The following is a 45,708-nucleotide window of genomic DNA, read 5'->3' as shown; positions in this document are numbered from 1 at the left end:
CTTGCTTATTTTAACAAACTCGGAAGAGCTTGTCAAGGATTAATTTGAACTTTTTTCAAGTCTCAAACTATATCCTCAAGCGCCAGGGCTTTGGCCCTAACAGCTTGTTTAGTATATCACATTATGTCGTTTTGTCAAGAACTAAATTTTAAATCCTGTAAAACTTAAAACTTCATTTCCGAGCATTTCCGAACTCATGCGACATAAAGTATTTTATCATTGAAAAAAAAAGCTGTCAAGCAAATTTGACAGCTTTTTTACATTTTTTCGATGTGAACCTACTTGGCTTTGACCAGTTCGTCGCTGAGGCTTTCCAGGTCCTTCTGCTTGCTTTCGACACCCAGGCTCAGGACGATGACGGCAACGGCCGCAAAGACCAGGGCAAACATATAGAAGACGCTGGCGAAACCGAAGCTCCGGGCCAGCAGGGCCCCGACCATCATAGGCGCCGCCATGCCGCCAAAACGGCCAAAACCGGCAGCCCAGCCGCTTCCCAAGGCACGGATGGCCGTCGGATACTGTTCCGGCGTATATGTATAGAGGACGCCCCAGGCACCGAGGTTGAAGAAAGACATGACGGAACCCCACATCATGAGGGTCGCAGCCGTCGAGGCATGGCCGAAGAAATAGCTGGCGACGCCGCTGAACAAGAGGAACGCCGACAAGGTATACTTGCGGCCGATCTTATCGACGAGCCAGGCCGCGCAATAGTAGCCCGGCAGCTGGGCCAGGGTCATGATGAGGACGTATTCAAAGGTCTTGACGACGGTAAAGCCCTGCTGGAAGACCAGCGACGGCAGCCACATAAAGATGCCATAATAGCTGAAATTGATGCCGAACCAGACCAGCCAGAGCATGATGGTCCGGGACATGAAAGGCTTTTTCCACAATTCCCGGAACGAAGCCTTGGCGACGACCGGCACCGGTTCTGTTTCGCCCGTAAAGAGAGCCGACGGCACGTGCAGCTGTTTTTCCAGGGAAAGGACAATCTGCCGGGCTTCATCGACACGGCCGCGGGTCAGCAGGTAGCGGACCGATTCAGGCATGTGCAGGCGTATCAGGCAGACGTAGAGCGCCGGCAGCGCACCGATGAGGAAAGCCATGCGCCAGCCATAGACGGGAATGAAGAAATAGGCGATGCAGGCAGCGGCAATCCAGCCGAGTCCCCAGAAGCTTTCCAAGAGGACGATGAAACGGCCCCGTACGCGGGACGGTGCATATTCGGAAACGAGCGTCGCCGCTACAGGCAGTTCCCCACCCAGACCGAAGCCGACGAGAAAGCGGAAGACGAGCAAGGACTGATAGTTCCAGGACAGGGCGCAGAAAGCCGAAGCGATGCTATACAATAAGACCGTAATGGTGAAGACCTTCTTGCGGCCGATGCGGTCCGCCACCGTGCCGGAAATGACGGCGCCCAGGGCCATGCCGATGAGGCCGATACTGCCGATGAGGCCCATCTGCCCCGGTGCCAGCCCCCATTCTTTCGCCAGGACAGGCAAAATGAAGGCGATGAGCCCGGTGTCCATCGAATCAAAGAGCCATCCCAGTCCCGTGACCAGCAGCAGCTTGTAGTGGAAACGGCCTACGGGCAGCGCTTCCAATCGTTCCAATACCATAAAGACGATTCCTCCTATCTGTACATATGTCATGACAGTTATATTTACATGGCACTATTGTACAAAGATAAGAAGAAAATGTCAATTTTTATATAAGACGCCGAGGTCGCGCAGGGCCTGGCCGATGGCCTCGAGTTCTTCTTCCGTCGCCGCTTCGACGAGATGCGTGTGGATGCCGCCGCTGATGGCGCTGAGCATTTCCGCATGGGAATCGTGCATGCGCTTGACGTACTGCTGGACATCCCGACGGGAATGAAGGTTCAAGGTCCCTTCGAGGTTCCCGTAGACTTCGTGCTCAATGACGACGTTGCGGACAATGCCGCCATTGTCGACGATGGCATTGAGTTCCCCTTCCATCTGGTCCAGTCCATGGCAGCAGACGAAGACCCGCGTACAGCCCGGTACCACCGGTGTCACCAGCTGATAGCCGCGGGGCGTCGAGATGATGTCCGTTCCCTGGGCACGCATCAGGGCCACGTCGCCGACGATGATCTGCCGGCTGACGTCGCAGGCTTTCGCCAAAGCCGTCCCGGTGATAGGCGATGGCGATCCCTGAAGAAGCTGGAGAATCTTTTCTCTCCGTGCACTATTATCCATATAAACCAATCCTTCCTAAATATCTTTATAAACCTGCTGCCCCCGCGTCGGGATATCCAGGAGCATGGACAGTCCCCGCCCCCATAACAGGCCGCTGAAAAGGCCCGGTACGAACCCCAGGACTTCGTTGAACAGCCAGGAATACATCAAAAACGGAAAATGATAGACTCCGGCCTGGATGGCCGCAAAGGCCAGACAGATCAGGATATTGAACGGCAAGGCTCCCGGCATGGGCGGACACCGCAGCAGGTGCCGTGCCCGGCAATAGGTCAGTTCAGGCAGGCCTGCCTTGAACCACAGGCCCAGCCCCAGGCCCAGAAAAAAAGCCATGAGGAAACATAAAATCGTCAGGAACAGGTAGGCCGTATAGTAATAGATGACGGCGGCTGACCAAAAGGTGACCAGCACGGCCGGGCCGCCAAAGCACCAGATCCGGCAGGTGCGGCCCTTGAAAAAGAAAATGCCATATCCTATCATGACGATCATCATGCACAGCTGAATCCCTGTCAGTATATCATAGGCGCTCATCACGGCCCATTCCCCCTTTCCTTTGTGAATGACAATGTGATTATTTTCAGTATATATGATAAACATTAAAAGGAGATTAAAATTCGAAAAAATTTTATTGTAAAAAAGGGCGTCCCATGAAATTTTTTAATATCATGAGACGCCCTCAGGCAAGTTCAATTATAAGTTGGAGAAATCGAGAGTCGCAAAGAGGTCGTCCAGGGTCTCAGCCCGGCGGATCTGGGTTACGCTGCCGTCGGCGTGGAGCAGGAGTTCAGCCGAACGGAGTTTGCCGTTGTAGTTGAAGCCCATGGAATGGCCGTGGGCACCGGTGTCGTGGATGACCAGGATATCGCCGTCGTCGATCTGCGGCAAGCTGCGGTCGATGGCGAATTTATCGCAGTTTTCGCAGAGCGAACCGGCAACGTCGTAGACGTGGTCTTTCGGCGCATTTTCTTTGCCCATGACCGTCAGGTGATGGTACGAGCCATACATGCCCGGACGCATGAGGTTGGCCATGCAGGCGTCGACGCCGATGTATTCTTTCCAGATGTGTTTGTGATGGATGGCCGTCGTGACCAGGTAGCCGTAAGGGCCGGTGATGGCACGGCCACATTCGAAGGAGATACGGCATTTGCCGAGGCCAGCCGGTTCCATGATGGCTTCGAAGTTCTTTTTGATGCCGGCACTGAGTTCGTCGTAGTCGATGAAGGATTCTTCCGGACGATACGGGAGGCCGATGCCGCCGCCGAAGTCGAGAAATTCGATGTTGATGCCCAGCATGTTCTGCACTTCTACAGCCAATTCGAACATCATCTTGGCCGTGTTAATAAGGCCGTTGACGTGGAGTTCGTTGGAGACGACCATGGTATGCAGGCCGAAGTGTTTGACACCTTTGTCTTTAAGGATGCGAAAAGCATCGATAATCTGTTCACGAGTCATGCCGTATTTGGCTTCTTCCGGCGTGCCGATGATGTCGTTGCCGCCTTTGAGGAGGGGACCCGGATTATAACGGGCGCAGATCCATTCCGGCAAGGGGCCGCGTTTTTCCATGAAGTCAATCATGGAAATATCATCGAGGTTGACCAGGGCGCCCAGTTCCATAGCCCGTTTAAATTCAGCATAAGGCGTATCGTTGGACGAAAAGACGATGTCGTGGCCTTTGATGCCGACTTTGTCGCACAGTTCCAGTTCCGCCATGGAACTGCAGTCAGCGCCGACGCCTTCTTTCTGCAAGAGGCGCATGATGTACGGATTCGGCGTAGCTTTGACGGCAAAATATTCTTTGAAATCATAGGCCCAGTCGAAGGCTTTAATCAATTTACGGACATTATCGACGATGGCTTTTTCGTCATAAATATGGAAAGGTGTCGGGTATTTAGCAATAATGGAACGAATTTGTTCTTCGTTAAAAGGGACAGTCTTTTTGTTCATCCTAGTTCAGCTCCAGTTTCTTATACTTAACAGAATTATTGTTTCTCTACAAAGGTTATTATATAATACAAGAAGATAATTTGTGAAATAGATTATTTTAATTTATTTCATTCGATAATCAAATTAACTGAAGGAGGTCCGCCTATGGACACAACGACACTCCGGACGTTCATCGCCCTGGCACAAATCAAGAACTTCACCAAAACGGCCCAGCAGCTCTTCGTCGCCCAGTCGACCGTGACCAACCGCATCCGCGATCTGGAAATGGAGCTCGGCGTCCCCTTGTTCATACGCAGCCATAAACAGGTCGACCTGACCCCGTCAGGCCAGAAATTCCTGAGCTATGCCCAGCGCTTCGTCTCGCTGGAACTGGCAGCGTTGCAGGACATCCAATCGTCACCGACGTATACCCAGAAGGTCAGCATCGGCACGACCAACACCATCTATGAATGTCACCTGCAGCGCCGTATCCGCAGTTTCCTGAAAGAAAAGAAAGGCGTGTCCCTGCACGTCACCATCGGCCATACGGAAACGATGATGCGCCAGCTCCAGGACGGGACGCTGGACGCAATCTTTTCCTTCAGCGCCATGTTCCGCGACGGCTATATCTGCCAGCCGTACCGGACGGATTCCCTGGTCCTGGTCTGCCAGGCCGGCAATACAGAATACGCCGGCGGCATCTGCAAGGACGACCTGCAGAAAATCGACTACTTGTTCTGTAATTTCGCCCTCCAGGGCGTAGGCCTCTACATCCAGGACCTGTTCCCGCGCCATCACCGCTTCCCCCTGGAAATCGACAACAGCACCAAGCTGCCCCAGTACGTAGCCGACGGCATCGGCTACACCTTCCTGCCCAAGAGCCTCATCGAAGAGGACCTGGCCGAAAAGCGCCTGCGGGCCATTCCCCTCCTCGATTTTGAGCCGCCCAAGGTCGACAGCTACTACATCACGCGCAGCCCGTCGACCGTGCCGGCGGACCTGGAAGAAGAGTTACTGGCCGACCGGTCATATGGACTGCAAGGCGATGATCATGGCCGACATGACGACGATGGACAAGAGAATATAAAATGAGCTGATGCAGGCTGCGACTTCGATCTTGAGCTTCATCTTGGCTGTATAGTAGCAGGCCATGCCGGCGACGGGAGCAAAGACCAGGACCATGATGACCTTCTTGATGGCCATGGGATAATCGAGGGCGAAATAGACGAAAGCCGCAATGACGACCGACGTCAGCAACCGCAGGCCCACGTCGGTATAGATGAGGTGCAGGTATTCCTTTTTCAAGGACAGGCCCAGGGCGACGCCGATCATGAGCATGGACAAGAAGGTATTGGCCGACGCCGGGATCTTGGCCCAGTCGATGACGACCTGGGGCAGGGAAAAGCCGGCCAGGGACAAGGTGATCATGATGATATACGATAAGACCGGAATAGAGGAGAAAATCGTCTTGGCCAGGATCATGGCGATGCTCTCCCCTTTCTCGCCGCGGACGCAGCGGGCCAGGCCATAAGCCCCGCCGAGGCACATGAGGGAATTACCGGCATCGAAGATGCAGACGATGAGGACGGCCGCACTGTCAAAGAAATAAGACACGAAGGGCAAGGCGAAATTGCCGATATTGTAGCCATTCATATTGAGCATGTAAAAGGCCTTTTCGTCCTTCGTCCGGCCGGCGGCATAGCCCATGCCGACCATGATCAGGTTGAAGATGATGGCCAGGAGGCTGATGAGGAGATAGCGCGTGTCGAAGTGGATGCCGTTGAGGTTGACCAGGATGACCGACGGCAAGGTGATGTTGAAGACAATCGTCGATATGGTATTAAAAGTGCTGCGCCCGAAAAGGCGCAGCTGTTTTAAGGTATAGCCGCAAAAGATGAAGGATACGAGGATAGCGGCTTTGATGATAGTTTCTTCCATGGTTTACGGTTTGACGATGCGGTTGGCCGTGCGCATCATTTCGACGATACGGAACATGTTGGTAATGGATCCGACAGCGACCTTTTCGGTCAGGCCATAGTAATTAAGGCAGGCACCGCAGGCGTAGATTTCGACGCCTTTGGCTTCGAGGTTCTTCAAATCTTCCAACGATTCCGAACCTTCCGTTACCAAGGGGACGCCGCCGTTGTAGAAGATAACCTGTTTCGGCAGGACATCCTGTTCTGTCAGGGTATAGATGAAGGTCTTGAGCAGGTTCTTGCCCAGCTGGTCGTCGCCGACACCCATGACGGGCGCATTGATGACGACGGTATAATCGGAGCCCGTCGTAACTGGCGCTTCGTCTGCACCGACATCAGCCCCTTCTTTGACCAGGCGGACCGTGTAGTGCGTATCCGATTCCTGGCTCATCGTATAGGAGCAGTTCATTTCCTGAGATAAATTCTTGAGGTTTTCCGTAGCGATTTCGTTATCGACCGTGATTTCTACGGCATCATGGTCCTTCAAAGCCTTGTGGGCTTCGATGACCGGGAGCGGGCAGGCTTTGCCCAGTGCATTGATCTTAAACATCGTAATTCCTCCTTGTTTTAAGAGTTAGGGGTTCGTGGCTCGTGGCTCGTGGCTCGTGGCTCGTGGCTCGTGGCTCGTGGCTCGTGGTTCATGGCGGGCCGCCCTTGGGGACGGCCCCTACAATATTAAAACCATCCACTAACTGCTAACCACTTAAAAAGGGCTGTCGTACATGCGACAGCTCCTTTTTATGCTATTCTTCTGTTTCTGCCGGTTCGGTTTCTATGGCTTTCGGGCCGCGTTTATGAGAGGTATGGTTCTTCCATACGACCCACAGGGACGTATCGACGCAGATGGACGAATAGGCCCCGCTGATGAAGCCGATGAGCATGACCAGGGAAAAGTTCTTCGTCGAATCGCCGCCGAAGAAGTGTAAGGCTCCGCAGGCGAAGAGTACCGTCGTCAGCGTATAGATACTGCGATGGATACTCTGGGAGATGCTGTCGTGAGCCAGTTTTTCATAGGAGTCGGTCCGGCGGTGAGTCCGCGTGTTTTCACGGACGCGGTCGAAGATGACGACGGCTTCGTTCATGGAATAGCCGACGACGGTCAGGATGGCCGCCAGGAAAGACGCATCGATTTCCAGGTGGAAAAACGAGAAGAAACCCAGGACCATGATCAAATCGTGCAGGATCGACACTAAGGCCGAAATAGCGATTTTGTATTCAAAGCGGAAGGAAATATACGCAGCCAGGGCGATGAAGGCCACGGCCAGGCTGGTGATGGCGTTTTTCGTGACTTCCGAGCCGATGACGGCGCCGACCGATTCGGTCCGCTTGATTTCAGCGCCGCCCAGGGAATCGCTCAGCTTATCCGAAACGGCTTTGCTTTCGTCACTAGTCAGGTTGCGCATGCGCAGCATGACATCTGTCGACGAGTCCTGGTCAGTGACGCCCGTCAGCTGGATGACCGTATTGCCCAGATCCATATCGGAGTTATCGATGACCTGGCGGACTTCGGAAACGGTGACGGCTTTATGGAACTGCATATCCAAAATCGTACCGCCTGTGTAGTCGATGCCGAAGTTGAAGCCATTGATAAAGATGGAAATCAGGCTGGCAATGACGAGGACAGACGATAAGGTGAACCACCATACGCGATGTTTGACAATATCAAAACTCATTTCTGTCCCCCCTTTTTCAGCATATGTTCAGGCGGCTTGCGGTTCAGGCCATAGAACCAGGGATTGGTGATGAGGCCCGTATTGATGAACCACGTGAGCAGGGACCGGCTGACGACGATGGCCGTGAACATGCTGACGACGATCCCTAAAGCCAGGTTGACGGCAAAGCCCTTGACCGTACCGCTGCCCATGACGATGAGGACGATGGCGGCGATCATGACCGATACGTTGGCATCGAGGATGGTATTGAAGGCCCGGCGGAACCCGGCTTCCATGGACGTTCTCAGACTCTTGCCGATGAGGACTTCCTCCTTGAATCGTTCAAAGATGAGGATGTTGGCATCGACGGCGAAGCCCATGGACAAGATGATACCGGCAATACCCGGCAGGGTCAGTGTCGCATCGAGGTACTTCAGGATGCCCAGCAAAATGAGGACGTAGACCAACAGGGCGATGTTGGCTACGACACCGGACATGCGGTAAATGATGATCAGGAAGATCATGATCAAGATGATGCCGATGGCAAAGGCCTTTTCACTCTTGATCTTGGAGTCGAGGCCCAAGCTCGGGCCGATGGTGCGGACTTCCATGACTTTCAATTTGACAGGCAGGGCACCGGAACGCAGGAGGATGGCCAGGTTCTTGGCATCTTCCAACGTCTGGCTGCCCGTGATGACGGCTTTGCCGCCGGTAATCGGTTCATTGACGACCGGGTTGGTCAGCAATTCACCGTCAAGGTAGATACCGATCTTATGGCCTACGTTGGAAGCCGTCAAATCGGCGAATTTCTTGGCCCCTTCGTCGGTAAATTCAATGGCGACGACGTTCTTATGGCCCTGGTCGATCTGTTCTTTCGCCGTTTTCAGGTCGTTCCCGGTCATACGGGTCGTCCCGCTTTCATCTTTGAACTCCATGACGGCCGTTTTCCCGATTGTCTCGATGGCTTTTTCCGGATTCTTTTCACCGGGCAGCTCGACGATGATACGACGGGCGCCTTCCTTCTGGACAAGCGGTTCGGTCAGGCCCATTTCATTGATACGGCGTTCGACGATGGTGACGGCACGGCTCAAAGAGTCTTCCGTGACCGGTGCGTCCGGCGTATCTTCAGCTTCCAGGACGATATGCGTACCGCCCTGTAAGTCCAGGCCCTGTTTGATGGAGTTGGCAAGCGGATAAATCAAGGTAACAAAGGCGGCCAGGATGATGATGACTGCCCCGAAAAATTTTATCATGTTACGGGTCCGCAACAATACTCCCCCCTCTGGGTAATCTTCAATAGTTTTTTATGGATGGATAACGAGATGCTGTTTATCCGTGACGATATCGGTCATGACGATATCATGGGCTTCGACGGGCACGTCCGGGACGAGCTGGACATCCCAGGCCGCGGCAATGGCGGCCGCCCTGCCCTTTCCAGCCAGGAAGCGGTCATAATAAGCCGCTCCATGGCCCAGGCGATGGCCCTTGGCATCGAAGGCCAGGCCGGGCACGAAGATGACATCGAGCTCATCGGCTTCGATGCGCGGGTTGTCCGGCGGTGCCGTCCGGATGCCATAGGCACCGCAGACCGCCTGTTCCAGCGTGTACAGGCGCCGGCCTTCAATGCGCTGCTTATCGACGCAGACCGGGACATAGACTTCCTTGCCGTCAGCCAGGGCCTGCTGGATCAGGCCGTCCAGGCTGACTTCGTCGGACATATGGAGAAAAGCCATGATACTGCGGGCCTGCTGATACTGCGGCAGGGCCGCCAGGTGGGCGCAGACAGCGGCACTGGCCGCTGCCTTTTCCCCTTCTGTCAGCTGGTGGAGCCGGTCATTCATGGCTTTACGCAATTCTTTTTTACTGAGCATCTTTGCCTTCTGCTTCCTTGGCATCCGATGCCGCTTCGGCTTTGGTTTCAGCCGGAACGTCGGCCTTTGCTTCAGGCGCCTTTTCTTCTGCCTTTTCAGCAGCTTTTTCGGCTTTCTTGGCCGCTTTCTTGCCTTCGCCCTTGCCCAGGACCTGTGCTACGGCAGCGCGGGTGATCTTGATTTCGACTTTGTCAGCAATGCGGACGATGAGGTAATCATCGTGCAGGGAGACGATGTTCCCCATGACACCGCCGACGGTGACGATCTTGGCGCCGGGCTTCAAGCTTTCCAGCATTTCCTGGCGTTTCTTCTGTTGTTTCTTCTGCGGACGCCATAAGAGAAAGTAGAAAATGACGACCATGAGGATAATGGGCCAAAAGGCATTGAGCTGTTCCATAATATCCATGTCTTTACACCTCCGTGAAATAAAAAATAGTCTATATGCAAGCGCTTACGCGTCTTGATAACGTTTCCAGAAATCCTTGCGGAATTCGCGGAACGTGCCGTCAAAGATGGACTGGCGCATATCCCGCATGAACTGCAGCAGGAAGTACAGGTTGTGGATGCTGACCAGGCGGTATGCCAGGAGTTCTTCGGCCTTGAAGAGATGGCGGATATAAGCCCGCGAATAATTGCGGCACGTATAGCACTGGCAGCCTTCTTCGATGGGATGGAAATCGTGGGCATACTTGGCGTTGCGCACGGTCAGGCGGCCCGTATGGGTCATGGCCATGCCGTTGCGGGCAACGCGCGTCGGGAAGACGCAGTCGAACATATCGACGCCGCGGGCGACGCCTTCGAGCAGGCAGTCCGGCGTGCCGACGCCCATGAGGTAGCGGGCTTTATCCTTCGGCAGGTACGGTGTCGTATGCTCTAATATATCATACATTATATCCTTAGATTCGCCAACACTCAAGCCGCCAATGCCATAGCCGTCGAAATCCATGTCGACCAGGTCCTGGCAGCTCTGCTTGCGCAGGTCCTTGTACATGCCGCCCTGGACAATGCCGAACAGGCCCTGCGTATCGCTGTGGTGATGGTCCAGGCAGCGGGCGGCCCAACGGCTCGTCCGTTCCGTCGACATCTGCGTATATTCATAGTCCGACGGGTAGGGGATACATTCGTCGAAGGCCATGGCGATGTCCGAATCGAGAGCCATCTGGATATCCATGGACACTTCTGGCGACAGGAATTTCTTCGACCCATCCAGATGGGACCGGAAGGTAACGCCTTCTTCGGTGATCTTACGCATCTGGCCCAGGCTGAAGACCTGGAAACCGCCGCTGTCGGTCAGGATAGCCTGTTTCCAGTTCATGAATTTATGAAGTCCCCCGGCTTCCTGGACCAAGTCGTGGCCAGGCCGCAGGAACAGGTGATATGTATTGCTGAGAATGACCTGAGCGCCCATATCGTAAAGTTCTTCCGGCGTCAGCGTCTTGACCGTCGCCTGCGTGCCGACAGGCATGAACATGGGCGTCTTGAAGGTGCCGTGCGGCGTGCGCAGAATCCCGGCGCGGGCGCCGTCACATTCGGCCTGCTGTTCGTAGGTAATGACCATAGATTTTCCTCCCTTAGTGAATGAACATGGCATCGCCGAAACTGAAGAAACGGTATTTTTCCTGGACGGCGATTTCATAAGCTTTCAAGATTTTTTCCCGCGTCGACAAGGCGCTGATGAGCATGAGCAGCGTCGATTCGGGAAGATGGAAATTCGTGACCAGCGCGTCGACGATGTGGAAGGTGAAGCCCGGATAGATGAAGATATTCGTCCAGCCCGATCCGGCCTGCAAAGTCCCCGTCGTGCCGGCGCTTTCCAAGGTGCGGATGCTGGTCGTGCCGACGGCGATGACCCGGCGGCCTTCGGCTTTGGCCTTGTTGATGGTGGCAGCGGCTTCCGGCGTGATGCTGTAGAATTCACTGTGCATCTGATGGTCTTCGATATTTTCTTCTTCTACCGGCCGGAAGGTCCCCAAGCCGACGTGGAGGGTGATGAAGACTTCTTCCACGCCTTTATCGCGAATCTTCTGGAGCAGTTCTTCCGTAAAATGCAGGCCTGCCGTCGGCGCCGCAGCGGAGCCGCGTTCGTTGGCATAGACCGTCTGGTATTCATCAGGGTCTTCCATCTTTTCGTGGATATACGGCGGAAGCGGCATTTCACCGATTTTGTCGATGATGGCGTCGAAATCGCCTTCATAGGCGAACTTGATGATGCGGCCGCCGAAATCGGTCCGGTCTTCGACAGTGCCTGTCAGGCCTTCCGGAAATTCGATGACCGTCCCGGGCAGGGCTTTCTTGCCCGGCTTGACCAGGACTTCCCAGCGGTCGTCGCCGACGGGCGTCAACAGCAGGACTTCGACCTTCCCGCCCGTCGGCGTCCGCTTGCCATGGAGGCGGGCCGGGATGACGCGAGAATCGTTGAAGACCAGGACGTCGCCTTCGTGCAGTTCGTCGACGAGGTCATAGAAATACTTGTGTTCGACGGCGCCGGTCTGGCGGTCATAGAGCATGAGGCGGGCGTGGTCCCGCGGTTCTGCCGGATGCTGGGCAATGAGTTCTTTCGGTAAATCGTAGTAAAAATCTGTTAGTTTCAAAATAATCTTCCTCTTTTTGGCTTAATATAATTTTTCAATCTTCGTCCCCGTATAATAATGGGTCAGGATATGGCGGTAATAATTCTTTTCGTTGGCATGTTCCTTAGCCATCTGATAGGCCCCGTACTGGCTCATGCCCAAACCGTGGCCCCAGCCGAAGCCGTAGATAGTCACGGGCTGGCCGGCTTTGATGATGAAATCGCTTTTGCGCACAGCGGCGCCGGCATCGGGATCCGGTGCCGTGCCGCGGCCGCTGTAGAAATCAAAGAGCGTGCTGCGCAGGCCAAAGATGGACTGGAAGGCCGAGCCCTTGACAGTGACATTACCATTCGTGCCCTTGACGATCATTTCCTGGACACGGCCGGACACGCCGCGGTCCGTCATGGACATGGGCCGCTTCATGAGCGGCGACAGTTCGATGGACTTGATGCGCCCGACGTCCTTGCCGGCGGCGCTCAGTTTAGCCGCCATCTGTTCCGGCGTCGTCGTCACCGACCAGCGATACCCCGGCATGGCATCGCTGGCATCGCGGACACCGCGCAGATAAGGCACGTAGGAACCCCAGACATTTTCACTGTCTTCGGTCCAGCCGCCGGCAGTGGAACAGAAGAAGGCGTCGATGGGCTTGCCCTGATAGGTCAGGATTTCCCCTTTCGTATCGTTGACAGCCTTGATGATCGACGGCGATTCGCCGTTGATGCCGGCATAGACCTGGCTCGATGTATCATCCGTCAAGTCGAAACCGCGCTGGCTGAAGCGGTTCTTATGGGCAATGGCATAAGTCCGGGCCGCGACGGCCTGGGCCTTGAGGGCCTCTTCGCTCCAAGACGGCGACATTTCCTTGCCGACGACGCCGTAGAGATACTGTTCTACCGGTACGACGTTGACGACGGTCAGGCCCCAGCGGCCAGGAGATTTCATCATTTCCAGGGCGCCGCGGTAGGCATAGCCGTCGGTAATCTCAACGGACCCGCCCTGGACCAGGGACCGGACCTGGACGGGCACGGTGCTGATATCGCCATTGACAGTCAGGTTCGTCCCGGACAGGGCAATGGTGACAGGTACGTTAGCAGCGGCTTTCTTCCAGAGCATGTCGCCGCGGTAGACGCCCAGCCCCTGCGGCCCGGTGACGGCCACCCGGCCCCGTCCTTCGCGGATGCCGATGCGCAGAGTCGCGCTGTCCTGGACGGCCTGCTTATGCGTATATGCGGCTTGTTTCGGCGTATACACGGGCTTTTTATGGGTAGATGCTGCCGGCTTAGCCGTATGAGCCGTTGCCTTCTGGGCATATCGTACGGGTGGATGTCGATGTACTGTTTTTTTCGCTTTCGGTGACGAAGCCAGCGCACTCGTCGTCAGCAAGGCGCACAGAGACGTAATGGTCACGATGCGGAGCCAGCTTTTTTTATTCATAAAAATCCTCCTCACAGGCGAAAGAAGAGATTGAGGACAATTGTAAGGACTGCACTGATGAGGATGCAGGTCACGATGGGGAAATGAAAAGATGTATTCCCTCTGGTAAAGGAAATATCACCGGGCAGATGGCCTAGGAAGTTCCCCAGTCCCAGCGAATCGCCGACCATCCAGAGCAAACCGGCGACAATGAAGAAGGCGCCCATGAGGATGAGTAATTTCGCCATCATATCCCCTCCTATCCTTCTGATGGCACGGGCAGACCCAGATGACGGTAGGCGGCATCGGTGACGACGCGGCCCCGGGGCGTGCGGTTCAGGAAGCCCTGCTGCATCAAAAAGGGTTCATATACGTCTTCGACGGCATCGACAGATTCGCTGATAGCGGCGGCAATCGTATCGAGGCCGACGGGGCCGCCGCCGAATTTATCGATGATGACCTGCAGGACCCGGCGGTCCGTCCGGTCGAGGCCGCACGAATCGACTTCCAGCCGGTTCAGGGCATCGTTGGCCAGGGACGCCGTAATCGACCCGGCTTCGGCAACCTGGGCGAAGTCGCGGACGCGCTTCAAGAGGCGGTTGGCAATACGCGGCGTCCCCCGCGAGCGGCGGGCGATTTCCAGGGCGCCGTCGTCGTCGATGGCCATGTCGAGGATATCGGCCGTCCGCTTGATGATGAGGACCAGGTCCTCAGGCTTATAGAATTCCAGACGACAGATGACGCCGAAGCGGTCGCGCAGAGGCGGTGCCAGGCGGCCGACCTGGGTCGTCGCTCCGACCAGGGTGAACGGCGGCAGATCGATGCGCACCGACCGGGCGCTGGGGCCCTTGCCGATGACGATATCCAAAGCATAGTCCTCCATGGCCGCATAGAGGACTTCTTCGACACTGTGCGACAGGCGGTGGATTTCGTCGATGAACAACAGGTCCCGTTCCTGGAGATTGGTCAGGAGGGCAGCCAGGTCGCCAGGCCGCTCGATGGCCGGGCCCGACGTGATGCGCAGGTTGACCCCCAGTTCGTTGGCGATGATGCCGGCCATAGTCGTCTTGCCCAGGCCCGGCGGCCCGTACAAGAGGACGTGGTCCAGTGCTTCTTTGCGCAGTTTCGCCGCCTTGATGAAGACTTCCAGATTATCTTTGACCTTATCCTGGCCAATATATTCCCGTAAATAATGAGGACGCAGGCTGTACTGCCAGGAATCGCCCGGCAGGTCTGTCGTCTCGATGATGCGATTTTCTTCCATGGCTTACCTCCCGCTCCCCAAGGCCTTCAGCGTCTCTTTCAGCAGCTGTTCCACTGTCGTGCAGCCGGCCAGGTGCGATTCGGCGACGGGCAGGACTTCCTGTTCGCTGTAGCCGAGACTGGTCAGGGCCGCCAGGGTTTCCGCCAGGATACCCGACAAGCCTGCCGAAGACGAACCGCCCTCAACAGCTGCCGCTTCTCCGCCGGCGACGGGGCCGATTTTATCCTGTAATTCCAGAACGATGCGTTCGGCCGTCTTCTTGCCGATACCGGGCATCTTGGTCAAACCTTTGATGTCCTTCTGATGGACGGCCAGGCGGAAACTGTCGGCCGTGCCGGCACTGAGGATGCCCAGGGCCACTTTCGGGCCGACGCCGTTGACGCCGATGAGGAGCATGAACAAATCGTATTCATCCTGCGTAGCAAAGCCGTATAAGACGATGGCGTCTTCGCGGACGCTCATGTACGTATAGAGCATGGCTTCCTGACCGACACAGAGCGTGTCCAGTGTCGAAGCCGGTGCATAAGCCCGGTAGCCGACACCGTGGACGTCGATGAAGCAGGAATTGACGAAGAGGTGGCTGATCACGCCTTTCAGATATCCGATCATAACTGCACCTTCCTTTTCAGACTCATAGAATGACTGGAATAAATCGCGTAAATGGCCATGGCCAGGCCGTCGGCCGCATCGTCGGGCTTGATTTTCTGGCGGATGCCGAGGAGACGCATGGTCATGTCGATGACCTGGTCCTTCGTCGCCCGGCCATAACCGGTGACGCCCTGCTTGACCTGGAGCGGCGAAAATTCCAGGATAGGGATGCCCGCCTGCTGGGCCGTCAAGAGGATGATGCCCCGCGCCTGGCCGACGGTGATGGCCGTCGTGACGTTGCGGTTGAAAAAGAGCTGCTCGACGCCGATGACGTCGGGCTTATATTTACGATAGAGTTCATTGAGGCCGTCGAAGAGCATGACCAGCCGTTCTGCATCGGTATGGTCCGGTGTCGTCTGGATAGTCCCATAGGTCACGGGCTTCAAGCGGCTGCCGTCGGCATCGATGACGCCAAAGCCGCAGATAGCCGTCCCCGGGTCGATTCCCATTGCCCGCATCTTCTCTGCCTCCCTTTATACCTTACATAATAGAAATAAATAGACTAATGTTCATTATACCATGAAAGAGGCTGTTGCACAAAGATTTTCCCCTTTGTCTCCAGCCTCTTTGACTCAAAATTTACACTAAGACGACTCGTTTCCCGTAAAAAGCGATACCGTATTTCAAGACTTTCGTAACGCCCCGGGCCTTGAAATCGGTTTCATAGCCTTTTTCATCAATCTGACGGCGGGCTTCCTGCGCTTTTTTCAGCAGTTCGTCCGAAGAACCTGCCGCTTTAAATTCCAAAATGACGCCGCATTGTCCTTCATGAGTTGGATAAATTGCCAAGTCATATCGCCCTAAGCCGCTTTCCCGGTTCGATTTGACTTCATATTCCGGAACCAGGAGCGTCGTCATCCCTAATAACAAGCCATGATAAAAACTTTCCCGGTTGGCCGTATCATACACACTGGCCACTTTCATCAGGATATCCTGTAAACCTTTGGTAAAGGCAGTACCATTCCCCGCCATGAGGCTTTCCATGGTTGTCATTAGATATGATGTCGTCCTACCCGGACTCAGGCGGCTCAGGATTTCATTGCGGTAAATGCTGCGGACTTCCCGATTGGGAATGGCCAGGACGTACACCCAGGTGTCGATGACCAACCGGCGGGACACGATTTTCAAATACCCTGCCAGCACGAGAATCGTATATAACGCATCGGGATTATCCGTAACTTCCGGATAAATCGTATTTTCCGTAAGGACGGCTGTTACGCACTCTCCCTGGATAAGGCGCAGTAAGTTGTCTTCCTGGACCGAATCAGTCTGTTTCAACAATTCCCCCAGCAGGACATTGCCTGACGTATGACCCCAATAAGGCTGCGGCTGGCCTTGTGCCTTGAAAAAGCACAAGACCGACCAGGGATTATAGATTTCCTGGCTGCCAAAACAATAGCCATCATACCAGTCACGCAGGACAGGCAGGGCCTTGTCCTGCTGCTGCGCACGGGCCAGGACCCGTACTTCTTCGGGCGTGAAACCGATCCAATCGGCATAGGTCCCGTTGATGACACTGCTGACTTCCAGATTATTCAAGCCGCTGAAAATACTTTCCTTGGCAATCCGCAGGACGCCTGTCACCACAGCAAAATCCAAAGACGGATTCGTCTTCAGGGCAGGGTTGAGGAAATTCCGCATGAAAGCCATGCATTCATCATAAAAACCGTGCTCCCAGGCCTGCTGGACCGGGATGTCGTACTCATCCAACAAGAGGACTACCGGCTGCTGATGATAACGCTTCATCATGTCCATCAAGCGGCGCAAGGCCTCTTCCATCTCGACAGGTGATGCCAGCCCGTCATGGATGCGCTGAAAATACCGCCGTTCAGCTCGTGAAAAGCCAGGGACTTCCATGAGATAAGCGTATTGGTCATATAAATCACTGAGGAGAAATCGGAATTTTTCCACCATATCCGACCAAGTCCGGTGCCTGACATCCTTCAGGGACAGGAAAAGGACAGGCCGCTTCCCCTGCTCCGCCATATACCGTTCGCCAGCCCTTTCAATAGCCAGGCCGCGAAAGAGCTTCCGGTAATCCTGTTCCAGGTCAGCGGCAAAAAAATAATAGAACATGGACAAGAACAGCGTCTTGCCAAAACGGCGCGGCCGCGTCAGCAGCAGCACTTCCCCATGATTATCGAGGAAATCCCGTATAGCCAGGGTCTTGTCGACAAAATAATAATTTCCCTCACGGACTTTGGCAAAATCGTCAATACCAATCGGCAGGCCTTGCATAGCCGCTCCCCCTTTCCAAATGTAAAAAAATTCCCTTATATTATATCTATAGTATAGGGGAATTGCCGGACAAAAGAAAGGCTCAGTCTGCGGCCTGCGTCTCCAATTCACTGTCTCAGATGGATACTAGCGGTTGTTTCTCCGATGGCGATGCTTCTCACGGTAGCGCTGTACCCGTTCGCGCGTCTGTTCCCGTCGCTTCTCGTCGCGTTGGTTAAGCCATTCATGCTATTGAGACAAAAGTTATAGCGGGTCATAAACAGCAAGTAATTACATTTAAAAGTTCGATAATTAGCTTATGATTTGCCGTTTATAAACAAAAAAACGCCGATAGTTATTACACTATCGACATCTTTCGTCTACATCTCTTCACTATGCAGTTATGACTTCACAATGCAAAAAGTCCAGAATGTTTTCCAATGTTTAACCAATAATATCGTGAATTAGGATTTCATTCCAAAGTTTAAGTTCTGTTCTCTTCCTTCTCTTCTTCCTCATCGACGATGACGCTGAGGATGTTGGCTTTGGTATCAATTATACGGCTCAGGGAGCGGTCATACTTCCGCACAGCCAGGGCCGAGACGATGAGTCCGGCAATGCCGCCGACGATAGCTCCGGCGCTGTGGCCGACGAGGAGATAGCCTAAGAGCGCTACGACGAGGAGCATGACTACGGGCAGGATGAAGCAGACAAAGGCACCGGAAATGAGGTGCGAGTCATCGACTTCATAGCGGACGTGGTCGCCTTCGGCAGCACCGATGGAATTATAAGCCAGGAGTTTGACGTGATCCGCTGCGGCGCAGACGCTGCAGGCTACATAGAGCGAATCGCGGCTGACCCGTACTTTCGCCAAGCCATTTTCCTTTATTTCTTCGACAAAACCTTCACCAAAACGCATATCCTATGCCCCCTTTCAAACCGGTAATCAATAATAATTATTCGTTACGTTAATTATAGCATAGTGGATGTTACTAATCAAGTGTAGGCTGATTGCATCTCATCACTTGAGGAGTTAGCAGTTAGTGGCTCGTAGCTAGGGGCTAGGGGGTAGAGGCTAGCGGCTACCGCTCACTCAGCAGGCCCCGTACGATGTGTTTGCGGCAGGACTGGTAGACGAAGGTCAGGACGATGGCCGTGACCAGCCAGCTGGCCGGGTAGGCCGCCATGAGGACCAGGAAGTCGCGGTGAGCCGCAAATACGGTGTACAGCCAGGTGATGCGGACGCCGCAGATGCCGGCCAGGACGACAACAGCCGGCGGCAGGGAATAGCCATAGCCGCGCAGGGAGCCGGAAATGATGTCGATGATGCCGTTGAGATATAAGGTCCCGGCGACGTAAAAGAGGCGTTTCGTCCCCAAGGCGACGACGTTCGGGTCGCCGTTGAACAGGCGGATGAGTTCTGGCGAAAAAAAGAGAACCGGCACGGTGACGGCTAGGAGAAAGGCCGCTTCAACGCCGAAGGCGACTTTCGTAATGCGGAAACAGCGGCGCAAGTTGCGGGCGCCATAGTTCTGGCCGACGAAAGTCGTCGTGGCCTGGCTGAAACCGTTGACGAAGCAGTAGATATTGCCTTCGATGATGAAAGCCGCAGCCGACGCCGCCATGGCTTCTGTCCCCAGGCTGTTGAGGGCCGACTGGATGAGGACGTTGGACAGGGCAAAGACCATGCCCTGGATACCGGCGGGCAGGCCAATATGGATGATATGGTGCAATTCTTCCTGGGAAAAGCGCATGTGGTGGCGTTCCAGGCGGATGCGGTCCGTCGTCCGGCACAGCAGGGCCAGGAGGATGAGCGAGTTGACGGCAAAGGCAAGGACCGTCGCCCAGACGACACCGGCCAGGCCAAAATCGAAGACCAGTACCGACAACAGGTCGAAGACGATATTGACCAGATTGGCGGCAATCAGGCTGTATAACGGCGTCTTGCCGTCGCCGCAGCTGCGGAAGATGGCCGCTTCAAAGTTATACAGCGACAAAAACGGCAGGCCCAGCAGGAAAATGCGCAGATACTGTTCGGCCATGTCATAGACGTCTGGCGGCACTTCCAGGACCCAGAAGGCCGGATAGACGATGAGTTCGCCAATGATGGCCAGCAAAACGCCCAAGCCGAAGGACATCAAAATCGCCGTCTGGACCGTCCGTTCCACTTTATCATCGCGGCGGGCGCCGAGATACTGGGCGATAGTGACATTGGCCCCCAGGGAAATCCCCATGAGCAGGGTCACCAGGATGCCGATGACAGGCATATTATTGCCGACAGCGGCCATGGCGCTCTTGCCGACGAAGCGGCCCAAGATAAAGACATCGGCACTATTAAAAAGCTGTTCAAACAAACCCATAAGCCCGATAGGCATGGCAAAGAAGAACAGCTTATCAGCAATAGAACCGTGCAGCATATCCATGCCGCGGCGGCCCTTGTTTTGTTTACGTTCCATAATCTGATTACCTCGTTCTTTTGTAGTATTCTCCTTCTCAGTATAACACATAAAAAGGCGCTGTCGCATGAAGACAGCGCCTTTTTGAGTTTGAAGTTTGAAGTTGAAAGTTTGATGTGGATGGAACAAAATTTAAAAGCCATCGCTTCAAACATCATACATCAAACCTCAAACATTAAAGAGAAAGAGACCTCGTATGATGGCAGAAACCGTCATACCAGAGTCCCCCTGCTCAGTCATGGCGGATGAGGAGCTGGATATTTTCTTTCTTATAGGTCGTATAAATCCGTTTGATGAACTGATGTTTGAGGACGGCTTCGTCGACGATGTTGCGGATACGCAGGACGACTTTGAAGGAAATGCCGTATTCCCCCATCTGGTCATAGCGGACGAGGGGCTCGAAGCCGGTGACGCCGTATTCGCTGTGATCCAGGATATGGCGGGCCACGCCGAGGGTGACGTCTTCGACGTGCTGCAAGTCGTTGTCATAAGTAATGGTCAAGGGAATGGAAATGGTACATTCTGCCAAAGGCTGTTCATAGTTGGTCAGCGTCGCCGTGGCGATGCTCTTGTTGGGGACGATGACCATGTTCCCCGTCGCCGTGCGGATGGTCGTATTGCGCCAGTTCATGTCGACGACACGGCCCGCTTCCCCACTGGCCAGCCGGATGTAATCGCCCATGTGTACCTGTTTCGATACGAGGGTCGTAATGCCAGAAAAGAGGTTGGCCAGCGTATCCTGCAAGGCCAGGGCCGATGCCAGGCCGCCGGCGCCGAGGGCCGTCAGGAGCGGCGAAATGGAGATACCGTAGGAACTGAGGATGAAGAGGACACCCATCAGATAGACGCACAAATCGACGACCGTCGTCAAGATAGACGTCGTCGCCGCCTTATCGCCGCTCTTGGATAATTTATCTTTCAAGAAAGACGAGACCGTGTGGGCGCAGAAGAAAGTCACCGTAATGATGACGACACTGTGATAATGATAGGACAAGATATGCTGGACGAAATCGGGCAGATTGAGGATATCCTTGGTCAGACGGATTCCCAGGAGGATGCCCAGCAGGGTCGGCATGAAGCGGAAGACATTGCGCCAGCTGTCCCGCGGGACTTTCGTCACGCGGCTCAATACCTCGATGACGCCCCGGAAGACGCCGTGCAGGATGGCGATGCCGATGATGATAAATAAAATAAAGGCCAGGAAATGCACGTGCGGCCCGCCGTGTTCCAGCTCATAAGTAAACGTATTGACAATGTAATCCATAAAAAAATCCTCCCCCGAAGAAACAAATCAGAAAGTACGATTTATTATACTCCGGAGAAGGACAAACAACAACTCAAGAACGGTTACAGTTCCATGTCATTTATGATATGACACCTTTATTGTAAGGCCCTTCCAAAAGGCGTATACTAAAGAAAAATCAGCCTATAGGAGTGACATCATGGAAATACGGACCCTGCAATACTTCCTGGCCGTCGCCAGGGAACAGAATATGACCGGTGCGGCGAATATAGCCGTCACCGTCTCATGTCTCGCAGCCTGGAAAAAACACCAGCTCCTGTCGCCGACGTGCGAAGCCTTTTTGAAAGGCCTGAAAGAAGAGATTCATCTACCAGGAAAGGATTGATAATGATGTTAGATTTACGGGTACTCAATTATTTTCTCACCGTCGCCCGAGAAGAAAGCATTACCCACGCAGCCGAAGCCCTGCACTTGTCCCAGCCGACACTGTCGCGGCAGTTGCGTGACATGGAAGAGATGCTGGGAAAAGAACTGATGATCCGCGGCCCCCGTCGCATTACGCTCACCGAGGAAGGCCTATTCCTGAAAAAGCGGGCTGAAGAAATCCTGTCTTTAGCCAGCCATACGGAACAGGAACTGCGCAGTGACGATACGGAACTAAACGGAAACATCCGCATCGGTTCGGCTGAATCCGACAGTGTCCGCTTCATCATGCAGACTGCCCATAAACTGCAAAGCCACTACAAGAACCTCCATTTCCACGTTACCAGTGGCGATGGACAGGCCATCATGGAAGCCCTCGACAAAGGACTCATCGACATCGCCGTCGTCTACGGTCATGTCGATACGGAAAAATATGAGGTCCTGCCCTGCCCATACACCGATCACTGGGGCCTTCTTTTGCAGCGCAGCCACCCGCTGGCAGCCAGGGAGGCAATCCGGCCACAAGATTTATGGTCGGAAAATCTCATCCTGTCCCAGCAGGTATTGCAAGCCAACAGCCATGGCAATAAATTGCAGACATGGATAAAAAAGCCCTTTGCCGAATTGAACATCCAGGCAACCTACAATCTGGCCTATAATGCATCCCTCATGGTCCGCGAAGGGCTGGGGTCCTGCATCATGTTGGAAAAAATCATCAACGTGCCACCCTATGACCCGGCGCTCTGCTTCCGCCTCTTGGACCCGGTGTTGGAGGATACCCTGTTCATCGTATGGAAACGATTCCAATTATTCTCCAAAGGGACCCAGCAATTCATCCATCTCTTGAAGGAAGAGGCAGAAAAAATACGCCAGCTATAAAACCTCACTGTTCAATGTTTTTGATAAAGCGAGCCGGTACGCCGCCGACGACAGTATACGGTGGGACGTCCCGGTTCACGACGGCACCGGCTGCGACGATGGCATAACGACCGACAGTGACCCCAGCTGTTATGGTCGCATTAGCCCCAATCCAGACGCCTTCATGCAGGACGATCCGGCCCGGCATGAGCTCACTCCGTTTATCCGGGGCTGGATGATGATTGAGCGTAGCTAGGACAACATTATGTCCAATGAGGACATTATCGCCGATGAAAATACCTCCCTGGTCCTGGAACTTGCAGCCGCTATTGAAGAAGACATTCTTGCCAAGATGGATATTCTTGCCAAAATCCGTATAAAACGGTGGAAAGAAGGCAAATGTATCATCGACAGGACGGCCGATGAGCCGTGAAAAAAGTTGGCGCAGTACTTCCGGTTCATGGTACTGTGTATTGATTTCCATGAGAATCTTCTGCGCCTGCCGGCTGTAAAAGCGCATGGTTTCAATTTCGTCTGCTGTCGTACCGATGACCGGCTCCCGGCTCCATCGTTTCAAGGCTTGCGACAAAGATAACATATGAAGGATCCTTTCTAAGGTGCTTACTTTTATTTCAAGGCATCGTCAAAAAATTGGACCAAATCGGCAAAAGGAATCTTATCCATCTGATCATATAAATCGGTATGCGTAGCCCCGGGAACAACGATTTCCCGTTTCGGAGCCTTTAATTTAGCATACGCCGCATCGGCAAAGTATTTCGAGTGAGCTTTCTCACCGGTAATGAGCAGGACCGGACGCGGGCTGATTTCATCAATGTGTTCCATGAGAGAGAAGTTGAAGAATCCATACGGCGTTGTCGAATCCCAGGCCAGTGTATTGGAGTTGATGGACCGCGGATGATATGCCCGCCCTACGTAATAATCATAAAATCCTTTCACTACACTATTTGCATCGGCTGGCAGTTTGTCTGGAAACATCGTATCATGAGAAATGATATGTCCCTGCGCATCCAGTTCATGCGAGCCCGGGATAGCCTGCCCTTCTTTGGCTTCTTTGTCCCGCATAACAGCCAAATGTTCCTTCACTTTTTCCCGCTGTTCCGGCGTATAGTAATCTCCTTGATAGTGATTGCGGATACTGTCGGACATATCATACATCGCTGAAGTTGCGACGGCTTTGATGCGCGTGTCATTGGCAGCAGCCGTCAGGGCCATACCGGACAGACCACAGATGCCAATAGCCCCTACTTTATCGGGATTGACGAATTTCAAATTACTGATGAAATCGACAGCAGCACTATAATCTTCTACAAAGATATCAGGCGAAGCCATATTACGGCGCGTGCCCCCGCTTTCTCCAGTCATGGACGGATCAAAGGCGACAGCAACATATCCGTGTTTTGCCATTTCCTGAGCATATAAGCCGGAAGATTGTTCTTTGACAGCGCCGAAAGGCCCCGAAACGACGACGGCCTTATATTGCTTCTGGGCATCGAAATTTTTCGGCAAATAAAGGTGGCCAGCGATGTCGAAACCATAACGGTTCTGAAAGCGGACATTCTTCGCTTCAATCTTGGGGTCAACCTTGAATACCCGTGTATCATTCGTTAATTCGCTGATGGAAGACTGTTTCATCTGCGATCTCGCCTGCAAAACCGCTGCCGGTGTCGCCGCATATGCGGCACCCGTGCCGAATCCAGAAAAGGGAAAGGTACTCACCCATAAAGCAGCCGCTATTAATAAGGCTTTCTGATGTTTTTTCATGTTACATTCTCCTTTTTCAACACTTTTGAAACTCTCTATTGCTTGATTACAGTATACTTTGCTATCTATTGAATAACAAATACCTATGAACTTTGTTAATCAATGCTTTTTTGCTATGATTATTTAAATAAAAAAGAAGGCTGCCTTATTCAGACAACCTCCTTCTTTTTCTATCAGCGATTCAGGCTCTGAACCCACTGCTGAACCGTACTTTCCGACACATTGGACGGGAAACGCTTGCCTTCCAGCCAGCTGCCCGTGCCAGCCATCTGTTGCAGCTGTCTGCCGCTGTCGCCGAGGCCCGAACTGGCCGACGTGGCAAAGGGGATGACCGTCTTGCCACTGAAGTCATTGTGCTTGACAAAAGTATCTACCGGCCAGGCAGCGATGCCCCACCAAATAGGATACCCGATAAAGACCGTATCATAGCCTTCCCAGTTGTCGGCCTTATCCTTGACCAAGGGAATGTCGCGCAGGCTGGCATCATCGTGTTCGCGATAGACGCGGCTGTCCCGATTATTATAGTCCAGGTCCGCTTCCGTATAGTCCTGGACCGGTTTCAGTTCCATGACGTCGCCGTTGGTCGCTTTAGCGATATAATTGGCGACGTTCTTCGTATGGCCGCCAGCCGAATAATAGACGACCAACGTCTTGCCATTGCCCTTGGCCGGAGCCTGGGCCGCCGTATCCGTCTTTTTCGATGTGTTTGAAGACGTATCTGCACTGTTTGTATTTCCACAGGCAGCTAGGCCCAGGACCATGAGGCTGCTCAAGGCAAGCGTTAAAATTTTCTTCATCATTTAACTCAGATCCTTTCTCAAAAATTACACTTTATTTAATATTTTCACTATATACTTCTTTGGCATAGCCAAAGGCAGCCCAGGCTTTGGGCCAGCCGCTGTAAAAGGCGAGCTGCGTAATGATTTCGGCCATTTCGTCCTTAGTGACGCCATTTTTCCTGGCTGTTTCCATATGATATTTCAAAGAACTGTCAGTAATGCCCTGGGCGATGAGGGCCGACACGGTGACGATGCTCCGTTCTTTGAGGGGCAGGACATCGTTCTTGCTCCACACTTCACCAAAGAGGATGTCGTCATTATAACGGGCAAAATCGGGGGCAAAGTTTCCCAGCTGCTGCCGCCCTGCGGTCTGGACAATTTTAACGGCTTTTTTCGGCTGATTATCAGTTGTATTCATGGCAAATGCATCTCCTGTTCCCAAAAATCCTATCCCGGCCAGGGCGATGAGCCCGGCTGCTAACAACGGCTTACGGAAGAGCTTCATAATCAGCCTCCTTGACGGCTTCACACCATTCCGTACTCGTATCGGTCCCGTCGACTTCGATGGCCAGATGCTGGAAGGCACTGTCCTTGGCGGCACCGTGCCAATGCTTGACGTTGGCCGGGATGTGGACGACGTCGCCGGCATGGAGCGCCTGGGCCGGTTCGCCCCATTCCTGATACCAGCCGCGGCCGGCCGTGACCAGGAGCATCTGGCCGCCGCCTTTTGTAGCATGATGGATGTGCCAGTGATTGCGGCAGCCCGCTTCAAAAGTCACATTGCCGACGACGACCTGCTTCAGTGAGATCATATTGAGATAGCTCGTACCGTCGAAATACTGGGCGTAATCGACATTTTCCCCGCCGATGGCAAAGGGACCGTTCTTTTTGATTTCTTCTAAATTCATGACTTTCCTCTTTTCACCTGATAAATCAAATAATCAAGACAATCGAGCTGGCGCTGGCCGTCATGTATGCGGCGGAGCAGTTCTTTCCGATGCTGCCGCAGGCGGCAAAGCTGTTCACTGCCGCTGCCCGCTGCTGCATAGTCGTCAATGAAGCCTTCCGAGCAGCCCGCATCTACCAGGTTCTGCCGTACTTTTTCATCCATGGCATCTACCTCCTGAGACCTTGTTTTCTTTACACTCTTATCTTACCAAGGTTTCTGTGAAATGTGAAATGCCTATAATTTAGTTTTAGGAATACGTACAGCAAATATTAAAAGCCTAGTTTTTCATAGTACCTGCTTTCTCCTATAAACACTGCTTCACTTCCTCAATCCAATCATCGATGTCCTGTGCAGCTGTCACCAACTTACTGCCGCCGGTCGAATCGAACTGTACCGCCAGCGACGGACCGAAAGACGCGCCCCGGCAGGCCTTTTCCATATCTTTCAGCGTATGGCCGGGCCAGCCGCCGTGGGTCTGGAAAAGGATGACCTGCTTGCCGCTGAAATCATGATCCGCCAAAAAAGACTTGACCGCCGGCGCCATCGTATACCACCAAGTAGGCGTACCTACGGCAATGACGTCATAATCCGCCGGATCATACGGCAGGGCCTTGATTTCCGGCATGAAGCCGCTGTTCACTTCCCGCTGGCCCTGAGCCACGACATCGTCATATCTGCCTTCATAGGGATGAAGCGTTTCAATTCGTTCCATGTCAGTGCCGGCAACCCGCTGCAGCTGAGCTGCAATCTTCGCGGTATTCCCATTGCTCCAACTATAATAAACAATCAGCATCTTCTTCATCGTCATGCTCCTTCATTCCGAAAACCAAAAGCCTTAATTCTTTACAGTTTCATTGTAACAATCGATAAATGAAATGTGAAATGCTTATAGAATAGAGCTGGATATTCTATTTATGTATTTCATGGGGAGTAGGCGCCTGCGGCGCCGCAGTCCGCAGTTGGCCGTTCGCAGTCCGTGGCTGGCGAACGTTCATCGTAGTTCGTTCATCGTTCGTCGAAAATTCTCACAAATATAAGAAAAGCGATGTCTCCCGTACGGCAAATTATTAAAAGTTTTAAACATCACGACAAACGACGTACAAAAAGGGTGCCTGTATGATGGCAAAAACCTTTAATTGATGAGTTTATTGTTGAAAGAAAAACGTTACGATGATGCGACGAAAGCTACGGAAGGTGCAGAATTCCGAGAAAAATTGTTTAAGGAATACAGAATTTGAACCTCTCCCGCTTATAGAAGCGGGAGATTCTTGAGAAGTTTGATACACGGACTAACGCCTGACAGCCTATTCCAAAGGAGTTAGCTGTCAGGATATCCTTATTCTCAAAGGGCTGTCCAAAAGCCCCTTACACAGTCCCTCGAAATCGAAGTTCTGCTTACTTTTACGGAGTATGTTGTATGCTCCATTCACATCCGCGTTGGCCATCCTGCCATCGGCGAACTGGTACAAGCCACGGTGGATACGCTTCCCACTGAACGTGCCAGTATACGGCTGTTCAGGATTATAGACAGGAATATCGTCTAAATCCAAGCAACTTGCTTGAGAAGTGTAAGATTCTTCCTGTTCGATATATCGCATACCGTAACGCTCGCAAAGTCCTTCCAGTGTTTCACGCAGATTACCGAAACTGATTTGCGTAAACTGCTGGTTGGTTATCCTACCCAGGTCGATACTACGTTTAAAGTCACCGTTATAACCACAGACGATGGTTCCGATACGGTGTTCGATACAGTAGTTGATGATATAGCGGGCAACCTTGCGGAGGTAGTCCTGTGTCCGATTATTACGTTTTCTTGCTAAGGCATAGAGCCTGTGCGTTTTCTTCTGTCCTTGTTTGTCGGCAATCCCCTGATAGTAGGCTTTCTGCTTGTTCCAATACTGGTTGATTGATTTAAGTTTACGCCCGTCCATGATGAACGCCGTCCCGGTGTTGGTCACGCAAGTTGCCAGATTTTCAAGACCGATGTCGATAGCAAGGACATTGTCCGGTGAAACGTCTTGAGGTTCTTTCTCCTGAAGATAGTAATACTGGATTTTGAAGTATCTGCCATTATATATGGGACAGATACGGACTTCCTTGATGGTTTTCTCTTTCAGTCTTGCAGGGAAAGGGATTTTGATTGGCTTACGGCCATGCCGTTTAGAAAATCCCCGACTCATGGGGATCGTCAAGAATCCATCTTTTACGTTTATGGCGTTCGTGGAAAGAATCAGGTTGAACATGCCGCCTTTTTCCCGATAGTGAGGCATTTTGATGTCCTTGAAGCGATATTCTCCTGATTTTGCCTTTTTTATGAGATTGAAGAATGACTTGAAACTGCGGTCAGCCACCTTCAATATCTGCTGAGACACGCCAGCCTGCAACAGACCGTAGTTTTCGTTTTCCTTGCAGACATGGTAATTTTCTTCGTATTTCAAGAACTTCTTCTCTTGGAAATAGTATTGCCTGATGTTGTAGAGAGCCACGTTGTAGAGGTTATTGCTGTATTGGCACATCTCCCGCAGCATGGCATAGTCTTCTTTGGAAAGATTTCTGATGACATTTGATTGAGTAAGATACACATTTTTCACCTCCTTTTTTATTATATGATTATTATGTGGGAAATAGTGATGATTTTCAAGATGAGTTACAGCGTTTTTGTGCTTTTTACGGGCATTGAACCCACTCAAGCACCGCCATTCATCCCCCACCTAAGAGGTGGGAGTCTTCTGGCGGGAAAAGATAAATAGGAGCCACGACATGATGTGACCCCCAATCGTTAGATGTTAGGTCTAACAATTGGGGGTCAGCTCAAAAAGTTTAATCTGTTTTTAATGACATTTCTCGGACTCAGATGGATGCTGCGCATCCTGAAATTCCGGATTGCATTACGACCGTGTGCCACATGTCATAAATTCCGGCTATGCCCAGGATTCACGCGGGCGCCCGGTTATGGGCGCCCCTACGGCCGTATAATTATTTAATATCGCCTGTATGCGATTTCGTAGGGGATTGCGCTTGGCAATCCCGCCCAGAATAATGGCATCGTCACGGAATTTATGACGGACTGCGCATGGTCGTAATATAATCCTGAGTCTAAAGGCGCGCAGCGCCATCTGAGTCCGAGGCGATGCGTCAGCGAACCCGTTTCGCCAACGATGAACGATAAACGATTCCGCAATTTCCGGACTGCGGACGGCCACAGGCACGTCTTGGATATTTACTTTTTTTCACTATGATGCAGCAGTTAGACGTAAAACACGTTCCCTTCCCTTACATGGCCTGTCGGAAGATATCCCTGATTTCGTCTTTGGTCAGGACTCGATAGCCGCCGTCAAGGATCAGCGTGCCGTTCACGAGGTCGTCGAGCATGTCTTCTGTCGCACCGAGTTCTTTGATGTGGAGCACGAGGCCGAGTTCCTGCATCCAGGTCTTCATGCGTTCCAGGCCGGCTGCGGCGATTTCTTCATCGCTCCTGCCGTCGGCATCGACATTCCATACGGCTTTGGCGAAGCGGACGAATTTCGGCAGACCGTCTTTCATGATGAAGCGGTAATACGGCAGGGACACGGCAGAGAGCGTCATGCCGTGCGTGGCATTCGTGCAGGCGCCGACGGCCTGGCCCAGCATGTGGACCATCCAGTCCGTCGATTTCCCCTTGGCGATGAGCGTGTTCAGAGCCCAGGTGGCGTCCCACATCAGATTGGAGCGTGCTTCGTAATCCGTCGGATCGACGACGGCTTTGCGGCTGGCTTCGATGACATTGCGCATGAGGCCTTCGGCCAGATAGTCGCTGGTATTGTCGTCTTCACCGGAAAAATACTGTTCGCAGATGTGATTGAAGATGTCATAGATGCCAGCAATCATCTGATATTTCGGCAGGGTCATGGTGTAGACCGGATTCATGATGGAAAAACGGGGCATGACGCTTTCGTCAGCAAAGACATGGCCAATCTTCAGTTTCTTTTCCGGATAGGTAATGACGGAACCGGCGTTCATTTCAGAACCCGTGCCGACCATGGTCAGGACATCGCCGACAGGGACGATGTCACAGCTCGGTTCTTCGAAGCGGATGAAATATTTATCCCACGGATCTTCGTCGCAATGTACGGAGACGGCCAGGGCCTTGGCATAGTCGATGACGGAACCGCCGCCGACGGCGAGGATGAGGTCCACGCCGTGCTTTCTTGCGATGTCGATGCCTTCGCGCAGCTTATGGATTGTCGGATTGGGCATGACGCCGGCGATTTCCGCTACGTCCTTGCCTTCGTCCTGCAGGATTTTGACGACGTCATCATAAATCCCGTTCTTCTTGATCGAGCCGCCGCCGTAGACCAGGACGATTTTCTTACCGTATTTCTGCAGTTCGCCGTGGAGGTTTTCCAGTGCATCTTTGCCAAAATAGAGTTTCGTCGGATTGCAGTATGTGAAATTCCCTAACATGAGTCTTCTTCATCCTTTCTGTAAATACCAGAATCAATTCATTTCATGCTCTTATCTTACCAAAAAAAGTATGAAATGTAAAATGCTTATAAATTAGTATCGGATATGTATTTTTTTTATTGCAGATACGACGAAAGAGATTTACAATAAGGAAAAAGGGGGAATCATTATGGAATTACGTACGCTGCATTACTTCTTGGCTGTCGCCAGAGAAGAAAATATGACCGAAGCTGCCAACGTCCTGCACGTCACGCAGCCGACGCTGTCGCGGCAGATGGCCGATCTCGAAGCAGAATTGGGCAAAAAGCTCTTCACTCGCACGAATCGCAGCACGGTCCTGACCGAAGAAGGGGTCCACCTGCGTCAGCGAGCCGAAGAAATCCTCTCCCTCGTCGACCAGACGGAAGAAGAAATCCGCGACGACAATACGGACCTTTCCGGCAACATCCGCATCGGCGCCGGCATTACGCACCTGATTCATTACCTGACGGAGACCTTCGCCGAGCTGCGCCGGGACAATCCGCGCCTGACCATCGAACTCTGGACGGGCAATGCCGATACGATTCAGGAAAAACTGGAACACGGGCTTCTTGATTTTGCGCTCTTCATAGAGCCTTTCCACGCCGAAAAGTATGAATACCTGCGCCTGCCGGGAAAAAATAAGTTAGGCGTCGTTACCAGTGCCCATGGTCCCTGGGCAGATGCAGGCAAGGTGACACCGGAAATGATTACACAGATGCCACTCATGGTTTCGTCACGGCACACGAATCGTTCTTTCGATTTGGTTGCTTGGTCACAAGGCAAGGTCACGCCTGAAAAGCTAACCATTGTCGGCACCATGGACCTCTCCTGCAACGTCAATGTCTTAGTCCGGCAAGGAATCACCAATCTTCTCTGCCTCGATAAATTGGAACACCAGCAAGGTCCGGACCTCATCTTCCTGCCTCTGGACCCTCCCTTTGAAGTCTCGTCTCTCGTCGCCTGGAAGAAATACCGCCTTCTCTCCCGCTCGTGCGAAGCCTTTCTGGAGGCTCTGCGGGCGCGAGTGGGCGAAGAGCAGTAGGCGCCTGTTGGCGCCGTCAAGTGCCCTTCCCTTCGACCAACGAATCACGCCAAACGAACCACAAAAAGGAGCTGTCCCGTAGGGACAGCTCCTTTTTATATCATGCTCTTATTCAGCTGTTGTGTTGTTGACAACCTGTTTGCCTTTATAGTAGCCGCAAGTCGGGCATACATGATGAGGCATCATTGCTTCGTGGCACTGCGGGCATTCTACGTAGCCCGGTGCGGTCAATTTCCAGTTTGCGCGACGCATCTTCTGACGAGTCTGGGATAATCTGTTCTTCGGTACTGCCATGTTCTGCACCTCCTTAAATCACATGGTACGTTATTTCTAGCGCTTTTCTTTGGATCGCAATAATTGAGCCAGGACTTCGAGTCTTGGATCAATCTTGTCGGTAGGACAACTACAGGGTCCGTCGTTCAGGTTTGCACCGCACTGCGGACAAAGCCCTTTGCAGTCTGGCCGGCACAAAACCCTCATGGGCTCGCTGAGGATCAACGTTTCTCTAATTGTCTCCGTCAAATCGATGTATTCCCCATTATAGGGCAATACGTCCTCGGGAAGCTCTGCTTCCGTACCATAGACTTCAGACAGTGTTTCATTCCGATCCACCGATACCGGTGACAGGCAGCGGCTGCAGGTGTACATGCCGGTGGTCTCTATGGTTCCCTGTACTACCATGTGGTTGCCATCGAACCAATAGGCCCCGTCCACAACTACTGTGGCGTCCTTCCAAGGAAGGTCATCCACTTCACCTAGCTCGGCAGCCGGACATTCAAAAGAAAAGGGGAAAGACTTCCCGGCTTCTTTTAGTGCTTCTTCGACTTGTAGTTTCATATTTCTACCTCGACTATACTATTATATCTATCTCATTAGGCTTTGTCAATCATTTTTTTCGGTCTGGCCCAATGAATTCGCGCAGCAGCGAATTGGGCGGTACGACGGACGAATCGATGCTCTTGAAGGGCTTGAGGAATCGCAGGAGGCGACGGGCTTCGGCGTAATGGACGCTGTCCTTGTCGATCGATTCCAGGAGCGGTTCGGCATAAGGCTTGAGGACGGCCAGTTCATAAGGCAGGGCCGTGTTGAAAATCGTATCGGCATCTTCCTGATAAGGATAGATGTTCTTTTCTTCGCCGCGGCGGACGTCAGCCCAGATATCCATGGTCGCCATGGGCCCGCGGTCACGGAACTGCTGATCCCGAACCATGCGGCGGATGATGCGCGTATCCGACGTAGAAATACGGTTGTGGTCGTTAATGCGTATCTGCGTCAAGACGCCCAGAGAAATCTTGACCTTTTCATAGCGCGGCAGCATGTAGGTCAGGGAATCGTTGAGGGCGTGCAAGCCTTCAACGACGATGGGCTGTCCTTTTTCCAGGACCACAGGCTTTTCGTCGAAATGGCGGTGCCCCGTGACGAAATCGAAACGGGCCAAGTGGACTTCCTTGCCCTGGTTGAGGTCGTCGATCTGCTGGTTGAAGAGGGGCACGTCGATGGCCCGCAGCGATTCGAAGTCATAGCTGCCGTCGGGGTTCTTCGGCGTATCTTCGCGGTTATAGAAGTAGTCGTCCAGGGAAATGCCGATGGGCCGCAGGCCATTGACGCGGAGCTGCGTCGTCAGGCGCTTGCAGAACGTCGTCTTGCCCGCTGACGACGGCCCGGCGATGAGGACGACTTTGATTTTCGGGCGGCGGCTGACGATGTAGTCGGCAATCTGGCCCAATTTCTTTTCCTGCAGGGCTTCGGCCATATCGACCATATCCTGGATGTTGCCTTCCTCGATATAGTGGTTCAGGTCGTAGACGTATTCGCAGCGGACGATGCGCCCCCATTCTTCGGCATCCAGGAAGAGCCGGGCCATCTTGGGGATTTCCTTGTATTCCGGCAGTTCGTTCGGATTGTCTACCGTCGGCGTTTCCAAGATGACGCCCGGTGCATAGGACCGCAGGTTGAAGCAGGTCACATAGCCCATGCTGGGCAGGAGGGGCCCCATGTAGTAATCGAAGGTCTGGCCGCACTGATAGGCCATGATATGGGTGACGTCGACGTGGCGCAGGAGTTCCGCTTCCCGCATCATATGGCGGTTGCGGCACATTTCCATAGCCGTTTCGGCGCTGGCGATGACCTGGGAAATCGGTTCATCCTGTTCGACGATTTCGTGCATGCGCTTCTTGATGATCTCTACGTCGTGAACGGTGACGGTATGACCGATTTCCAATTCGCAGTACAAGGCCTTGCGCAAGGCGTGTTTGACCAGGACCTTGCCATCGGGATAGAGATCACTCACGGCGCGGACCAAGAGGAAAATGGCCGTACGGATAATGCACTGGTTGCCTTCCATCGTATTGATGGGCAGCCAGTCGACATCGCCGCCCTGGTCGACCTTGGTCTGGAGGCCGACACATTCATTATTGTACAAGGCGGCTGCAATGGGCATATCGCCGTGCTGGCAATACTGTTCGCAGACCTGCTGCAGCGTCACCCCTTCCTTGACTTCATAGGAATCCCCTGATTTTACATCGTGTAACGTAACCACAGGAATCACGCTCCTTTTCTTTCGCTGATAACATATTCATTATACCATATTTTGGTAACCTGCGGCAGATGAGCGGAAAAGCTGAACGCCCAGCACAGACTGTGGTATAATGAGGAAAACGGAATTTCGCTCAGTAAGGAAGGATAATCTATGAGAAAACGAGTACTCACCTTATGGGATGGCAGCGTCTTCCTGGCCCTGGTCGTCCTCATGGGCTGCCTCATCGCCGCAGTCGCCGCCTACCACCACATATATATGAAAACGCCGGATTATGCCGTCGCCCAGGTCATCCGCGCCGCCCACAGCGGCGATATCGAGACTTTCAGCCAGCACGTCGACGAAGAAGCCCTGAGCGGCCAGTTCTTCGATGCCCTCGTATCCCATACGTCGGACAGCACGGACGAAGCTTTTTTATTGAACCTCGTCCGCTCGCCTTTGCGGTCTTCTTTCGTCACCACAGCCGACCTGTACCTGGATTGGACTTTGACGGGCAATACGGACAACGACGAATACAAAAAGACAGGTGATAACCTGCAGCGCACCTTGAAGAGCGCCGGCCTCTCCATCCCCCTGGCCGGCTGGCATCTCGACAGTGCCGACTGGAGCCAGGGCAAGACAGTCAAGCTCTACTTGTACAATGACCGCCTGGGCGCCACCGTCCCCTGCACGGTCACGCTGGAACAGACGCCGTCCCAGACCTGGATGATCACGGGACTGGCCGACCCGGCAGCCTTCCTCAACGACTTGCGGGAGGTCATGAAGCAGGAATTGGACGAGTACAATGAACCGACCCAGAAAAAAATCGACGCCATCATGACCGTCCGCAACGTGTCGTCCAAGATTGTCAGCGGCCAGGGCCGTACCTTCCTGCGCCTGAGCTATACGCCGGTCTTCCGCAAGGACCGCAGCGACATCGCTGCGATCAAAGCCGTCTATACCCTGCGCCGGGACAGCGATAAAGCCGTCCTCTACACGTCGCCCCTGCGCCTGTCGACATCGGCTGAAAAGAGGACCCACGAAAGCCAGTTTCTCCTCAATCCCCTCATTCCTTCGCAATACAGCCTGATCCGTTCGCAAAACCTGGACGGCATGACCGGTGAACTCCACATCACGGCTATCACCCTCAACGACGGCACCAGCTTCAGCCTCGCCGATACGCTGCCGGACGGGCAGTGAAGGGCGCCCATAAGCGGGCGCCGTGGTTCGTTTGGCGTGGTTCGTGGTTCGTTTTCCATTACGGCAAACGAACCACGGCAAACCGTGTAAAAAAGAGCTGCCTATAAAGGAGGATTCCCTTATACAGCAGCCCCGCACGGACGGCGCCGTCAGGCGCCTGTCCTTCTTAATTCCCCGAACAGATTTCGATGATCTTCGGCTTGGAATTTATATCTTTCGACAGGGAGCGGTCGAAGAGTTTGACGCCGACGGCGCCGATGAGAAAGCCGATGATGCCGCCGATAACAGCAGTCTGGACCGTATCGAAGCCCTGGGCCAGGGCCAGGAAGTGGCCGGCAAAGGCACCGGCTGCGCAGACCAGGAGCGGCATGACGAAACAGATGAAGGCGCCGATGACGATGTTGACATCGCGAAATTCAAATTTGACGTGCTGGCCGACTTTGACGCCCAACGGGTCGACGGCGGTGACGACGATGTTGTCAGCCCCGTCACAGGCGCCGCAGGCGATGCAGTCAGAATGGCGGCCGACCTTGATTTCGGCCGTGCCTTGTTCTTTTATAGAAATAATTGTACCTTCTTCAATTTTCATAGGAATCCCTTCTTTCTGAGCCTATTATAGCATGGCCTTTTCATTCAATCAATACTATTTTCGTGCAGTTTATAGTCGTCGTAAAAAAAGGGCTTGTCGCATGACGACAAGCCCTTTTTGAGTTTGAAGTTTGAAGTTGAAAGTTTGATGTGGAGGGGACAAAATTTAAAAGCCATCGCCTCAAACGTCATACATCAAACCTCAAACATTTAAGAAAAAGGGCCCTCGCATGATGGCAAAAACCTTCGTGCGACAGCCCCTTTTAAGTGGCTAGAGGCTAGGGGGCTGGTAAAAATCAACCTCTCAGACCGCCTTCGGCGGCCAGCTCCCCTATAAAGGGAGCCTTTCATCACACATCAAACACAACAAAAAAGCTCACGCAAAATGCGTGAGCTTTTTTCTATGGTGACCCGGTAGGGATTCGAACCCTAGACCTACTGATTCGTAGTCAGTCACTCTATCCAGCTGAGCTACCGAGTCATGTCTTGTCGTTCCTGACGACTCATATATCATAACAAGAAATCGGAAATATGTCAAGGCTTTTTTTAATATAAAACCAAATTTATAGGAACCTCTCCGGCCCGTTGGGCCACCTCCCCTATAAAGGGAGGCTTGAGTACAGGTCGGAGCGGTTTCTATTTATCAGCGCTTATAGCCGACCGATATCTTTCAGGTATTGTTCACATTTGGCCTTGATTTCCGGCGTAGCGTCTACCAAGGGCAGGCGGAAGGGTCCAGCCGGGAAGCCGAGCAGGTTGAGCATGGTCTTGACCGGAACCGGGCTGACCGTGCAGAAACAGCCTTTCATGAAGGGCAGGTATTTCTGATGGAGGGCAGCGGCTTTCTTGACGTCGCCGTCTTTATGGGCCTGGATCATTTCGTTCATTTCCTTGCCGATGACGTGGGCAGCTACGGAAATGACGCCTTCGCCGCCGACAGCGACGATGGGCAGGGTCAGGTTGTCGTCACCGCTGTAGAGGTGGAAACCTTCCGGTGCATTGGCTGCGACGTAGCCGGCATAATCGAGGTCGCCGCTGGCGTCTTTGAGGCCGATGATGTTCGGGAAGTCATGAGCCAGCTGGCAGACCGTCTGCGGTTCGATTTTGCCGCCTGTACGGCCCGGTACGTTATAAATGAAGATAGGCAGGTCCGTCGACTTGGCGATGGCAGCAAAGTGAGCGTAACAGCCTTCCTGGTTCGGTTTATTATAATACGGGACGATGCACAGCAGGACGTCGACGCCCGTATCTTTGGCCTTCTTGGCCATTTCGATAGTCTGGAGCGTATTGTTGGTGCCGACATTGCCCATGACCAGGGTCTTGTCTTTCAAGGCATCTGCCGTGACTTGGAAGAGCTTGAGCTTTTCTTCTTCCGTCATGACAGCCCCTTCGCCCGTCGTAGCCCCGACGAGGATGGCCGAGCCTTCATCAGCATATTTCTTAGCCAGTTCAACAGCCGCTTCATAATTGACAGAACCGTCTTCGTGGAACGGCGTGACCATGGCAACAATCACATTTGGAAAAGTTAACATAAAAGGTTCATCTCCCATCCTTCGTACTTAGTGGATCATGTCGTGAGCCAGCATGTATTCGGCAATCTGCAGGGCATTGAGGGCAGCGCCTTTGCGGATCTGGTCGCCCGATACCCAGAGATTGATGGCCTTCGGATTATACAGGTCCTTGCGGATACGGCCGACGTAGCAGTCGTATTTTTCCGACGTGAACAAGGGCATAGGATATTCCATTTCAGCCGGGTTGTCCTGGACCTGGGCACCGGGGAACGCATCGATGGCTTTGCGGACGGCATCGACAGTCAGTTCATCGGCCGTTTCGACATAGACCGATTCAGCATGGCTGCGGAAGACCGGTACGCGGACGGTCGTAGCCGTAATGGCGATGGAGTCGTCGTGGAGCATCTTGTGCGTTTCGTTGACCATCTTCATTTCTTCTTTGGTGTAGTCTTTTTCTACGAATTTATCGATCTGCGGGATGAGGTTGAACGCGATGGGATAATGCTTGGGAAGGCTCTTGCTGGGCAGGATCTTCGGCTGCATTTCTTCCCCTTTGAGGTAGGCTTCCGTTTCATCGCGCAGTTCGTCGATACCTTCTTTGCCGGCACCGGAAACGGCCTGGTACGTGCTGACGATAATGCGTTTGATCGGCGACAAGTCATGAATCGGCTTGAGGGCCATGAGCATGATGATCGTCGAGCAGTTCGGGTTGGCAATGATGCCCTTGTGCCAGGCGATATCTTCGGGATTGACTTCCGGTACGACGAGCGGTACGTTGGGGTCCATGCGGAACGTGCTGGAGTTGTCGATGACGATGCAGCCCCGTTTAGCAGCTTCAGGTCCCAATTCTTTACTGATCGAGCCGCCGGCGAACAAGCCGATGTCGACACCGTCGAAAGATTCCGGTTTGGCTTCTTCAACGGTATATTCTTCCCCGTTGACAGTCATTTTCTTGCCAGCCGAACGGTACGATGCTAATAACTTCAACTTGCTGTACGGGAATTTTCGTTCTTCGATCAAGCGGATAAATTCCTGGCCTACGGCACCTGTGGCACCTAAAATCGCTACTACCGGTTCTTTTGTCATAACAAACTTCCTCCCCTAATGGTTCTTTTTATAAATAGTTTTCCAGTCCAAAGGTCAAGCCCGGACGAGAGCTTACTTTCTTGACGGCTAAGACGACGCCAGGCATGAAGGACTTGCGGTCCATCGAATCGTGGCGGATCGTCAGCAGTTCGCCATATCCCCCGAATAAGACTTGCTGATGAGCGATATAGCCCGGAAGGCGGACACTGTGGATGGGGATGCCATCTACGGAAGCACCGCGGGCGCCATCGAGGCTTTCATGGGTCTTATCCGGAGCCGGCTGTACACCAGCTTCTTTGCGGGCCGCATCGATCTTATCGGCCGTCATGATGGCCGTGCCGGACGGAGCGTCCAGTTTATTGTTGTGATGGAGTTCGATGATTTCGACATCCGGCAGATACGGAGCGACTTCTGTCGAGAGCTTCATCATCAGGACAGCGCCGATGGAAAAGTTCGGGGCAATGAAGATGCTCGTCTTCTTTTCCAGAGCCAGGGCATGGAGTTCATGACGCTGTTCAGCGGTCAGGCCCGTCGTGCCGACGACCATATTGACACCGTGTTCGATGCAGGTCTTAGCGTTGTTGAAGATGACTTTCGGCGTGGTGAAATCGACGACGACATCCGGTTTGATGTCATCGAGGGCAGCGCCCAGGTCATCGCGGATGGTCAGTCCTAAGTGGCCGACACCGGCGATGTCACCGACATCTTCGCCGACATGAGTAATGCTGATGCCACCGGCTACTTCCAGTTCCGGGTCTTCAAAGACGGCTTTGACGACCTGGCTGCCCATGCGGCCATCGGCACCGTTAACTAATACACGAAGCATATCTATCCCTCCTGTGAGTCCCTTTTGATGGGACTTCTGATTTTTGAAATTATATTTAACTATATACCTATCGCGGACATTCGTCAACCCGCAAAGCAATGTCGAATCGCAAGTCAAGGGCATTACCTGCCCTTGACTTGCTTTACAATCTGGCGGGCCGCTTCGATGCTGGCCTTGGTCGTATCGTTGCCGGCGAACATGCGGGCGATTTCCAGGACGTGTTCCCCCTCCGAGAGGCCCCGGACCTGGGTAACCGTGCGGCCGTCCATTTCTTTCTTATAAATGAAGTAATGGTGGTCGGCAATGGCCGCCGTCTGTGGCAGGTGGGTAATGCAGAAGACCTGGCCCTGCCCGGAGAGCTGGCGGATATGGTCGGCGACCTGCAGGCCTGTCTGGCCACTGATGCCGACGTCGATTTCATCGAAAATCATGGTCTTGCCCGTCGTCCGTTCGGGGCCGGCCGTCTTCAAGGCCAGGGCAATACGCGATACTTCGCCGCCCGAGGCGATTTTCGCCAAGGGCTGCATGGCTTCGCCCGTATTGGCCGAGAAATAAAGTTCGATGCCGGCGGAACCATCCGGTGTGATGTCCTTCATCGGTTCGATATGGAAGGCGATGCGGCTGTTCAGCATGCCCAACTTATTGAGCGTCGCCGTCATGGCCTTGCTGAACTGGCTGTCGGCCTCACGGCGGGCAGCGGCCAGGACTTGGGCCTGCTGGCGCACGGCTTCGGCTTCACGGGCCAGTTTCTCTTCCAGCTTGGCCAGATGGCTTTCGGACTGGTCGAGCCGTTCATAATCGGCCTTGGCCTTGGCCAGGAACTGCAGGATATCGGCGACAGTGAAACCGTACTTGCGCTTGAGCTTTTCAATCGACGCCAAGCGGGACTGCATGGCATCCAGAGCCCGTTCATCGAAATCAAAAGAATCGGCATAGCGCAAAAGGCCGTCGTGGACGTCTTCGATTTCATACGACAAGGTCTCGACTTTCCCAGCCAGGGCACTGAAAGCTTCATCGTAAGCCGAGGCCCTTTCCAGACTGCGGTGGATGGTCTCAATCTGCTCGATGACGCCGGGCTGGCGTTCACTCCCTTCCAGGGCGAACATGGCCTCCTTCAGATTATCCTTGATATGTTCGGCATGGGACGCCTTGTTGATTTTCTGCTCCAGTTCGTCGTCTTCCCCTTCTTTCAGAGCGGCTCCCTCGATTTCCTTGATCTGGAACGCCAGGATACTGAGCATCCGCGCCTTTTCACTTTCGTCATGGCGCAAAGCCTTGATTTCCCCTTCCGTCTCATGCCACTGGCGGTATAATCCATCGTAGTCCTGACGGGCCTGACGGACGTCTGCCGTAAGGCCGTCGAGGATAGCCACGTGATAAGACGGGTTGAAAATCAGGCTGTTGTCGAACTGGCCGTGGATATCCAGCAGGTACTCGCCCAGCCGCCGCAAAGTTGCCGTCGGTACCAGCGTCCCGTTGACCAGGATGGTCCCGCGGCCGCTGCGCGGGAACTGGCGGGAAATGATGAGCTGCCCTTCATCGACTTCGATGTGGTTGGCCTCCAGGAGCTGTTCCAGGCCTTCAGGCAACGCAGAAAAAAAGAACGCGCCTTCGACGAGGAACGAGTCCGTCCCGTGGCGGACGAACGATGCCGATGCGCGTTTGCCTGCCAGCATACCGATGGCGTCGAGGAGAATCGATTTGCCGGCGCCTGTTTCGCCGGTAAAAATCGTCACCCCGTCGCCAAAAGTAAGGTGCAGGTCTTCAATCAGAGCAAAATTGTGGATGTGCAGGGACTGCAGCATAAGGGCCTCATTCCTTCATCAGCGATACGATAAGCTTGACCAGTTTCGGAACCGTTTCCGTGTCCTTGACGATGAGGAGGACCGTATCATCGCCGGCCAGGGTGCCGATGACATTTTCCCAGCGGGCGTGGTCGATCGCGGCGGCAATGGGATTGGCCGAACCGGGCAGGGTGTGGACGATGATCTGGTTATACGCCGAATCGACGCGGACGATGGAGTCCTGGAACAGGCGGGCCATGCGGTTCTTGGACATGAGCATATTCTGTTCCGGCGACAAGGCATAGCGGTAATGGCCGTCACTGGTCGGAACCTTGATGAGCATGAGTTCTTTAATGTCGCGGGAAACCGTAGCCTGTGTGACTTCGATGCCTTCTTCCTGCAAGGCCTTGGCTAATTCTTCCTGCGTTTCGATGGGACGGGACTGGACAATTTCTTTAATCTTAGTGTAACGGAATCTCTTCATGATGACGTTTCCCTCTTTTCTGTACAATATATAATACGGGTGGACAATGCACCTCATTGACGGGCTGCCAGGACGAAATATGGAAGTCCTGCTGGGGTATGGTCTGTAAATACGACCGCAGCGCTTGTTCTTCGCGAGCCCCGGCTTCGGTACCGGGATAAGCTGCTATCATAATTATCCCATTTATCGCAATTTTATTCAAGCCTATTTTCATAGCTTTTAGTGTTATTTCACAATTTGTATGGATTTTATGGTCGCCTGACGGCAAATAGCCCAGATTGAATACCATTAAATCCACGTTTTCCTGTATCCGGGCCAGGAGTTCGTCGTGAGAACCGCAGGTGCAGACGACGTGCTTCCCGTCCAGCCCTTCCTGCTGCAGGCGCTGCTGCGTATGGTCAATGGCACAGGGCTGGATATCAAAGGCGTAGAGGACGGCATCGTCCGGCATGAGACGGGCCAGGAAAGCCGTATCATGGCCATTGCCGCAGGTCATGTCGACGAGGACATGAGCCTGGCGGGCATAGGGTTCCATCATCATATGAGAGACGGTAACGGCATTGCGGAATGGATACATATTAATCATTTCCCATCATTTTCGTGAATAAATTGCTGTAGAAATAGTTCTTGTTGAAGCGGATGATCTTGAGGACGTGGTCGGACTTGCGGACCTGAAGGGTCATATTGCGCATCAGTTCCTGGTCCATCATGCCGTCGACGGAGACGCGGACGCTGTTGCGGCTGTTGGCCACCGTCACCGATACCTGGTCGTCATCGCGCAGGACCAGGGGTACTTTGAGCAGCAAGTGCGGGCAAATGGGCGTGACCATGATGCAGGGCACGCTGGGCGCGACGATAGGGCCGCCGCTGGAGAAGGTATAGCCCGTGCTCCCCGTCGCCGTCGCTACGATGAGGCCGTCGCCGGGATACTGCTGGATGAAATGGCCGTTGATGCTGAGGTCGATGCGGATGAGCTTACCTACATTGCCGTGGCCGATGACGATGTCGTTGAGGGCATCGGGCAGGGATTGGACCAGTCCGTCTTCATAGCACAATTCCGAATGGAGCATCATCCGTTCTTCCAGGAAATAGCGGCCGGCCAGGATATCTTCCATGCGCTTTTCCAGGTTCTTGGTCTCGACTTCGTAAAGGAAGCCCAGCGAGCCGAGATTGATGCCGCAGACCGGGATGTCGGCTTCGGCAAACTGTTTGGCCATCTTGAGAATGGTCCCGTCGCCGCCGAGGACCATGGCTACGTCGATGGTGCTGTAAATCGTCATGCGTGGGCGCAGGTGTTCAGCGCCGATGCGCTGATAGGCCGGCTGGCGGCTCTCGCTGACATAAGCCGGCAGATAGTATTCAATGCCATATTTTTCGCAAATTTTGATCATCTGCTGGACGATGGCAGCACTTTCGCGTTTGACGAGGTTCGGGAAAATACCGATACGCATGGGGATCACCTACATTTCATGGGATTTACCGACGATGTCATCGACAACGGCGTCAGTGATATCGTTATGGCAGGGATTGTCTTTACGGCTGTACAAGAGATATTCTATATTGCCATCAGCCCCTTTGATGGGCGAGAAGGTCAGGCCCAGCGGCGACAAACCGCAGGCGGCGATGCCGTCCGTGACGTGGCGGATGACGTCGCGGTGGACCTGGATATCGCGGACGATGCCGCCTTTACCGACGTGTTCCCGGCCCGCTTCGAACTGAGGCTTGATGAGAGTGACCATGGTACCGCCTTCTTTGAGCAGCGGTTCCACAGCCGGCATGATTTTCAGCAGGGAAATGAAGGATACGTCAATGGAAATGAAATCGACAGGTTCGCCGATATCTGCGACGGTGACGTTGCGGATATTGGTCCGTTCCATATTGACGACGCGGTCATCGGTCCGCAGCTTCCAGGCCAGCTGGCCATAGCCGACATCGACGGCAAAGACCTTGGCCGCCCCGCGCTGGAGGGCGCAGTCCGTAAAACCGCCTGTCGAGGCGCCGATATCCATCATAGTCTTGCCCGTCAAATCGATGGGAAACGTTTCCATGGCTTTTTCTAATTTCAGGCCGCCCCGGCCGACATAAGGGATCGGATTCCCTTTGACCGTGATTTCTACATCGACGGGCAGCTTCGTACCCGCCTTATCGACGCGCTGGTTGTCAACGAAGACCAAGCCGGCCATGATGGTCGCCTTGGCCTTTTCCCGGCTCTCAGACAAGCCGCGGCTGACGAGAAGCACGTCTAATCGTTCTTTATGCTGCATAAATGTAATACCCCTCTCACACTAATGAACGCGAACCAGCAGATGCTCGACCAATTCCTTGAGGAACCAGGCTTTCGGCCCTAACGGTTCCAGGGCCTGGACGGCTTTATCTGCCGCTTCACAGGCCATGCGCCGGGCTTCGTCCAGGGAAAAGATAGTCACATACGTGGCCTTGTCGTTGCGGGCATCGCTGCCGACGGGTTTGCCCAGCAGGGCTTCGTCGCCGACGACATCGAGGATATCGTCGGTAATCTGGAAGGTCAGGCCCATGTACGATGCATAGGCATCCAAAGCCTGCCTTTGCTGCGGCGAAGCCTCGGCGACGATAGCGGCCATATCGATAGCGGCCTTGAAGATGACGCCTGTCTTGGAATGATGCAGGAGTTCCATACCCTCCCGACCGATGGCCATGTCTCCGTCAGATGCCAAATCGAAAGCCTGGCCGCCGACCATGCCGGCCGGGCCAGCTGCTCTGGCGATGACGGCGATACAGCGGTTCAATTTATCCGGTGCAATGCCTTTCTGGCTGGCCATGAGCTCGAAGGCAAAGGTCAGCAGGCCGTCACCGGCCAGGGTCGCCAGACCCGCCCCGTAGACGACATGATTCGTCGGCTTGCCCCGGCGCAGATCGTCATCATCCATGCAGGGCAGGTCGTCGTGGATCAGCGAATACGTATGGATACATTCCAGGGCACAGGCCAGCCCCGTATAAGGTGCGGCATCCTGCCCCAGGGCTTCTACTGTCGCCAGCAGGAGGACCGGACGGATGCGCTTGCCGCCGGCCAGGAGGCTGTAGTTCATGGCTTCGTAGAGCTTGGAAAAACGCGGCTGTTCTGTCGTCAATACCTGGGCCAGGTAATCATCGACGCGTTTCCGCTGCGCTGCCAGATAATCTTGGAAAGTCATAAGTCCAGCACCCCTTCGATCGGTTCTTCGCCGCTATCATCCTTATCGTCCCGGACGTCGGCCAGGGCCTGCGCTTTCTGGCGGGCATATTCCAGGGCTCCTTCGCAGGACTGGGATAATTTGATGGCCTTTTCATATAAATCGAGGGACTGCTTCAGCGTCAAGTCTGGAGCATCCAGTTCCTGTACGAGCTGTTCCAATTTTTCATAATTGCTTTCAAAACTCTTCAATTTATCAGTCGTTCTTGCCATATATGTCCACCTCTTTAACAGCCGTCGTAATCGTCCCGTCGACGACTTGTATCGTCAGCGGCGAATCTTGCGACACGCTGTGGATATCTGTAAGGATCTTGCCCTGCTGCATGAGCTGGCCGTATCCGCGGCGCACGAGGGCTGCCGGATTCAGGGCCTGCAAAGACGCCGTCAGGGTATTCAGCTTTCCCTGTTTCTGTTCTAACTGGAGCTGCAGCTGCCGGTCAGCCTGTTGCATCAGGCCCGACAGATGGGTTTCTTTCATCGCCAGGAAAGCATCATATCGCTTCAAGTTGAGCCGGCCTGCCGCCTGTTCGACCAGTCGCTGGCGGTCTTCGATGCAGGCCATGACCCGTTCATAAGCCCGGTCTGCCAGGGCAGCCAGGTCCAGTTCCGCTTCACGGACATCGAAGAAAGCCATTTCCGCCGCATGGGTCGGCGTCGCCGCCCGCACATCGGCTGCGTAGTCAGCCAGGGTCGTGTCCGTTTCATGACCGATAGCCGTAATGACCGGCACCTTAGCGCCATAAATGGCCTTGACCACGGCCGGGCT

49 protein-coding genes, 1 tRNA gene and 1 pseudogene (1 of these 51 running past the window's edge) are annotated in these 45,708 nt (G+C 53.6%); 5 read left to right on the top strand and 46 right to left on the bottom strand.

Translation table 11 applies throughout. From position 1 onward, the window contains the following. Positions 1 to 278 precede the first annotated feature (278 nt). The 4 genes from NOS26_RS07675 to NOS26_RS07660 all read right to left on the bottom strand — a co-directional run bounded on the left by NOS26_RS07675 (position 279) and on the right by NOS26_RS07660 (position 4,154). Entirely contained in the window at positions 279 to 1,616 is a 1,338-nt protein-coding gene (locus tag NOS26_RS07675; RefSeq protein ID WP_014016213.1) for an MFS transporter, read from the bottom strand. 81 nt (positions 1,617 to 1,697) lie between these two features. Further along, a complete protein-coding gene (locus NOS26_RS07670) occupies positions 1,698 to 2,213 on the bottom strand; it encodes a transcription repressor NadR (protein ID WP_014016212.1) in 516 nt (171 codons plus the stop codon). Between the two features lie 15 nt (positions 2,214 to 2,228). Further along, positions 2,229 to 2,741, bottom strand: a complete 513-nt coding sequence (locus NOS26_RS07665; protein ID WP_014016211.1) for a hypothetical protein — start codon at positions 2,739 to 2,741, stop codon at positions 2,229 to 2,231. 159 nt (positions 2,742 to 2,900) lie between these two features. Beyond that, complete coding sequence (locus tag NOS26_RS07660; RefSeq protein WP_014016210.1) at positions 2,901 to 4,154, bottom strand: diaminopimelate decarboxylase; 1,254 nt, start codon at positions 4,152 to 4,154, stop codon at positions 2,901 to 2,903. A gap of 144 nt (positions 4,155 to 4,298) precedes the next feature. Between NOS26_RS07660 and NOS26_RS07655 the strand changes: the two genes are divergently transcribed. Continuing rightward, on the top strand, positions 4,299 to 5,225 hold the full coding sequence (locus NOS26_RS07655) for a LysR family transcriptional regulator (protein ID WP_014016209.1): 927 nt from the start codon (positions 4,299 to 4,301) through the stop codon (positions 5,223 to 5,225). On the opposite strand, the gene NOS26_RS07650 is transcribed toward NOS26_RS07655, so the two are convergent. The 17 genes and pseudogenes from NOS26_RS07650 to NOS26_RS07570 all read right to left on the bottom strand — a co-directional run bounded on the left by NOS26_RS07650 (position 5,160) and on the right by NOS26_RS07570 (position 21,464). Beyond that, on the bottom strand, positions 5,160 to 6,071 hold the full coding sequence (locus tag NOS26_RS07650; protein WP_014016208.1) for an AEC family transporter: 912 nt from the start codon (positions 6,069 to 6,071) through the stop codon (positions 5,160 to 5,162). The two genes, NOS26_RS07655 and NOS26_RS07650, sit on opposite strands and share 66 nt — an antisense overlap. A 3-nt stretch (positions 6,072 to 6,074) precedes the next feature. Next, the gene (gene yedF, locus NOS26_RS07645) at positions 6,075 to 6,659 is read right to left on the bottom strand and encodes a sulfurtransferase-like selenium metabolism protein YedF (protein ID WP_014016207.1); all 585 of its coding nucleotides are present in this window, start codon (positions 6,657 to 6,659) and stop codon (positions 6,075 to 6,077) included. 193 nt (positions 6,660 to 6,852) lie between these two features. Continuing rightward, on the bottom strand, positions 6,853 to 7,782 hold the full coding sequence (gene secF / locus NOS26_RS07640) for a protein translocase subunit SecF (protein ID WP_014016206.1): 930 nt from the start codon (positions 7,780 to 7,782) through the stop codon (positions 6,853 to 6,855). Beyond that, a complete protein-coding gene (secD, locus tag NOS26_RS07635; RefSeq protein WP_036205187.1) occupies positions 7,779 to 9,014 on the bottom strand; it encodes a protein translocase subunit SecD in 1,236 nt (411 codons plus the stop codon). The genes secF and secD overlap by 4 nt, the downstream gene beginning before the upstream one ends. Before the next feature lie 51 nt (positions 9,015 to 9,065). Further along, positions 9,066 to 9,632, bottom strand: a complete 567-nt coding sequence (locus NOS26_RS07630; protein WP_255917500.1) for a 5-formyltetrahydrofolate cyclo-ligase — start codon at positions 9,630 to 9,632, stop codon at positions 9,066 to 9,068. A 139-nt stretch (positions 9,633 to 9,771) separates the two neighbouring features. Further along, positions 9,772 to 10,038, bottom strand: a pseudogene (gene yajC, locus NOS26_RS07625) (preprotein translocase subunit YajC); the annotation flags it as partial. A gap of 45 nt (positions 10,039 to 10,083) precedes the next feature. Continuing rightward, positions 10,084 to 11,190 (bottom strand): tRNA guanosine(34) transglycosylase Tgt, encoded by a 1,107-nt coding sequence (tgt, locus tag NOS26_RS07620; RefSeq protein WP_036205142.1) that lies wholly within the window; start codon positions 11,188 to 11,190, stop codon positions 10,084 to 10,086. A 13-nt stretch (positions 11,191 to 11,203) separates the two neighbouring features. Continuing rightward, positions 11,204 to 12,223, bottom strand: coding sequence for a tRNA preQ1(34) S-adenosylmethionine ribosyltransferase-isomerase QueA (gene queA, locus NOS26_RS07615; protein WP_255917499.1), 1,020 nt, complete (start codon positions 12,221 to 12,223; stop codon positions 11,204 to 11,206). A gap of 21 nt (positions 12,224 to 12,244) precedes the next feature. Further along, positions 12,245 to 13,636, bottom strand: coding sequence for a SpoIID/LytB domain-containing protein (locus NOS26_RS07610; protein ID WP_255917498.1), 1,392 nt, complete (start codon positions 13,634 to 13,636; stop codon positions 12,245 to 12,247). 11 nt (positions 13,637 to 13,647) lie between these two features. Further along, positions 13,648 to 13,866, bottom strand: coding sequence for a DUF2905 domain-containing protein (locus NOS26_RS07605; RefSeq protein WP_255917497.1), 219 nt, complete (start codon positions 13,864 to 13,866; stop codon positions 13,648 to 13,650). An 8-nt stretch (positions 13,867 to 13,874) separates the two neighbouring features. Further along, positions 13,875 to 14,879 (bottom strand): Holliday junction branch migration DNA helicase RuvB, encoded by a 1,005-nt coding sequence (gene ruvB / locus NOS26_RS07600; protein WP_255917496.1) that lies wholly within the window; start codon positions 14,877 to 14,879, stop codon positions 13,875 to 13,877. Positions 14,880 to 14,882: 3 nt separating this feature from the next. Further along, positions 14,883 to 15,488, bottom strand: a complete 606-nt coding sequence (ruvA, locus tag NOS26_RS07595; protein ID WP_014016197.1) for a Holliday junction branch migration protein RuvA — start codon at positions 15,486 to 15,488, stop codon at positions 14,883 to 14,885. After that, positions 15,485 to 15,985 carry a crossover junction endodeoxyribonuclease RuvC gene (gene ruvC, locus NOS26_RS07590; RefSeq protein ID WP_014016196.1) on the bottom strand — a complete coding sequence of 167 codons (501 nt, stop codon included), beginning with the start codon at positions 15,983 to 15,985 and terminating at the stop codon, positions 15,485 to 15,487. The genes ruvA and ruvC overlap by 4 nt, the downstream gene beginning before the upstream one ends. 121 nt (positions 15,986 to 16,106) lie before the next feature. Next, positions 16,107 to 17,765 carry an AAA family ATPase gene (locus NOS26_RS07585; protein ID WP_014016195.1) on the bottom strand — a complete coding sequence of 553 codons (1,659 nt, stop codon included), beginning with the start codon at positions 17,763 to 17,765 and terminating at the stop codon, positions 16,107 to 16,109. A 463-nt stretch (positions 17,766 to 18,228) separates the two neighbouring features. Then, the gene (locus tag NOS26_RS07580; RefSeq protein ID WP_014016194.1) at positions 18,229 to 18,663 is read right to left on the bottom strand and encodes a SoxR reducing system RseC family protein; all 435 of its coding nucleotides are present in this window, start codon (positions 18,661 to 18,663) and stop codon (positions 18,229 to 18,231) included. A 163-nt stretch (positions 18,664 to 18,826) separates the two neighbouring features. Next, on the bottom strand, positions 18,827 to 20,200 hold the full coding sequence (locus tag NOS26_RS07575) for an MATE family efflux transporter (RefSeq protein WP_014016193.1): 1,374 nt from the start codon (positions 20,198 to 20,200) through the stop codon (positions 18,827 to 18,829). Between the two features lie 232 nt (positions 20,201 to 20,432). Then, the gene (locus NOS26_RS07570) at positions 20,433 to 21,464 is read right to left on the bottom strand and encodes a mechanosensitive ion channel family protein (RefSeq protein WP_014016192.1); all 1,032 of its coding nucleotides are present in this window, start codon (positions 21,462 to 21,464) and stop codon (positions 20,433 to 20,435) included. A gap of 178 nt (positions 21,465 to 21,642) precedes the next feature. Here NOS26_RS07570 and NOS26_RS07565 point away from each other — a divergent pair, with 178 nt between their 5' ends. Together NOS26_RS07565 and NOS26_RS07560 are read left to right on the top strand one after the other, a co-directional pair. Beyond that, positions 21,643 to 21,828, top strand: coding sequence for a LysR family transcriptional regulator (locus NOS26_RS07565; RefSeq protein ID WP_014016191.1), 186 nt, complete (start codon positions 21,643 to 21,645; stop codon positions 21,826 to 21,828). A gap of 2 nt (positions 21,829 to 21,830) precedes the next feature. After that, positions 21,831 to 22,745, top strand: a complete 915-nt coding sequence (locus NOS26_RS07560; protein WP_014016190.1) for a LysR family transcriptional regulator — start codon at positions 21,831 to 21,833, stop codon at positions 22,743 to 22,745. 4 nt (positions 22,746 to 22,749) lie between these two features. Here the strand turns inward: NOS26_RS07560 and NOS26_RS07555 are convergent, their stop codons facing one another. From NOS26_RS07555 to NOS26_RS07515, 9 genes are all read right to left on the bottom strand, one after another. After that, on the bottom strand, positions 22,750 to 23,301 hold the full coding sequence (locus tag NOS26_RS07555) for a DapH/DapD/GlmU-related protein (protein WP_255917494.1): 552 nt from the start codon (positions 23,299 to 23,301) through the stop codon (positions 22,750 to 22,752). Between the two features lie 50 nt (positions 23,302 to 23,351). Continuing rightward, positions 23,352 to 24,506 (bottom strand): alpha/beta hydrolase, encoded by a 1,155-nt coding sequence (locus NOS26_RS07550; protein ID WP_014016188.1) that lies wholly within the window; start codon positions 24,504 to 24,506, stop codon positions 23,352 to 23,354. A 173-nt stretch (positions 24,507 to 24,679) separates the two neighbouring features. Continuing rightward, a complete protein-coding gene (locus NOS26_RS07545) occupies positions 24,680 to 25,306 on the bottom strand; it encodes a flavodoxin (RefSeq protein ID WP_014016187.1) in 627 nt (208 codons plus the stop codon). A 31-nt stretch (positions 25,307 to 25,337) separates the two neighbouring features. Then, on the bottom strand, positions 25,338 to 25,790 hold the full coding sequence (locus tag NOS26_RS07540) for a carboxymuconolactone decarboxylase family protein (RefSeq protein WP_014016186.1): 453 nt from the start codon (positions 25,788 to 25,790) through the stop codon (positions 25,338 to 25,340). Then, complete coding sequence (locus tag NOS26_RS07535; RefSeq protein WP_014016185.1) at positions 25,774 to 26,193, bottom strand: cupin domain-containing protein; 420 nt, start codon at positions 26,191 to 26,193, stop codon at positions 25,774 to 25,776. Before NOS26_RS07535 ends, NOS26_RS07540 begins: the two co-directional genes overlap by 17 nt. Further along, positions 26,190 to 26,396: a hypothetical protein gene (locus NOS26_RS07530; RefSeq protein ID WP_014016184.1), complete on the bottom strand. Its 207-nt coding sequence runs from the start codon at positions 26,394 to 26,396 to the stop codon at positions 26,190 to 26,192. Before NOS26_RS07530 ends, NOS26_RS07535 begins: the two co-directional genes overlap by 4 nt. Before the next feature lie 142 nt (positions 26,397 to 26,538). Continuing rightward, positions 26,539 to 27,036, bottom strand: a complete 498-nt coding sequence (locus tag NOS26_RS07525) for a flavodoxin (RefSeq protein WP_074787530.1) — start codon at positions 27,034 to 27,036, stop codon at positions 26,539 to 26,541. Positions 27,037 to 27,559: 523 nt separating this feature from the next. Continuing rightward, positions 27,560 to 28,816, bottom strand: a complete 1,257-nt coding sequence (locus NOS26_RS07520) for an RNA-guided endonuclease TnpB family protein (protein ID WP_036203330.1) — start codon at positions 28,814 to 28,816, stop codon at positions 27,560 to 27,562. A 691-nt stretch (positions 28,817 to 29,507) separates the two neighbouring features. Next, positions 29,508 to 30,677: an iron-containing alcohol dehydrogenase gene (locus NOS26_RS07515; RefSeq protein WP_072982528.1), complete on the bottom strand. Its 1,170-nt coding sequence runs from the start codon at positions 30,675 to 30,677 to the stop codon at positions 29,508 to 29,510. A 169-nt stretch (positions 30,678 to 30,846) separates the two neighbouring features. Between NOS26_RS07515 and NOS26_RS07510 the strand changes: the two genes are divergently transcribed. Then, positions 30,847 to 31,740 carry a LysR family transcriptional regulator gene (locus NOS26_RS07510; RefSeq protein WP_072982525.1) on the top strand — a complete coding sequence of 298 codons (894 nt, stop codon included), beginning with the start codon at positions 30,847 to 30,849 and terminating at the stop codon, positions 31,738 to 31,740. A 108-nt stretch (positions 31,741 to 31,848) separates the two neighbouring features. Here NOS26_RS07510 and rpmF read toward each other — a convergent pair whose 3' ends face one another. The 3 genes from rpmF to NOS26_RS07495 are packed head-to-tail and all read right to left on the bottom strand — an operon-like array spanning position 31,849 to position 34,279. After that, positions 31,849 to 32,034 carry a 50S ribosomal protein L32 gene (gene rpmF / locus NOS26_RS07505; RefSeq protein WP_014016180.1) on the bottom strand — a complete coding sequence of 62 codons (186 nt, stop codon included), beginning with the start codon at positions 32,032 to 32,034 and terminating at the stop codon, positions 31,849 to 31,851. Between the two features lie 36 nt (positions 32,035 to 32,070). Continuing rightward, complete coding sequence (locus NOS26_RS07500; protein ID WP_072982523.1) at positions 32,071 to 32,577, bottom strand: DUF177 domain-containing protein; 507 nt, start codon at positions 32,575 to 32,577, stop codon at positions 32,071 to 32,073. 49 nt (positions 32,578 to 32,626) lie between these two features. Next, positions 32,627 to 34,279 carry a nucleoside kinase gene (locus tag NOS26_RS07495; protein WP_072982522.1) on the bottom strand — a complete coding sequence of 551 codons (1,653 nt, stop codon included), beginning with the start codon at positions 34,277 to 34,279 and terminating at the stop codon, positions 32,627 to 32,629. A gap of 150 nt (positions 34,280 to 34,429) precedes the next feature. On the opposite strand from NOS26_RS07495, the gene NOS26_RS07490 reads away from it, so the two are divergent. Beyond that, on the top strand, positions 34,430 to 35,455 hold the full coding sequence (locus NOS26_RS07490) for a hypothetical protein (protein WP_014016177.1): 1,026 nt from the start codon (positions 34,430 to 34,432) through the stop codon (positions 35,453 to 35,455). A 166-nt stretch (positions 35,456 to 35,621) separates the two neighbouring features. Here NOS26_RS07490 and NOS26_RS07485 read toward each other — a convergent pair whose 3' ends face one another. From NOS26_RS07485 to xseA, 13 genes are all read right to left on the bottom strand, one after another. Beyond that, positions 35,622 to 36,044 (bottom strand): SoxR reducing system RseC family protein, encoded by a 423-nt coding sequence (locus NOS26_RS07485; RefSeq protein ID WP_022497290.1) that lies wholly within the window; start codon positions 36,042 to 36,044, stop codon positions 35,622 to 35,624. Between the two features lie 403 nt (positions 36,045 to 36,447). Beyond that, a tRNA-Arg gene (locus NOS26_RS07480) sits at positions 36,448 to 36,524 on the bottom strand. A 169-nt stretch (positions 36,525 to 36,693) separates the two neighbouring features. Beyond that, on the bottom strand, positions 36,694 to 37,575 hold the full coding sequence (dapA, locus tag NOS26_RS07475; RefSeq protein WP_022498334.1) for a 4-hydroxy-tetrahydrodipicolinate synthase: 882 nt from the start codon (positions 37,573 to 37,575) through the stop codon (positions 36,694 to 36,696). Positions 37,576 to 37,602: 27 nt separating this feature from the next. Further along, on the bottom strand, positions 37,603 to 38,640 hold the full coding sequence (locus NOS26_RS07470; RefSeq protein WP_014015974.1) for an aspartate-semialdehyde dehydrogenase: 1,038 nt from the start codon (positions 38,638 to 38,640) through the stop codon (positions 37,603 to 37,605). 28 nt (positions 38,641 to 38,668) lie between these two features. After that, positions 38,669 to 39,466: a 4-hydroxy-tetrahydrodipicolinate reductase gene (gene dapB, locus NOS26_RS07465; RefSeq protein ID WP_014015973.1), complete on the bottom strand. Its 798-nt coding sequence runs from the start codon at positions 39,464 to 39,466 to the stop codon at positions 38,669 to 38,671. A 122-nt stretch (positions 39,467 to 39,588) separates the two neighbouring features. Continuing rightward, positions 39,589 to 41,271, bottom strand: a complete 1,683-nt coding sequence (gene recN, locus NOS26_RS07460; RefSeq protein WP_036203608.1) for a DNA repair protein RecN — start codon at positions 41,269 to 41,271, stop codon at positions 39,589 to 39,591. Positions 41,272 to 41,278: 7 nt separating this feature from the next. Further along, positions 41,279 to 41,734, bottom strand: coding sequence for an arginine repressor (gene argR / locus NOS26_RS07455; RefSeq protein WP_014015971.1), 456 nt, complete (start codon positions 41,732 to 41,734; stop codon positions 41,279 to 41,281). Beyond that, complete coding sequence (locus tag NOS26_RS07450; RefSeq protein WP_027894892.1) at positions 41,712 to 42,320, bottom strand: class I SAM-dependent methyltransferase; 609 nt, start codon at positions 42,318 to 42,320, stop codon at positions 41,712 to 41,714. Before NOS26_RS07450 ends, argR begins: the two co-directional genes overlap by 23 nt. Then, positions 42,313 to 43,185, bottom strand: coding sequence for an NAD(+)/NADH kinase (locus NOS26_RS07445; RefSeq protein ID WP_014015969.1), 873 nt, complete (start codon positions 43,183 to 43,185; stop codon positions 42,313 to 42,315). The genes NOS26_RS07450 and NOS26_RS07445 overlap by 8 nt, the downstream gene beginning before the upstream one ends. Before the next feature lie 9 nt (positions 43,186 to 43,194). Next, on the bottom strand, positions 43,195 to 43,998 hold the full coding sequence (locus NOS26_RS07440) for a TlyA family RNA methyltransferase (RefSeq protein WP_014015968.1): 804 nt from the start codon (positions 43,996 to 43,998) through the stop codon (positions 43,195 to 43,197). A 21-nt stretch (positions 43,999 to 44,019) separates the two neighbouring features. Continuing rightward, positions 44,020 to 44,904 (bottom strand): polyprenyl synthetase family protein, encoded by an 885-nt coding sequence (locus NOS26_RS07435; RefSeq protein WP_255917453.1) that lies wholly within the window; start codon positions 44,902 to 44,904, stop codon positions 44,020 to 44,022. After that, entirely contained in the window at positions 44,901 to 45,155 is a 255-nt protein-coding gene (gene xseB / locus NOS26_RS07430) for an exodeoxyribonuclease VII small subunit (protein WP_014015966.1), read from the bottom strand. Before xseB ends, NOS26_RS07435 begins: the two co-directional genes overlap by 4 nt. Further along, positions 45,139 to 45,708 carry the 3' portion of an exodeoxyribonuclease VII large subunit gene (gene xseA / locus NOS26_RS07425; protein ID WP_036203597.1) on the bottom strand. Its footprint extends 639 nt past the window's final position, so 570 of the gene's 1,209 nt are visible here — the last part of the coding sequence; its start codon lies beyond the right edge, outside the window; its stop codon occupies positions 45,139 to 45,141. Before xseA ends, xseB begins: the two co-directional genes overlap by 17 nt.

Origin of the sequence: Megasphaera sp. SC8-1 (assembly GCF_024436295.1) — a bacterium.
GTDB lineage: Bacteria > Bacillota > Negativicutes > Veillonellales > Megasphaeraceae > Megasphaera > Megasphaera elsdenii.
Note: the sequence above shows the minus strand (reverse complement) of the source record. Positions and strands in the feature narration are given on the sequence as shown.

Coding starts and splice junctions, on each gene's coding strand:
- NOS26_RS07675 (WP_014016213.1), bottom strand. CDS start 1,616: ATGGTATTGGAACGATTGGAAGCGCTGCCCGTAGGCCGTTTCCACTAC.
- NOS26_RS07670 (WP_014016212.1), bottom strand. CDS start 2,213: ATGGATAATAGTGCACGGAGAGAAAAGATTCTCCAGCTTCTTCAGGGA.
- NOS26_RS07665 (WP_014016211.1), bottom strand. CDS start 2,741: ATGAGCGCCTATGATATACTGACAGGGATTCAGCTGTGCATGATGATC.
- NOS26_RS07660 (WP_014016210.1), bottom strand. CDS start 4,154: ATGAACAAAAAGACTGTCCCTTTTAACGAAGAACAAATTCGTTCCATT.
- NOS26_RS07655 (WP_014016209.1), top strand. CDS start 4,299: ATGGACACAACGACACTCCGGACGTTCATCGCCCTGGCACAAATCAAG.
- NOS26_RS07650 (WP_014016208.1), bottom strand. CDS start 6,071: ATGGAAGAAACTATCATCAAAGCCGCTATCCTCGTATCCTTCATCTTT.
- yedF (WP_014016207.1), bottom strand. CDS start 6,659: ATGTTTAAGATCAATGCACTGGGCAAAGCCTGCCCGCTCCCGGTCATC.
- secF (WP_014016206.1), bottom strand. CDS start 7,782: ATGAGTTTTGATATTGTCAAACATCGCGTATGGTGGTTCACCTTATCG.
- secD (WP_036205187.1), bottom strand. CDS start 9,014: ATGATAAAATTTTTCGGGGCAGTCATCATCATCCTGGCCGCCTTTGTT.
- NOS26_RS07630 (WP_255917500.1), bottom strand. CDS start 9,632: ATGCTCAGTAAAAAAGAATTGCGTAAAGCCATGAATGACCGGCTCCAC.
- tgt (WP_036205142.1), bottom strand. CDS start 11,190: ATGGTCATTACCTACGAACAGCAGGCCGAATGTGACGGCGCCCGCGCC.
- NOS26_RS07610 (WP_255917498.1), bottom strand. CDS start 13,636: ATGAATAAAAAAAGCTGGCTCCGCATCGTGACCATTACGTCTCTGTGC.
- NOS26_RS07605 (WP_255917497.1), bottom strand. CDS start 13,866: ATGATGGCGAAATTACTCATCCTCATGGGCGCCTTCTTCATTGTCGCC.
- ruvB (WP_255917496.1), bottom strand. CDS start 14,879: ATGGAAGAAAATCGCATCATCGAGACGACAGACCTGCCGGGCGATTCC.
- ruvA (WP_014016197.1), bottom strand. CDS start 15,488: ATGATCGGATATCTGAAAGGCGTGATCAGCCACCTCTTCGTCAATTCC.
- ruvC (WP_014016196.1), bottom strand. CDS start 15,985: ATGCGGGCAATGGGAATCGACCCGGGGACGGCTATCTGCGGCTTTGGC.
- NOS26_RS07585 (WP_014016195.1), bottom strand. CDS start 17,765: ATGCAAGGCCTGCCGATTGGTATTGACGATTTTGCCAAAGTCCGTGAG.
- NOS26_RS07580 (WP_014016194.1), bottom strand. CDS start 18,663: ATGCGTTTTGGTGAAGGTTTTGTCGAAGAAATAAAGGAAAATGGCTTG.
- NOS26_RS07575 (WP_014016193.1), bottom strand. CDS start 20,200: ATGGAACGTAAACAAAACAAGGGCCGCCGCGGCATGGATATGCTGCAC.
- NOS26_RS07570 (WP_014016192.1), bottom strand. CDS start 21,464: ATGGATTACATTGTCAATACGTTTACTTATGAGCTGGAACACGGCGGG.
- NOS26_RS07565 (WP_014016191.1), top strand. CDS start 21,643: ATGGAAATACGGACCCTGCAATACTTCCTGGCCGTCGCCAGGGAACAG.
- NOS26_RS07560 (WP_014016190.1), top strand. CDS start 21,831: ATGATGTTAGATTTACGGGTACTCAATTATTTTCTCACCGTCGCCCGA.
- NOS26_RS07550 (WP_014016188.1), bottom strand. CDS start 24,506: ATGAAAAAACATCAGAAAGCCTTATTAATAGCGGCTGCTTTATGGGTG.
- NOS26_RS07545 (WP_014016187.1), bottom strand. CDS start 25,306: ATGATGAAGAAAATTTTAACGCTTGCCTTGAGCAGCCTCATGGTCCTG.
- NOS26_RS07540 (WP_014016186.1), bottom strand. CDS start 25,790: ATGAAGCTCTTCCGTAAGCCGTTGTTAGCAGCCGGGCTCATCGCCCTG.
- NOS26_RS07535 (WP_014016185.1), bottom strand. CDS start 26,193: ATGAATTTAGAAGAAATCAAAAAGAACGGTCCCTTTGCCATCGGCGGG.
- NOS26_RS07530 (WP_014016184.1), bottom strand. CDS start 26,396: ATGGATGAAAAAGTACGGCAGAACCTGGTAGATGCGGGCTGCTCGGAA.
- NOS26_RS07525 (WP_074787530.1), bottom strand. CDS start 27,036: ATGAAGAAGATGCTGATTGTTTATTATAGTTGGAGCAATGGGAATACC.
- NOS26_RS07515 (WP_072982528.1), bottom strand. CDS start 30,677: ATGTTAGGGAATTTCACATACTGCAATCCGACGAAACTCTATTTTGGC.
- NOS26_RS07510 (WP_072982525.1), top strand. CDS start 30,847: ATGGAATTACGTACGCTGCATTACTTCTTGGCTGTCGCCAGAGAAGAA.
- rpmF (WP_014016180.1), bottom strand. CDS start 32,034: ATGGCAGTACCGAAGAACAGATTATCCCAGACTCGTCAGAAGATGCGT.
- NOS26_RS07500 (WP_072982523.1), bottom strand. CDS start 32,577: ATGAAACTACAAGTCGAAGAAGCACTAAAAGAAGCCGGGAAGTCTTTC.
- NOS26_RS07490 (WP_014016177.1), top strand. CDS start 34,430: ATGAGAAAACGAGTACTCACCTTATGGGATGGCAGCGTCTTCCTGGCC.
- NOS26_RS07485 (WP_022497290.1), bottom strand. CDS start 36,044: ATGAAAATTGAAGAAGGTACAATTATTTCTATAAAAGAACAAGGCACG.
- dapA (WP_022498334.1), bottom strand. CDS start 37,575: ATGTTAACTTTTCCAAATGTGATTGTTGCCATGGTCACGCCGTTCCAC.
- NOS26_RS07470 (WP_014015974.1), bottom strand. CDS start 38,640: ATGACAAAAGAACCGGTAGTAGCGATTTTAGGTGCCACAGGTGCCGTA.
- dapB (WP_014015973.1), bottom strand. CDS start 39,466: ATGCTTCGTGTATTAGTTAACGGTGCCGATGGCCGCATGGGCAGCCAG.
- recN (WP_036203608.1), bottom strand. CDS start 41,271: ATGCTGCAGTCCCTGCACATCCACAATTTTGCTCTGATTGAAGACCTG.
- argR (WP_014015971.1), bottom strand. CDS start 41,734: ATGAAGAGATTCCGTTACACTAAGATTAAAGAAATTGTCCAGTCCCGT.
- NOS26_RS07450 (WP_027894892.1), bottom strand. CDS start 42,320: ATGATTAATATGTATCCATTCCGCAATGCCGTTACCGTCTCTCATATG.
- NOS26_RS07445 (WP_014015969.1), bottom strand. CDS start 43,185: ATGCGTATCGGTATTTTCCCGAACCTCGTCAAACGCGAAAGTGCTGCC.
- NOS26_RS07440 (WP_014015968.1), bottom strand. CDS start 43,998: ATGCAGCATAAAGAACGATTAGACGTGCTTCTCGTCAGCCGCGGCTTG.
- NOS26_RS07435 (WP_255917453.1), bottom strand. CDS start 44,904: ATGACTTTCCAAGATTATCTGGCAGCGCAGCGGAAACGCGTCGATGAT.
- xseB (WP_014015966.1), bottom strand. CDS start 45,155: ATGGCAAGAACGACTGATAAATTGAAGAGTTTTGAAAGCAATTATGAA.